General features: G+C 71.8%; 46 protein-coding genes and 1 pseudogene (1 of these 47 running past the window's edge). 16 read left to right on the top strand and 31 right to left on the bottom strand.

The annotated features are described in order from the left end of the window. Positions 1 to 127: 127 nt before the first annotated feature. A complete protein-coding gene (locus tag LP52_RS13620) occupies positions 128 to 1,105 on the top strand; it encodes an amidohydrolase family protein (protein WP_084723170.1) in 978 nt (325 codons plus the stop codon). A 305-nt stretch (positions 1,106 to 1,410) separates the two neighbouring features. Here the strand turns inward: LP52_RS13620 and nhaC are convergent, their stop codons facing one another. Beyond that, the gene (gene nhaC, locus LP52_RS13625) at positions 1,411 to 2,865 is read right to left on the bottom strand and encodes a Na+/H+ antiporter NhaC (protein WP_040273852.1); all 1,455 of its coding nucleotides are present in this window, start codon (positions 2,863 to 2,865) and stop codon (positions 1,411 to 1,413) included. Positions 2,866 to 2,899: 34 nt separating this feature from the next. Further along, the gene (locus LP52_RS13630; protein ID WP_238580915.1) at positions 2,900 to 4,066 is read right to left on the bottom strand and encodes a trans-sulfuration enzyme family protein; all 1,167 of its coding nucleotides are present in this window, start codon (positions 4,064 to 4,066) and stop codon (positions 2,900 to 2,902) included. A gap of 364 nt (positions 4,067 to 4,430) precedes the next feature. Here LP52_RS13630 and LP52_RS13635 point away from each other — a divergent pair, with 364 nt between their 5' ends. After that, entirely contained in the window at positions 4,431 to 5,225 is a 795-nt protein-coding gene (locus tag LP52_RS13635) for a FadR/GntR family transcriptional regulator (RefSeq protein ID WP_040273854.1), read from the top strand. A 130-nt stretch (positions 5,226 to 5,355) separates the two neighbouring features. Here the strand turns inward: LP52_RS13635 and LP52_RS13640 are convergent, their stop codons facing one another. From LP52_RS13640 to LP52_RS13675, 8 genes are all read right to left on the bottom strand, one after another. Further along, complete coding sequence (locus tag LP52_RS13640; protein WP_157036325.1) at positions 5,356 to 5,841, bottom strand: hypothetical protein; 486 nt, start codon at positions 5,839 to 5,841, stop codon at positions 5,356 to 5,358. Positions 5,842 to 6,105: 264 nt separating this feature from the next. After that, entirely contained in the window at positions 6,106 to 7,143 is a 1,038-nt protein-coding gene (locus tag LP52_RS13645; protein WP_052809812.1) for an ABC transporter substrate-binding protein, read from the bottom strand. Beyond that, positions 7,140 to 7,991 (bottom strand): ABC transporter permease, encoded by an 852-nt coding sequence (locus LP52_RS13650; protein WP_202966110.1) that lies wholly within the window; start codon positions 7,989 to 7,991, stop codon positions 7,140 to 7,142. Before LP52_RS13650 ends, LP52_RS13645 begins: the two co-directional genes overlap by 4 nt. After that, on the bottom strand, positions 7,988 to 8,752 hold the full coding sequence (locus LP52_RS13655) for an ABC transporter ATP-binding protein (protein ID WP_040273857.1): 765 nt from the start codon (positions 8,750 to 8,752) through the stop codon (positions 7,988 to 7,990). Before LP52_RS13655 ends, LP52_RS13650 begins: the two co-directional genes overlap by 4 nt. Continuing rightward, the gene (locus LP52_RS13660; protein ID WP_084723171.1) at positions 8,749 to 9,399 is read right to left on the bottom strand and encodes a 4-carboxy-4-hydroxy-2-oxoadipate aldolase/oxaloacetate decarboxylase; all 651 of its coding nucleotides are present in this window, start codon (positions 9,397 to 9,399) and stop codon (positions 8,749 to 8,751) included. Before LP52_RS13660 ends, LP52_RS13655 begins: the two co-directional genes overlap by 4 nt. Beyond that, on the bottom strand, positions 9,396 to 10,112 hold the full coding sequence (locus LP52_RS13665) for a PIG-L deacetylase family protein (RefSeq protein ID WP_040273860.1): 717 nt from the start codon (positions 10,110 to 10,112) through the stop codon (positions 9,396 to 9,398). The genes LP52_RS13660 and LP52_RS13665 overlap by 4 nt, the downstream gene beginning before the upstream one ends. After that, positions 10,109 to 11,080 (bottom strand): DUF6282 family protein, encoded by a 972-nt coding sequence (locus tag LP52_RS13670; protein WP_052809813.1) that lies wholly within the window; start codon positions 11,078 to 11,080, stop codon positions 10,109 to 10,111. The genes LP52_RS13665 and LP52_RS13670 overlap by 4 nt, the downstream gene beginning before the upstream one ends. A 193-nt stretch (positions 11,081 to 11,273) precedes the next feature. Further along, positions 11,274 to 11,972 carry a GntR family transcriptional regulator gene (locus tag LP52_RS13675; RefSeq protein WP_084723172.1) on the bottom strand — a complete coding sequence of 233 codons (699 nt, stop codon included), beginning with the start codon at positions 11,970 to 11,972 and terminating at the stop codon, positions 11,274 to 11,276. Between the two features lie 117 nt (positions 11,973 to 12,089). On the opposite strand from LP52_RS13675, the gene LP52_RS13680 reads away from it, so the two are divergent. Beyond that, positions 12,090 to 12,878, top strand: coding sequence for an NAD(P)-dependent oxidoreductase (locus LP52_RS13680; RefSeq protein ID WP_040273861.1), 789 nt, complete (start codon positions 12,090 to 12,092; stop codon positions 12,876 to 12,878). A 94-nt stretch (positions 12,879 to 12,972) separates the two neighbouring features. Here the strand turns inward: LP52_RS13680 and LP52_RS13685 are convergent, their stop codons facing one another. Continuing rightward, positions 12,973 to 13,896 (bottom strand): RNA polymerase sigma-70 factor, encoded by a 924-nt coding sequence (locus LP52_RS13685; RefSeq protein ID WP_040273863.1) that lies wholly within the window; start codon positions 13,894 to 13,896, stop codon positions 12,973 to 12,975. 101 nt (positions 13,897 to 13,997) lie between these two features. Then, entirely contained in the window at positions 13,998 to 14,471 is a 474-nt protein-coding gene (locus LP52_RS13690; protein ID WP_040273864.1) for a carboxymuconolactone decarboxylase family protein, read from the bottom strand. A 373-nt stretch (positions 14,472 to 14,844) separates the two neighbouring features. On the opposite strand from LP52_RS13690, the gene LP52_RS13695 reads away from it, so the two are divergent. Further along, positions 14,845 to 15,684: an SAM-dependent methyltransferase gene (locus tag LP52_RS13695; protein ID WP_040273866.1), complete on the top strand. Its 840-nt coding sequence runs from the start codon at positions 14,845 to 14,847 to the stop codon at positions 15,682 to 15,684. 21 nt (positions 15,685 to 15,705) lie between these two features. Here LP52_RS13695 and LP52_RS13700 read toward each other — a convergent pair whose 3' ends face one another. Then, positions 15,706 to 16,881, bottom strand: a complete 1,176-nt coding sequence (locus LP52_RS13700) for a cytochrome P450 (protein ID WP_052809814.1) — start codon at positions 16,879 to 16,881, stop codon at positions 15,706 to 15,708. A 90-nt stretch (positions 16,882 to 16,971) separates the two neighbouring features. On the opposite strand from LP52_RS13700, the gene LP52_RS13705 reads away from it, so the two are divergent. Beyond that, positions 16,972 to 17,595: a TetR/AcrR family transcriptional regulator gene (locus LP52_RS13705; RefSeq protein ID WP_052809815.1), complete on the top strand. Its 624-nt coding sequence runs from the start codon at positions 16,972 to 16,974 to the stop codon at positions 17,593 to 17,595. An 87-nt stretch (positions 17,596 to 17,682) separates the two neighbouring features. On the opposite strand, the gene gdhA is transcribed toward LP52_RS13705, so the two are convergent. Together gdhA and LP52_RS13715 are read right to left on the bottom strand one after the other, a co-directional pair. After that, entirely contained in the window at positions 17,683 to 19,047 is a 1,365-nt protein-coding gene (gdhA, locus tag LP52_RS13710; protein WP_052809816.1) for an NADP-specific glutamate dehydrogenase, read from the bottom strand. Positions 19,048 to 19,327: 280 nt separating this feature from the next. After that, a complete protein-coding gene (locus LP52_RS13715) occupies positions 19,328 to 20,287 on the bottom strand; it encodes a helix-turn-helix transcriptional regulator (RefSeq protein ID WP_040273868.1) in 960 nt (319 codons plus the stop codon). Between the two features lie 74 nt (positions 20,288 to 20,361). Here LP52_RS13715 and LP52_RS13720 point away from each other — a divergent pair, with 74 nt between their 5' ends. The 7 genes from LP52_RS13720 to fxsT all read left to right on the top strand — a co-directional run bounded on the left by LP52_RS13720 (position 20,362) and on the right by fxsT (position 32,066). After that, the gene (locus LP52_RS13720; RefSeq protein ID WP_040274026.1) at positions 20,362 to 21,369 is read left to right on the top strand and encodes an ABC transporter ATP-binding protein; all 1,008 of its coding nucleotides are present in this window, start codon (positions 20,362 to 20,364) and stop codon (positions 21,367 to 21,369) included. Beyond that, the gene (locus tag LP52_RS13725) at positions 21,366 to 22,145 is read left to right on the top strand and encodes an ABC transporter permease (RefSeq protein ID WP_052809817.1); all 780 of its coding nucleotides are present in this window, start codon (positions 21,366 to 21,368) and stop codon (positions 22,143 to 22,145) included. Before LP52_RS13720 ends, LP52_RS13725 begins: the two co-directional genes overlap by 4 nt. A gap of 372 nt (positions 22,146 to 22,517) precedes the next feature. Next, positions 22,518 to 23,843 (top strand): pectate lyase family protein, encoded by a 1,326-nt coding sequence (locus LP52_RS13730; RefSeq protein ID WP_040273869.1) that lies wholly within the window; start codon positions 22,518 to 22,520, stop codon positions 23,841 to 23,843. A 418-nt stretch (positions 23,844 to 24,261) separates the two neighbouring features. Beyond that, complete coding sequence (locus LP52_RS13735) at positions 24,262 to 24,588, top strand: CU044_2847 family protein (RefSeq protein ID WP_040273870.1); 327 nt, start codon at positions 24,262 to 24,264, stop codon at positions 24,586 to 24,588. A 39-nt stretch (positions 24,589 to 24,627) separates the two neighbouring features. Beyond that, positions 24,628 to 26,688, top strand: coding sequence for a VMAP-C domain-containing protein (locus LP52_RS27290; RefSeq protein ID WP_040273872.1), 2,061 nt, complete (start codon positions 24,628 to 24,630; stop codon positions 26,686 to 26,688). Positions 26,689 to 26,709: 21 nt separating this feature from the next. After that, on the top strand, positions 26,710 to 27,789 hold the full coding sequence (locus tag LP52_RS13745; RefSeq protein ID WP_052809818.1) for an AAA family ATPase: 1,080 nt from the start codon (positions 26,710 to 26,712) through the stop codon (positions 27,787 to 27,789). Continuing rightward, positions 27,786 to 32,066 (top strand): FxSxx-COOH system tetratricopeptide repeat protein, encoded by a 4,281-nt coding sequence (fxsT, locus tag LP52_RS13750; RefSeq protein WP_040273873.1) that lies wholly within the window; start codon positions 27,786 to 27,788, stop codon positions 32,064 to 32,066. The genes LP52_RS13745 and fxsT overlap by 4 nt, the downstream gene beginning before the upstream one ends. Here the strand turns inward: fxsT and LP52_RS25785 are convergent. The 7 genes from LP52_RS25785 to LP52_RS13785 form a co-directional block, all read right to left on the bottom strand. Beyond that, on the bottom strand, positions 32,059 to 33,978 hold the full coding sequence (locus tag LP52_RS25785; protein ID WP_052809819.1) for an HEXXH motif domain-containing protein: 1,920 nt from the start codon (positions 33,976 to 33,978) through the stop codon (positions 32,059 to 32,061). The genes fxsT and LP52_RS25785 overlap by 8 nt on opposite strands. Then, positions 33,975 to 35,192 carry an FxsB family cyclophane-forming radical SAM/SPASM peptide maturase gene (locus LP52_RS13760; protein ID WP_040273875.1) on the bottom strand — a complete coding sequence of 406 codons (1,218 nt, stop codon included), beginning with the start codon at positions 35,190 to 35,192 and terminating at the stop codon, positions 33,975 to 33,977. Before LP52_RS13760 ends, LP52_RS25785 begins: the two co-directional genes overlap by 4 nt. Positions 35,193 to 35,323: 131 nt before the next feature. Continuing rightward, the gene (fxsA, locus tag LP52_RS13765; protein WP_040273876.1) at positions 35,324 to 35,509 is read right to left on the bottom strand and encodes an FxSxx-COOH cyclophane-containing RiPP peptide; all 186 of its coding nucleotides are present in this window, start codon (positions 35,507 to 35,509) and stop codon (positions 35,324 to 35,326) included. 232 nt (positions 35,510 to 35,741) lie between these two features. Beyond that, positions 35,742 to 36,755, bottom strand: a complete 1,014-nt coding sequence (locus tag LP52_RS13770) for an ABC transporter permease (RefSeq protein ID WP_084723173.1) — start codon at positions 36,753 to 36,755, stop codon at positions 35,742 to 35,744. A gap of 102 nt (positions 36,756 to 36,857) precedes the next feature. Then, complete coding sequence (locus LP52_RS13775; protein ID WP_202966111.1) at positions 36,858 to 38,369, bottom strand: sugar ABC transporter ATP-binding protein; 1,512 nt, start codon at positions 38,367 to 38,369, stop codon at positions 36,858 to 36,860. Continuing rightward, positions 38,366 to 39,325, bottom strand: a complete 960-nt coding sequence (locus tag LP52_RS13780) for an ABC transporter substrate-binding protein (RefSeq protein WP_040273877.1) — start codon at positions 39,323 to 39,325, stop codon at positions 38,366 to 38,368. The genes LP52_RS13775 and LP52_RS13780 overlap by 4 nt, the downstream gene beginning before the upstream one ends. A 116-nt stretch (positions 39,326 to 39,441) precedes the next feature. Beyond that, the gene (locus LP52_RS13785) at positions 39,442 to 40,494 is read right to left on the bottom strand and encodes a class I mannose-6-phosphate isomerase (protein WP_052809821.1); all 1,053 of its coding nucleotides are present in this window, start codon (positions 40,492 to 40,494) and stop codon (positions 39,442 to 39,444) included. Positions 40,495 to 40,759: 265 nt separating this feature from the next. On the opposite strand from LP52_RS13785, the gene LP52_RS13790 reads away from it, so the two are divergent. Then, the gene (locus LP52_RS13790; RefSeq protein ID WP_040273879.1) at positions 40,760 to 41,788 is read left to right on the top strand and encodes a LacI family DNA-binding transcriptional regulator; all 1,029 of its coding nucleotides are present in this window, start codon (positions 40,760 to 40,762) and stop codon (positions 41,786 to 41,788) included. A gap of 236 nt (positions 41,789 to 42,024) precedes the next feature. Next, positions 42,025 to 42,720, top strand: a complete 696-nt coding sequence (locus LP52_RS13795; protein ID WP_394298203.1) for a formylglycine-generating enzyme family protein — start codon at positions 42,025 to 42,027, stop codon at positions 42,718 to 42,720. 28 nt (positions 42,721 to 42,748) lie between these two features. On the opposite strand, the gene LP52_RS27765 is transcribed toward LP52_RS13795, so the two are convergent. The 5 genes and pseudogenes from LP52_RS27765 to LP52_RS13820 all read right to left on the bottom strand — a co-directional run bounded on the left by LP52_RS27765 (position 42,749) and on the right by LP52_RS13820 (position 46,602). Next, entirely contained in the window at positions 42,749 to 42,973 is a 225-nt protein-coding gene (locus LP52_RS27765) for a hypothetical protein (RefSeq protein ID WP_040273881.1), read from the bottom strand. Between the two features lie 41 nt (positions 42,974 to 43,014). Continuing rightward, positions 43,015 to 43,308: pseudogene (locus tag LP52_RS28970) on the bottom strand (SAM-dependent methyltransferase); the annotation flags it as partial. 59 nt (positions 43,309 to 43,367) lie between these two features. Beyond that, positions 43,368 to 44,624, bottom strand: a complete 1,257-nt coding sequence (locus tag LP52_RS13810) for an Nramp family divalent metal transporter (protein ID WP_040273884.1) — start codon at positions 44,622 to 44,624, stop codon at positions 43,368 to 43,370. A gap of 176 nt (positions 44,625 to 44,800) precedes the next feature. Further along, positions 44,801 to 45,718, bottom strand: a complete 918-nt coding sequence (locus LP52_RS13815; protein ID WP_238580916.1) for a serine hydrolase — start codon at positions 45,716 to 45,718, stop codon at positions 44,801 to 44,803. Further along, complete coding sequence (locus tag LP52_RS13820; RefSeq protein WP_040274036.1) at positions 45,715 to 46,602, bottom strand: LysR family transcriptional regulator; 888 nt, start codon at positions 46,600 to 46,602, stop codon at positions 45,715 to 45,717. Before LP52_RS13820 ends, LP52_RS13815 begins: the two co-directional genes overlap by 4 nt. Positions 46,603 to 46,809: 207 nt before the next feature. On the opposite strand from LP52_RS13820, the gene bla reads away from it, so the two are divergent. Next, positions 46,810 to 47,751, top strand: a complete 942-nt coding sequence (bla, locus tag LP52_RS13825; protein WP_040273886.1) for a class A beta-lactamase — start codon at positions 46,810 to 46,812, stop codon at positions 47,749 to 47,751. A 168-nt stretch (positions 47,752 to 47,919) separates the two neighbouring features. After that, positions 47,920 to 50,106: an ATP-binding protein gene (locus tag LP52_RS13830; RefSeq protein WP_084723174.1), complete on the top strand. Its 2,187-nt coding sequence runs from the start codon at positions 47,920 to 47,922 to the stop codon at positions 50,104 to 50,106. Here the strand turns inward: LP52_RS13830 and LP52_RS27300 are convergent. The 4 genes from LP52_RS27300 to LP52_RS25790 form a co-directional block, all read right to left on the bottom strand. Further along, on the bottom strand, positions 50,009 to 50,527 hold the full coding sequence (locus LP52_RS27300; RefSeq protein WP_157036327.1) for a hypothetical protein: 519 nt from the start codon (positions 50,525 to 50,527) through the stop codon (positions 50,009 to 50,011). The two genes, LP52_RS13830 and LP52_RS27300, sit on opposite strands and share 98 nt — an antisense overlap. Beyond that, positions 50,524 to 51,747 carry a hypothetical protein gene (locus LP52_RS13840; RefSeq protein WP_157036328.1) on the bottom strand — a complete coding sequence of 408 codons (1,224 nt, stop codon included), beginning with the start codon at positions 51,745 to 51,747 and terminating at the stop codon, positions 50,524 to 50,526. The genes LP52_RS27300 and LP52_RS13840 overlap by 4 nt, the downstream gene beginning before the upstream one ends. Before the next feature lie 555 nt (positions 51,748 to 52,302). Beyond that, complete coding sequence (locus LP52_RS13845) at positions 52,303 to 55,521, bottom strand: AfsR/SARP family transcriptional regulator (protein WP_040273890.1); 3,219 nt, start codon at positions 55,519 to 55,521, stop codon at positions 52,303 to 52,305. Between the two features lie 454 nt (positions 55,522 to 55,975). After that, positions 55,976 to 57,671: the final stretch of an MMPL family transporter gene (locus LP52_RS25790; RefSeq protein WP_238580917.1), read on the bottom strand. It continues 2,345 nt past the right edge of the window; only the last 1,696 of its 4,041 coding nucleotides appear in the window; the start codon falls outside the window, past its right edge — the gene reads right to left on this strand; it ends in the stop codon at positions 55,976 to 55,978.

A 57,671-nucleotide genomic window follows, 5' to 3' on the forward strand; every position in this document is an offset into this window, starting at 1 on the left:
CCCTGCCCGAGGTCCGCGCGGTCGGCGAGACCGGCCTGGCCTAGGTGACGGCGCTTTCCCCCGTTGATCTTGTACCTACGGTCACATGTGATCGCTCACAATGACCGTAGGTACAAGATCAACGCTGATGCGTAGAGCCGGGACCGGACCGGCCGCATCCCCTGGCGCGACCTCACCCGTTCAAATAACAGGACCTAGAGTGGCCGCCGTGACAGCGGATGGAACCGTCCCCGGGCGGCACGACGCGGAGATCGCCGCAGCGCGCGAGGTGTGGCAAGGGCTCGGACTGCCGGGTCTCATCGACGTCCACACCCACTTCATGCCGCACAACGTGATGCGCAAGGTGTGGGCCTACTTCCACGCCCTCGGCGAGGGCGTTTGGCCGATCACCTACCAGCAGAGCGACGAGGAGCGCGCCGCTCTGCTGCGTGCGTTCGGAGTGCTGCGCTTCACCGCCCTGGCCTACCCCCACCGCCCCGGCATGGCCGAGTGGCTCAACGGCTGGGCCGCGGACTTCGCCGACCGCCACTCCGACTGCCTGCGCAGCGCGACCTTCTACCCGGAGGAGGGGGCCGCCGAGTACGTGGCCGAGGAGATCGCCGCAGGCGCGCGCATCTTCAAGGCCCACCTGCAGGTCGGAGCCTACGACCCGCGCGATCCCCTGCTCGCCGGCGTCTGGGGCGCGCTGGCCGACTCGGGGACGCCGGTGGTGGTCCACTGCGGCTCCGGCCCCCAGAGCGGCCCGTTCACCGGCCCCGGCCCGTTCGCCGAGGTCCTGGCGCAGCATCCCCGGCTGACAGCGGTGATCGCGCACTTCGGCATGCCGGAGTACACCGCGTTCATGGACCTCGCGCAAGGCTACGAGCGCGTGCACCTGGACACCACGATGGCGTTCACCCGCTTCGCCGAGCGCATGGCGCCGTTCCCCACCGCGGAACTGCCGCGCCTGAAGGGCCTCCAGGACAGCGTCCTGCTCGGCACCGACTTCCCCAACATCCCCTACACCTATCCCGTGCAGCTCCAGGCGCTGCACGCGCTCGGCCAGGACGACGACTGGCTCCGCGCGGTCCTGTACGGCAACGCGGCCCGCCTCTTCGGCGTCTGATCGCCGGAGTGCCACCGCCGGGCGCGGCGGCCCACGACCCGGCCCTTCGGCCGCGAAAACCCCCTCGCCCCGCCGACGCCCGTGTGGCCGCTGGCGCGGAAGAGCGCTCTGCCGGCTTTGGCCGATGCGGCCAACGTCGTGTCCGGGGGATGTGCGGTCGCGGTCCTTGCCGTCTCCTGAGCGTGCCAGGAAGGGGAACCCGACGGCGCGGAGCTGTGGCCGTTCGGCTCGCCCGAGCCCGCCGACGACCGCGCCGCCGCCCCCGTTCGGCATCGATGGCGGCGCGGCCGTAGGCGGGGCGGCTGTCAGTGCACCGCGGCCTCGGGTTCGGGCTCTCTGCGGCGGATTCCGAAACCGCCGGTCAGCGGCGCCAGGACGGCCAGAAGCATGGAGAACACGAACCCGCCCCAGTTGAAGACGGCCCACGGCAGGAATTCGAAGTTGCCCACCCCCAGCGTGGCCGCGAAGAACACGCCGGAGACCGTCCAGGGCATCAGCACCTCGGTGATGGTGACCGAGTCCTCCATGCTGCGAGAAAGGTTGACCGGGTGCAGGCCCCGCTTCTTGTAGGCGTCGCCGTAGAGGTCGTTGACCAGGAAGAACGTGACCAGTGCGTTGGAGGTGCCGTTGATGATGGCGAACCCGGAGAGCAGCGTGGCCGAGACCAGCCCGCCGGTGGAGCGCAGCTTCTCGATCATCCGGCTGAGCAGGACCCGCAGCACGTTGGAGTTCTCCAGGGCCGCGGCGAAGAAGAACGCGCAGAAGACGAAGAACGCCGAGTTGTACATCGAGTACAGTCCGCCCCGCTCCAGCAGCTCGCCGAGGGTGTCGGAGACGCCGCCGGCGGCGGGCAGCATGTCGACGGTGAAACCGGAGACGGCCGCGGCGAACAGGTCGGCGACGCTGAATCCCTGCACGAGCACCGCCAGCACCAGCGCCGACATCGACGACACGAACAGCACGACGAGCGGCGGCTTGCGCATGATCGAGCCGATCAGCACGACCGCGGGCGGCAGGAGCAGCAGCGGACTCAGATCGAACAGCCCGCCCAGCTCGGCGAGGGTGCTGTCGACCACGTCCAGGTCGACCGACGCGTCGCCGATGGAGGAACCGGCGAACAGGAAGACGACGATCGCCAGGAGCGACGAGGGCACGGCGGTGTAGAGCATGTGCCGGATGTGCTCGTAGAGGTCGGCGCCCGCGGCCAACGAACTCATGTTCGTGGTGTCGGACAGCGGCGAGAGCTTGTCTCCGAAGTAGGCGCCCGAGACCACGGCCCCCGCCGTGATCGCCAGGGAGACGTCCATCGTCGCGGCGACGCCGACGAGCGCGACGCCGATGGTGCCTCCCGCGCCCCAGGAGGTCCCGGTGAAGGTCGCCACGATCGCGGTGACGACGAACGCCAGCGCGTAGAGGTAGGAGGGGTCGATGAGCTCCAGGCCGTAGTAGACCATCAGGGGGATGGTCCCGGCGATCATCCACGTGCCGATGAGCATGCCGATGCTGAGCAGGATCAGGATCGCGGGCAGGGCCCGCTTGATCTTCTCCCCCATGTCCGTGAGGATCTGCGCCATGCTCCTGCCGTGCCAGACGGCGAAGACGGCGAGCACCACCCCCGCGAAGATCAGCATGAGCTCGGCCGGGTACTTCATGATCCCGATCCCCCCGACGAAGATCGCCACGGTGAGGGCCACGGGGACGAGGGCCAGGGCCACGCCCGGTTGGGGCAGGGGCCGGGTTTCCTCCTGGGGGGCGGTCATAGGCTTCCTCTCGGTACTGGTGATTCGGCGGCTGCTAGAGCTTGGTGAACGCCGTTTCCAAGTCCTCGATCTGGCGTTCGGCGCCTTCGAGCCCGACGGACAGGCGGACCGTCCCGGGCGCGAATCCCTTCGCACGGAGCTCGGCTTCGTTGCCCGGACGCAGAGGCGAGGTGACGAGGCTTTCGTAGCCGCCCCAGCTCACACCGATCCGGAACAGTGAAAGCCCGTCGACGAACCGGGCGACCCGCTCGAAGGACGCCTCCCGCAGTTCGAAGCTGAGCAGCCCGGAGAACCCGCTGAACTGCTCGGCGATGATCTCCTCGTACGGCCCGTGCTCGGCGTAGGGGTGGTGCACCGCCGCCACCTCGGGGCGCGCGGCGAGGTAGTCGATCACCCGCTCGGCGTTGCGCTGGTGCTCCTCCATGCGCACGGGCAGCGTCCGCAGGCCGCGCAGGACCATCGACGCCTCCATCGCGGACATGACCGAGCCGAAGAGCTGGTGGCCCTTGTAGAAGACCTCGCGGATCCGGGACTCGGGGCCGATCACGGCTCCCCCGACGACGTCGCTGTGTCCGCCGATGTACTTGGTCAGGGAATGGACGACGAGGTCGATTCCCAGGGCGAGCGGCTTCTGGAAGAGCGGGGTCGCCCAGGTGTTGTCCATGACCGTGCGGACGCCGCGGCGCCGGGCGACGGCGGTGATCGCGGGAAGATCGAGGACCTTCATCCGCATCGTCCCGGGACTCTCGACGTAGACGAGCGCGGTGTTGTGGCGGATGTGGGCCTCGACGGCGGCGGGGCCGGTGTCCTCGGTCAGGACCGTGTGCTCGATGCCGAATGCGCCCAGCCGCTCGGCGAGTTCGAGGGTGGGGCCGTAGACGTCGTTGACGAACAGCACGTGGTCGCCGCTGCTGAGCAGGCCTGCCAGGACGGCGCTGATCGCGCCCATCCCCGAGCCGAAGCACTTGGCCGCCTCGCCGCCTTCGAGCAGGGCCAGCCGCTCCTCCAGGAACGCCACGGTGGGGTTGGTGCCGCGGCTGTAGACGTAGTGGGTGTCCTCGGCGGCCTGCTGCTGAACGAACTCCCGGAAGGAGGGCTTGGTGAACAGGCTGGTTTGAAAGACCGGCGGAGCGACCGCGCCGGCCTCGTGCCCGGGCCCGTCCCACGGGCCCATGCAGATCTCCCTGTCGGTGCTGTTCAAACCCTGCTCCCCGTATCGGACCGGTCTGGCCGAGCATGTGCGGCGGCGGTTCCGCCGCTTGTGACGGCGCCGCCCCGGCCGCCGCACGTTCGCCCCGCGCTGCCTGCTGCCGACCTGTGCTGACCGTGAGCAGGCATGACGCGGAGCCGCCGATCATCCTGTAATACAAGCTGATAAGCAGTCAACGGGTTCGTGAAACCAATGCGCGGCGTCCCGGAGGCGTCGCGGACCGTGACGCGCGTCACCGGACCCAGGGGGCCGGCCGGCCGACGCGGAAGCGCGCCACTGCGCCGAAAGCGCACGGTGGGTCTCTGTAGGCTGAAGGCGTCGGCACATCCATGCAGCGAAGGACGAGGCGAACACGATGGGGGCAGCGCCTGTGGAGCCGTCCGGTCAGGAGCCCGCGGGACGGAGCGGACCACAGCGTGCACGACCGCACTCGCTGACGGCCCAGGTCGTCGACTTCATCGAGGAACTGTGCGTGGGCCCGGACGCCACGCCGGGAGGCAGCCTGCCCCCGGAGAAGGAGCTGGCCGAGCGCTTCGGCGTCAGCCGGGTCGTGCTCCGCGAGGCCATGAAGACCCTGGAGGCCAAGGGACTGGTCTACCGCCGCCAGGGCAAGCCGGCGGTCATCGCCTCACCCAACGCCCTGCCGGTGGAGGACTTCATCGCCCTTTCGGTGCTGCGCGACCGGCGCGCGCTGATGGAGTTCACCGAGATCCGCAAGGCCCTGGAGGTGCACGGCGCCCGGCTCGCCGCTCAACGCGTCGCCGGCCCGGAGGAGGAGCAGACGCGCGAGCACATCGCCCGCGCCCGCCAGGCCATCGCCGACATGCGCGCGGATCCGCTCGACGTACCCACACGGCTGCGCACCGACGTCGCCTTCCACCAGGCCCTCGCCGCCGCCTCCGGCAACCGCAGCCTCACCCAGATCCTGGACGCGCTGGAGCAGTCGCTGGCTGAGAGCCGTGAACAGAGCCACCGCCGGTTCCTGGCCACCGCCGAAGACCCCGCCTCCTCGGCCGACGAGCACGACGTGGTCCTGGAGGCCGTGCTGACCGGCGATCCCTCCCACGCCGTCGCGGCGATGGAGCACCACCTCGAAGTCACCCTGCACGAAATCCAGACCCGCCCCGACCCCGAAGCGGGACAGGGATAGCACCGGACCCCCGCACCCCTGGCGACTTTCGCCGACGGACGCCGCGTCCTCCTCCCCAGCTCTCCGCGCCGCCGGCCCGGCTCTCCGTTCCGGCGACGGGCTGATCGAACGCCCGCGTCCGGCTTCTCGGTCAGAAGTCGATGTGCGACATCGAATTCGCGACGGTCATGTCGTCGGTGCGACCGGCTCCGTGACTGTACTCCGCGCCGACACAGCCCACAGCGAGCAGGACCGGAATCAGGCAGAATCCTCCGACCAGCGCCGCTGCCTCGCCATGCCCGGCGAGTAGCAGGACCACGGGGGCCGTCAGTGCGACACCGGCGACGCCCCCGAAGGTCAGACCGGTCCAGCCGAGGAAGCTCAAGCTGTGGAGTCCGGTCCTGGCTCTCAGGCCGAAGAAGGTCGCCGCGAGCAGAAGCATCACCCCGGTGGCCGCGGCGGCCCAGGCGGCACCGTCCGCGAACCGCAGGAAGGCGAGGGCCGGCGTGGCCACGAGCCCGACGGCGGACGCGCTCGCAGCGATCAACGCCAGGATGCCGAGCCGAGCCGCCTTGCGCTCCCGCGCCCGGAGCCACTGCTTGCGTGCCCGCTTCCGGTCACTCTTGGCCTTCACCACCACCTCAAGGTACGCACCGACGACGGCCGGGGCCACCCCTCAGCCGTCCGCCGCCCACCTGAAGTCCCCCGGACTTCCTCGTTCCGGGTCCTGCCGCACCGTGGAAAGAGCCGCTTGGGCACGGCTCCCGCGGGGCGGACCTGGAAGGCTTCGTTCAGCACTGCGTTCGCCCGAACGGAAAGCGCCCGCCCGCGGTGAGGGATCATCGCGGGCGGGCGCGGCCGGGGCTGCGGGGCCGCCCCGGGGGAGCTCACCGCTGGATCGTCACTTCTGGGATCGCAGGTCCTCGGGGACGATTTCGCTGTAGCCGGGCGGGTCGTCGACGAGGCCGGTCTTGGAGTGGAACTCCAGGGCGGTCTCGACGGAATCCTTGGAGAATCCGATGTCGGCCGCCACCTCCTCCTGCATGATCGGCATCAGGTCCGCGCGGGCCTGTTCGTCGATGCCCTCCATGTAGTCGGCGAGCAGATCCTCGACCTCGGGGTCCTCGCGGATGTCGGTGTTGGCCCGCTCGATCGCCCTCTGGAAGGCGGCGACCTCCTCGGACTTCTGCTCCCGCACGTCGGAGGTGGTGAACACGACACCGTGGGAGGTGTTCTCGAAGCCGGGGATGTCCCCTCGCGAGGGCGAGATGTAGGTGGTGCCCACCCCGGTGGCCTCGGCCTGCTGAGGGACCGGCTGGAAGAACGACAGCGCGTCCACCTGGCCGGACTCCAGCGCGCCCAGGGCCGCCGGCGGGTCGGCGCCCAGGTTCACCAGCTTGGCGTCGGTTGCGGGGTCCATCCCGTTCCGCTGGAAGATGTAGGCCACCAGCGCCTCGGTCCCGCTGCCGGGACCGGTGATGCCGATCTTCTTGCCCTCCAGCGCGTCGATGCGCTCCTCCAGCGGAGCGTCCTCGCCCGGCCCGTCGAAGTCCTCGCTGACGATGATGTCCACGTAGTACTTCTCGATGAGGCTGGCGGTCAGCTCGGCGGAGTCGTCGTTGCCGTAGAGGTTCAGGGCGTCGGTCAGCACGCCGGCGCCCAGGTCGATGCTGCCGGACTGCAGCGCGGCGGCCAGCTTGGCCCCCGTTCCCATGCGCGGCCGTTCGCCGAGCTGCACGCCCTCGTCCTCGAAGTAGCCGCGCTCCTCGGCGACATACAGCGGGAAGAAGGCGACGGAGTCGCTGATCTGGCCGACGTTGAGCGTCCCCTCGGGGGTGTCGGAGGAGCTGCCGGCGCACGCGCTGGTGGCGAGCATCAGAGCCGCCACGGCTCCCGCCGCCGTCACGCGCACGCGGCGCGCAGTGGTCGTGGTTGTCATGCTTTGGCCTCCGCTGGTTTCCACCGGCTGACGCGGTGGTCGAGAAGTCCGACGAGGAAGTTGAGGATCGCGGCGATCACGCTGAGCACCACGAGCGTGGCGAACACCCCGGCGGTGTCGAACGTGGCCGCGGAGTTGCTGATCAGGTAGCCCAGGCCCCGGTTGGAGGCCACCAGCTCGCCGATCACGGCGCCGATCAGCGCGTAGGGAATGGCCACCTTGAGCCCGGTGAGCATCCCGGTCATCGATGCGGGCAGCATCACCTTGAGGGCGATGTCGCGCCGCCCGCCGCCCATCAGCCGCACCGCGTCGATCAGGCCGCGGTCGACCTCGCGTACACCGGCGGCGGTGTTCAAGAAGACGAGGAAGAACACGGTGACCGCGGCCAGCAGGATCTTCATGTCCATCTCGATGCCGAACCAGACGATGAACAGCGGGGCCAGCGCCACCTTCGGGATCGAGTACAGCGCCATGATGAAGGGGTCCATCACCCGGTAGACGGTCGGCAGGGTGGCCAGCACGAAGCCGAACAACGCGCCGCCGGCGGAACCGAGCGCATAGCCGTAGACGATCTCCTGCAGGGTGATCCAGGAGTGCAGCCACAGAGTGCCGTCGGCGTTCCAGTCGACGAGGCGGCCCCAGATGTCGCTGGGCCGGCTGGTGAAGCTGGGGTCGAAGACGGTGCCCGCGGCCAGCTGCCAGACCGCGACGACGCCGACGAGCAGCAGCACCCGCGCGCCCCAGACGGATGCTGTGCGGCCGTTGCGCTCCCACCAGGAGCGCTGCAGGGCCACGACGCCGGACTGGTCGTCGGAGTCGGTCTTCGGGGATTCGGTCATGGTGCTCATCTCGCCCCCTTGCGCAGCGCTTCGGTCATCTCCCGGTGCAGCGCGACGAAGCTCGGGTCCACCCGCAACTCGTCGGGGTCGCGCGGGCGGGCCAGGTCGAGTTCGCGGTCGAGGATGCAGCGCCCCCGCAGCCCCAGGACCACGATGCGGTCGCCGAGCAGCAGGGCCTCCTCGATGTCGTGGGTCACGAAGACCACGGTCTGGCCGCTGTCCTGCCACAACCGCAGCAGTTCGGCCTGCAGGTCCATGCGCAGCTGGGCGTCCAGGGCCCCGAACGGCTCGTCCATCAGGAGCGTCTCGGGGTTGCCGGCCAGCATCCGGGCCAGGCTGACCCGGCGCCGCATGCCGCCGGAGAGCTCGCGCGGGTAGTGCCGCTCGAAGCCGGTCAGCCCCACGCGCTCGACGAGCTCCAGGGCGCGCCCGCGCCGCTCCTCGGCACCGACGCCGCTGATCTCCATGGGCATCTCGATGTTGCGGCGCACGTCCCGCCAGGGCATCAGCGTGTCGCTCTGGGTGAGGTAGCTGATCTCGGTCCGGGGACCGGTCACGGTCTCGCCGCGGTAGGCCACGGTGCCCGACGTGGGCTGGATCAGCCCGGAGAGCAGGTTGAGGGCGGTGGACTTGCCGCAACCGCTGCGCCCCAGGACCGTGACGAAGCTGCCCTTCTCCACCTGCAGGTCGAAGTCGCGGAGGGCGACGACGCCGGTGTCGTCCTTGACGAACTGCTTCGTCAGTCCTCGTACGTCCAGTAGCGAGCTCATGTTCGCACTCTGCCTGCCGTCTCGTCCTCGGCCCGCAGGCCGTAGGCGTCGTAACTGAGTTCTCCCGAGCGCCAGCGCTCCCGCAGGCCGTCCTCCTTGGCGATCCGCTCGCGGACCGCCTCGACCGTGGCCTGGATGCGATCGGCCGGCACCGCTGCCGCGCCGTCGTCGTCGAGCAGCACGACGTCGCCCGGCGCCACGGTGGTGCCGCCGAGTTCCACCGGTGCGTCGACGGACCCGCGGACGTTCTTGGTCGCGCCGCGGACGCGCCGCCAGCGTGTCCACACCGGCAGCCCCATCTCCCGCAGGTCGGCCGCGTCGCGCACGGAGGCGTCGACCAGCACGCCGGCCGCGCCGCGCCGCTTGGCCTGGGTGGCCAGCAGGTCGCCGAACAGCGCCACCGGGCGGGGCTCGGGCATGGTCAGCACCAGGACCTCGCCGGGTCTCAGACGGGCCATGGCCTCGTGCACGGCGCGGTTGTCGTCCTGGCCGCACAGCGCGATGCGGGCCGGGCCGCCCACCCGTGTGCCGGGCAGCAGCGGTTCCAGGTCGAGGTCGATCAGGCCGCGGCGTCCGGCCGCTTCGTAGACGGTGGCCACACCCGCCTCGGCCAGCTCCTGCACAGCGGCCTCCTCCGGCCCGCTCACAGCGCGCCCACCACGTTGGGCAGCAGCCGGTGGAAGGCCTCGGCCTGGCGGATCCCGGAGTCGCCGGTGACCTTGCGCGCGTGGTTTCCGCGCTGGTCGGCGCGCTGGCGGTAGTAGTCCTGCAGGTACTGCTGGGCCTGCATGGCCGACATGGCTTCGACCTTCTGCTCGAAGACGGGGGTGATGTCGACGTAGACCGTGGGCACGAACGCGCACAGCTCGGGCTGGTGCGGCTCGAAGACGAGGAATTCGGAGGGCGGCGCGGTACGGAATCCGCTGGCCACACCGGCGCCCGAGGTCAGCAGCCGGGCCTTGGCGACGGCGGCGTGGGCGGCGGGGTGGTCGGGATTGAACGGGTCCTTCTCGGGGTGGGTGAGCACCACGTTCGGCGCGAAGTCGCGCATCATCTCGGCGAGGCGGTCGATGGCCTCCTTGCCGACCTCCAGGGGGTAGTCGCCCAGGTCGAGGGCCTCGAAGCGGGCGCCGACCGCTCCCGCGGCCTTCTCCGCCTCGGCGTGGCGGAGGCGCTTGACGTTCTCCTCGGTCTGCCCGGGCTCCTCCCACAGCTTCCCGGACTCGCCGCGCTCGCCGTAGGACAGCGCGACCACGACTGCCTCGCCGCCCGCAGCGGTGTGGCAGGCGACCGCTCCGGCGGCGCGCCAGACGAAGTCGGCGCTGTGCGCGCCCACGACCATCATGCGGCGGTTGCTCATCGGGTTCCCTCCTCGGCGGCGGCCGCGGTGGCGGCGCCGGCCCGCTCGCTGTCGGCACCGGCCAGCCAGCGGGAGTTGGCCACCGCCATGGTGCGGATCTCGGATTCGGTGAAGCCCTCGGCGAGGAGCCGGTCGGCCAGGAGCGCCAGGCCGTCCTCGACGGGGGGATTGAACGGCTGGCCGAGGTCGCTGGAGAGCACGGAGCTCTCCGGACCCGCGGCCCGGATGTTGTCCACCCAGGTGCGCCACTCGACCTTGCCCGTGTAGGGCGTGGTGAAGCAGCGCTCCAGCAGGACACCCTGCTCGGCCAGACGCCGCTGCCGCTCGGCGGCCACGCGCTGGGAGGTGAACTCCGGGTGGGTGACCACGACGCGGCGCACACCCTCGTCGAGGGCGGCGCGGGCGACGACCTCGATCTCGGCGGTGCTGAGGTGGCCGGTCGCCAGGGTCATGTCGTGCTTGGCGATGACCCGCAGCACCTGGCGGGTGATCTCGCGGACCTCGCCCTGCTCGTCGAGCGCCTCGACCGGGTCGGCCGCCATGCCCTCGGCGCGCAGTTCGTCCTGCAGCTGCGCCCACATCGGGGGCGTGGCGCCCTCGGGCATGTCGGCGGTGCACGCGCGCTGGTTGGAGCTGTCGACGGTGGGCAGCCACACCACCTGGGCGCCGCCGCGCCCGGCGATGTCGACGGCGATGGGGTTGAGCCCGCCGACCGAGCCGTTGAGCGTGATGGCTCCGACCGCGTGGCATTCGGGCACCGCCGCGTTGACCACCGCGGCGCGTTCGGCGGTGGGGACGTAGTGCGACTTCAGCACGAACCCGGCCAGGCCGACCGCTGCGAAGCGGGGAGCCAGGGCGAGGTCGTCGATCCGCCGCCGCATCACGTCGGGCGCGACGTGGATGTGGGTGTCGTAGGCCCCCTCGACCAGTTCCCGCGCCCGGGGCGAGGGCGTCGGATGCTCTGTCATACCGCCTCAAATCGTGTCGACATAATGCCTGAAGAAATTGTTAACAATTTTGATGACATGTGTCAAGGCTCACGAGGCGTGGATCTCCCCTGGTCGTGGCGCCACTGTACCCATCGCCGGATACACGAAGGCGCGGCCGCGCGTCCCCTACAGCGGGACGCGCCGACCGCGCCGGGCGTACGGAACGTCTGGCTTACACCCGCAGGTTGCTGACCGTGGTGGCCTCTTTGAGGGCGTCGATGACACTGCGCAGGTGCGCGCGCATGGCCCGTTCGGCCGCCTCGGGGTCGTGGTCGCCGATGGCCGCGATGATCGCGAGGTGCTCGGGCAGCGAGGTGTTGGGCCGGCCGGGCTGCAGGGACAGCCGGAACTGGTGGCGCACGTTCTGGGCGCGCAACCGCTCCAGTACAGCGCCCGCGGTCTGCTGCCCGCTGAGCTCGCGGATGCGTCGGTGCAGCTGCTGATTGGCCTCGGAATAGCCCAGGACGTTGCCCTCGCCGACCAGCCGCTCCATGCGCGTACCGATCTCGCGCAGCTCGGCGACCTGGTCCTCGTCGATCCGCTCGGCGGCCTTGGCGGCGCACAGCCCTTCCAGCATCATGCGCACCTCGCTGATCTCCACGGCCTCCTCCAGCGAGACCGCGCGAACCCGCGCTCCGCGGTTCTGCTCGCGCTCCACGAGGCCTTCCTCGGTGAGCTGCAGCAGCGCGGAGCGCACCGCGCTGCGGCTGGTGCCGAACCGGGCGGACAGGTCGGCCTCGACCAGTCGCTGCTCGGGCGCGAACTCGCCGTCGGTGATGGCTTCACGGATCGCCGCGGCGACGGAGCCCCCCGCACCTCTCTGACTTTTCGCCGTACTCCGCGAGCCCGACTCTCCGCGGTTGATAGCCACTTTCCCTCGCTTCCCCAGTGCTCCGCCGGCCCCCGCGAGCCCAACGGCAATATTGTCGCCAATTTCGTTGCCACATTAGTCTAGACCCGTCCGACCCACGACTATGAGGAGCCGAACGTGAGCGGTGAGGAAGCGCCGAGTGTCCGGATCGCCGTGCTGGGCCTGGGAGAGGCGGGCGGGCTGATCGCCGCCGACCTGCGGGACGCGGGGGCGCGCGTGCAGGGCTACGATCCGGCAGCGAGCGCTCCCGAGGGTGTCGCCGACCTGCCCGGCGAAGCCGCGGCTGCGGCCGGGTGCGATCTCGTCCTCAGCGTCAACAGCTCCAAGGCGGCCCCCGGCGCGCTTCAGGCGGGCCTTTCCGGCACCGGCCCCGGCACTGTGTGGGCCGACCTGAACACCGCAGCGCCCCAGCTCAAGCGCCGCCTGGGTGAGACCGCCGCCGAGGCCGGCGTCGCCTTCGCCGACGTCTCGCTGATGAGCCCCGTCCCCGGCCGCGGACTGCACACGCCGATGCTCGCCTCCGGGCCGGGCGCCGCCCGCTACGCCGAGCTGATGGGCCGGCTGGGCGCCGACGTCGAGGCGATGGATGGACCCGCGGGACTGGCCGCCGAGCGCAAGCTGCTGCGCAGCGTGTTCTTCAAGGGCCTGGCGGCGGCCGTCGTCGAGGCTCTGGAGGCCGGACGCGCCGCCGGCTGCGAGGACTGGCTGCGCGACAACATCGCCGACGAGCTGGCGCGCGCCGACGCCGGCACCGTGCAGCGCCTGGTCGAGGGCAGTCGCCTCCACGCCGTCCGCCGCACCGACGAGATGCAGGCGGCCTCGGACATGCTCACCGACCTGGGCGTGGCCCCGCTGATCAGCGCCGCCAGCCGCGACCTGCTGCAGAATCTGCAGAACCGCGCCTGACCGCCATCGGGCGCACGATGCGCTGCGCGCAGGACCGCGGGCGCTGAGGGCCCTGCGGGAAGCCGCGGCGTACGCTCGGCGGCATGTGCCGAGGTCAGTTCGACCGCCGGCGGGCCTGCTTCAGCTCGCGGTCGACGGCCCATGCGTCGGCGACCGGCCCGAGGTGACCGAGCTTGTCGGGGTTGGCCACCGTGCGGATGTTCTGAATCCGCCCGTCGAGCACATCGAGCACAAGGGTGTACAGGACCTTGCCCTCACGGTCGCGGAAGACCGCACCGGGCTGGGCGTTGACCTCGCGCTGCTCGAACGCCACGTCGACCAGGGCAAGCCGGGGGAAGACCGCGCCCAGCACCCGGGCCACGTTCTCCGCGCCCATGACGGCGTTGGCCAGCTGGGGGGTCTTGCCGCCGCCGTCCCCGGCCAGCTGCACGTCGGCGGCCAGCAGATGCCGCAGCCGGCCCACATCGCCGTCCTTCAGCGCGTCGAAGAACCGCGTCGCCAGTTCCCGCTGCTCCTGGCGGTCTGCTGCGAACCGCGGCCGCCCGGCCTCCATGTGCCTCCGCGCCCGTACCAGCAGCTGCCGGCACGCCGCTTCCGAGCGCCCCACAGCCGAGCCGATCTCGTCGAACCCGAAGCCGAACACCTCCCGAAGCAGAAAAACCGCGCGCTCCGCCGGGCTCAGCCGCTCCAGCAGCAGAAGCGCCGCCATCGACACCGAATCGGCCAGCTCCGCCGACCTCGCCGGGTCCTGGTACGGATCGCTCAGCAGCGGCTCGGGAAACCACGGCCCGACGTACCGCTCCCGCCGCACCCGCGCGGAACGCAGCACATCGATCGAGATCCGCGTCACCGCGGTGGAGAGGAAGGCCTTGGCCGAGGCGGGCCGGGTCGCCGAGGCGTCGTAGCGCAGCCACGTCTCCTGCACCGCGTCCTCGGCCTCGCCAACGCTGCCCAGGATCCGGTAGGCGATCGAAAACAGCAGCGGCCGCAGCTCCTCGAACTCCTCGATCTTGCTCACGCCCGATTCCCTTCCGTTGCAGCCTCCCGACCGGTCGTACCCTCCCGGCCGGGAGCCTTGGGACCCGGGGACGCGAAGCCCCGAGCCCGTTGCCGATGCGCTCAGTGGAACTGCCCGGGCCGGTAGTCGCCGGCCGGCTGACGGCTGATGATGTTCAGCCGGTTCACCGCGTTCATGAAGGAGACCATGATGACCAGGGCGGTGAGCTGCTCCTCGTCGTAGTGCTCGGCGGCGTGGTCCCACACCTCGTCGCCGACCCCGCCGGCCGCGTCCGCGACCCGGGTCCCCTCCTCCGCCAGCTCCAGCGCGGCGCGCTCGGCCTCGGTGAAGACCGCGGCCTCCCGCCACCCCGCGACCAGGTTCAGCCGCACGGAGGTCTCGCCGGCGGCGTCGGCTTCCTTGGTATGCATGTCGATGCAGACGGCGCAGCCGTTGATCTGGCTCACCCGCAGCGCCACCAGCTCCTGCGTCGCGGCCGGGAGCGAAGAGCCCTTGAGCGTCTTGCCCGCCGACATGAAGCTCGTGAGGATCTCGCCGGCGATCGGGTCGGCGAAGTAGTTCAGTCGCGCGTCCATGATGGGTGCTCCTCCGCGGTCGTCAGTGGCTACACCACCGAGACGAGGCGGCCCGACCTCCTGTGACACGGACGGATGTGAGGTGCATCTCCCCGATGCCGGCGCACGTCGGCCCACGGGGTTCCGGCCGCCGGCGGCCGATGCGGCGTCCGCGCGCGAACGGCGCCGCGGCACGAGCGCCGGTTTCCCACAGGGAGCGATCAGCGGCCCCGAGCCGTCCCCGACCTCGACACTCCCCGATCCGGGCCCGCCGGCGCCGACACGATCGGCCGTGCCGAGGGCGTGGGCGATACTCGTGTACATAGGGCCACGAGGGCCACGGTGTGCACGCACAATGACCGCACGCACACGACCACCGTCGAGGGAGGCACGCATGAGTGACCACGACCCCGTCCCCGAGGAGCCCGGCGGCCCCGGCCGTCCCCCGCCCGCCTCCATCGATCTGTCGGTACCGCACTCCGCGCGGGTGTGGAACTACTGGCTGGGCGGCGACGACAACTACGCCGCGGACCGTGTCGCCGGAGACGAGGTGCTGGCGCGCCTTCCCGACATCGCCGACGGCGCACGCGCCGAACGGGCGTTTCTGGCCCGCGTGCTGCGCCACCTCGTCGGCGAGGCGGGGATCCGCCAGTTCCTGGACGTGGGCACCGGCCTGCCCACCGCCGACAACACCCACGAGGTCGCCCAGCGGCTCGCGCCCGAGAGCCGGGTCGTCTACGTCGACAACGACCCGCTGGTGACGGTGCACGCCCGAACACTGCTGACCAGCACTCCCGAGGGCGCGACCGACTACCTCCAGGCCGACCTGCGCGACACCCGCACCATCCTGGACAGGAGCGCCGAGACGCTGGACTTCGCCGCGCCCATCGGGCTGATGCTGCTGGGCGTGGTCAACCACATCGTGAACGACGCGGAGGCCTACGCGGCCGTCGCCCGGCTTGTGCGCGCCCTGCCGGCGGGCAGCTACCTCGCCCTGACCCACTCCACGGCCGAGATCCACGGCGAGCCGATGCTGGAGGTCATGCGGGAGATGAACGAACGCGGCGGCACGCCGATCACCGCCCGCAGCCGAGAGCAGATCGAGCGGTTCTTCGACGGCACCGAACTACTGGAGCCGGGTGTGGTCTCGTGCTCCCTTTGGCGGCCCGAGCCGTCCGAGGAGGGCGCCCCGAACGAGGTCTACCTGTTCGGGGGTGTCGGCCGGCTCTCCTGACCGCCGCGCCGCGAACGGCCGCTACCAGGTCACGGGAAGCGCGGTCAGGCCGCCGGCCAGGGTCCGATCGTCGACTTCCAACTCGTCGGCGCCCACGGCCAGGCGCATGTCCGCAAAGCGCGCGACGAGCATGCCGAGCACGGCGTCGAGTTCGATCCGGGCCAGCGGCGCCCCGATGCAGTACCGGGCACCGTGGCCGAACGCGAGGTGGGCTCCCGGGCGCCGCGTGACGTCGAAGCGCTCGGCGTCGCCGAAGACGGCGGGGTCGTGGTTGGCGGCGCCGATGTCGAGCAGCACGAGGTCGCCGGCGCGCACCCGTACGCCGGCGACCTCGAGGTCGGTGCGGGCGTAGCGGGGAATGCCGCCGGTGGTCTTGGCCGGTGCGCGCAGGATCTCCTCGACAGCGCCGCCCACCAGCTCGGGGTCCTCGTGTAGGCGCCGCCACTGGTCGGGAGCGGCCAGCAGGTGCAGCGCGCCCCAGCCGATGGCCGTGACCGTGGTCTCGTGCCCCGCGAAGAGCAGGGACATGGCCAGCACGGCGGCTTCCTCGTCGCCGACACCCTCGGTGGAGCACAGCCCGGAGATCACGTCGTCGCCGGGGTCGCGGCGTTTGCGGGCCACGAGGTCCAGGCCGTAGCCGAACAGGTCGGCCATCCCCTGCTCGGAGCGGGCGCGGTCGGTGACATCGGCGGCGGCCCGGCTCCAGGCGCGGAAGCGGTCGCGGTCGGCGTAGGGGACGCCGAGCAGCTCGCAGATGACCTCGATGGGCAGCGGCAGGGCGAGAGCCGGGTGCAGGTCGGCGGGCGGGCCCTGCCGGGCGAGGTCGTCGAGCAGCTCGGCGGTGAGCTCCTTCACCCGAGGCCGCAGGGCGCGCATGCGCTTGGGCGTGAAGTGCGGCTGCAGCAGTGCGCGCATGCGCGCGTGGTCGGTGTGTTCGGTGTCGAAATCGCCGTGCGGGCCGCCGAAGAGCGCCGATTCGCCGGTGCGGGCGGCCAGTTCGGGGGCGCGGTGGGCGCGGCCGAGCCGGTCGTCGTCCAGCAGGCTGCGCACCAGCGCGTGGTCGGTGACCAGCCATGCGTCGTCCCCGACGGCTGTGCGCACCGGGTGGACCGGGCCGCTTTCCTGAAGCTCGCGCCGGACGGGCGGAGCGCTCAGCGGGTGGGGTCTGCCGAACGGCAGTCGTGCGATCGGGGGCATGGCGCCCTCCTTGGTGTTAACAGCGATTTGTATACTCTGAATTAAACAAGAGCACATGTATACTTGTAAGTCAACAAAGAGGAGGGGATCGTGGCGGCACTCCGCAGCGATGACGACTCCGCATCCGCGGACCCCGCGCCTGAGCGGCCGGTGCGCCGACTGGGCCGTGCCCAGCGGCGCGCGCAGATACTGGACGCGGCGACCCGGGCCTTCGCCCGCAGCGGGTTCGCCGCCACCGGCCTGGACGACATCGCCGCCGAAGCGGGCGTCACCCGCGTGCTGCTCTACCGCCACTTCGACTCCAAAGCGGCTCTGTACCGGGCGGTGCTGGACCGCGCCTGCGAGCGGCTGGCCGAGCGGGTGGGCGTGGACGACTTCGGCGACGAGGCGATCCCGGCCCTGCTGCGCGCGGCCGCCGCCGACCCCGACGGCTTCCGGCTGCTGTTCCACCACGCGGCACGCGAGCCGGAGTTCCGCGACCTCACCGACGCCATCGCCGCCGCCTCCGTCGACACCACGCGCAGGAACCTGGCCGCGCAGCTGCCCGAAGGCCCGTGGACCGAATGGGCGGCACGGTTGATCCCGACCCTGGCGATCGAGGCGGTCATCGCGTGGCTGGACACGGGCGGTCCCGACCCCGACACGGCCGCCGACCGCATCCGGGCGTCGATCCACGGCGTCATCGCCGCGGCGGGCAGCCGGCCCTTGGAATAGCCGCGGCACACACCTCGGCCCGGGCCGCTTCGGAGGCGGACCCGGGCCGAAAGGGCGTCGGCGCCTGCGGCGCCGGAGCGCGAGGCGTCAGATGACGCCGAGGTCGCGCATGGAGTCGGCGACCTTGATGAATCCCGCGATGTTGGCACCCAGCACGTAGTTGCCGGGCGCGCCGTAGCTCTCGGCGGTCTCGCGGCACATGGTGTGGATGTCGGCCATGATCTCCGCCAGCCGCCGGTCGGTGTAGTCGAAGTGCCAGGAGTCGCGCGAGGCGTTCTGCTGCATCTCCAGGCCCGAGGTCGCCACACCGCCCGCGTTGGCCGCCTTGCCCGGGCCGAACGCGACGCCGGCGTCGCTGAACACCTTGAGGGCCGCCGGCGTGGTCGGCATGTTCGCGCCCTCGCCCACCGCGACCACGCCGTTGCCGACCAGCGTCTCGGCCGAGCGGCGGTCCAGTTCGTTCTGCGTGGCGCACGGGAGCGCGATGTCGCAGGGCACGTCCCAGATCGAGCCGCCGTCCACGTGCTTGGCGCGCCCGACGCGGTCGGCGTACTCCTTTATGCGACCCGAGCGCGCCTCCTTGATCTCGCGGATGACGTCGACGTCGATGCCGGCTTCGTCGACGATGTAGCCGCCGGAGTCGGACATCGAGACGACGGTTCCGCCCAGCTCGGCGGCCTTCTGCGCGGCGTAGATGGCCACGTTGCCGGATCCGGAGACCACCACGCGCCGACCGTCGAACCCGTTGCCGCCCTCGTTGAGCATCTCGTTGACGAAGTAGACGGTGCCGTATCCGGTGGCCTCGGTGCGCACCTGCGAGCCGCCCCAGTTCAGGCCCTTGCCGGTGAGCACGCCGGACTCGTAGCGGTTGGTGATCCGCTTGTACTGGCCGAACAGGTAGCCGATCTCGCGGCGACCGACCCCGATGTCACCCGCGGGCACGTCGGTGTACTCGCCGATGTGGCGGTGCAGCTCGGTCATGAACGACTGGCAGAAGCGCATCACTTCGGCGTCGGACCGGCCCTTGGGGTCGAAGTCGGACCCGCCCTTGCCGCCGCCGATGGGCAGGCCCGTCAGCGCGTTCTTCAGCGTCTGCTCGAAACCGAGGAACTTGATGATGCCCAGGTCCACCGAGGGGTGGAACCGCAGGCCGCCCTTGTAGGGGCCCAGGGCGGAGTTGAACTCCACCCGGAAACCGCGGTTGACCTGGATGTCGCCGCTGTCGTCGGTCCAGGGCACGCGGAAGATGATCTGCCGCTCGGGCTCGCACAGCCGCTCCAGGACCCGGCTGTCCAGGTACTCGCTATGCCGCTCCAGCGCCGGTTCGAGCGACTCCAGCACTTCGTGCACGGCCTGGCGGAACTCCGCCTGGTCGTAGTCACGGCGTTCGATGTCGGAGAACACCTTCGCGGTCAACCGCAGGCTGTCGCCGTCCGACGCTCCCGTCGTCATATCCGTCTCCCTGCCTCCTTGTACGGCACACGCCTATGGACGGCGTGAACGCCGCCCCCTGCGACCCTAGTGCCCCGAGGAATCACCGATACTCGCCGGGCACCCGCCGAGCGTGCACCGCCTCCGGCACGCGGCCGCGCGCACGCCCGTCGGCGGCGCCACTCCGCACCCGCTGTCCCGATTCCGGAGGTTGGCGAACACGGACCGCCCCCGCAACCGCCAACCCGCCCGCCCCCTGCCGCTACGTCTTCGATTCCCGCGGCCGCCGTTCCCCGGCGCCTCAGCCGCCGTCGTCGGCGGCGCGCAGGAACCTCCCGGCCACCGTGCGCAGGCGGTCGCGGAACTCCTGCGGTTCGACGGCCTCGAACTCGGCGCCGGTCCCCAGCAGCACCAGAGCCGGCCAGTCCAAGTCGTCGGCGTGGACGACGACACGGCACCAGCCGCCTCCGGCGTCTTCGACGGCCCCCCAGCGATCCACCACCGGCTCCACCTCGCCGACCGGTGCGTGCACGCGGGCCACGATCCGGTACCGCGTGGGGACCACGGCCAAGCGGGCGCGGACGAAGGCCTCCGCGTCACCGCCCGGCAGCGCGCGCGGGCCGAACCGGGTCCCCGTCGGCTCGGGGCCGCTCATCCGGTCGACGCGGAAGGTCCGCCAGTCGCGGCGCTCGGTGTCCCAGGCCGGCAGATACCAGCGCTGGTGGAGCTGCACCAGGCGGTGCGGTTCGACGAGCCGCTCCGTGCACCGGCCGTCCGAGGCCGTGTAGCCGAACCGCAGCCGCTCGGTGTCGCGGCAGGCCCGCGCGACCGCCAGCAGGGCCATGGGGTCGGTGCGCGGGCCGCCCGGTGCGGGCGTGACCGCGGAGACCCGCAGCGCGTCGATGCGCCGCCGCACCCCCGCGGGCATCATGTCGACCACCTTGGCCAGCGCCTGCACCGCCGCCTCGGCGAAGCCCGCCGCGCTGCCTGCCGCGGCGGTGCGCAGCCCCACGGCGATGGCGACCGCCTCTTCGTCGGTGAGCAGCAACGGCGGCATGGCGCGGCCGGCACGCAGCTGGTAACCGCCGCCCACGCCCGGCACCGCGTCCACCCGGTAGCCCAGCTCGCGCAGGCGGTCCACGTCGCGCCGCAGCGTCCGCTCGCTCACCCCCAGTCGCTCCGCCAGCTCGGTGCCCGGCCAGAACCGGCTCGTCTGCAGCAGCGACAGCAGGCGCAGCGTCCGCTCACTGGTGTTTGCCATGAATCGAGGTTCTCGCACATCGCGGACGGAAACCGACCTGAATCGCTTCTAGGTTCGGCGCCATGGAGACGAAGATGATCGAAGCACGCGGCTTGGCCAAGCGATTCACCGCTGCGAAGCAGACGGTCGAGGCCGTGCATCCGCTGAACCTGGACGTGGCGACCGGCGAACTCGTCGCCCTGCTGGGCCCCAACGGGGCGGGCAAGAGCACCACGATCCGGATGCTGACGACACTGCTGGCGCCCACCTCCGGGACAGCGTACGTGGCGGGCCACGACGTGCTGCGCCGACCGCGCGACGTGCGCCTGCGCATCGGCTGCGTCGGCCAGGGCAACGGGGCCGGGTTGGGCCACCGCGGCCGCGACGAGCTGATCAGTCAGGGCCGCGCCTACGGGCTGACGACCGCCGCGGCACGGGCGCGTGCCGCCGAGCTGATCGCCTCGCTGGAGCTGCAGGGCGTGGCCGACCGGGTCGTGTCGTCGCTGTCGGGCGGCCAGCGCCGCAGACTCGACGTCGCCCTGGGCCTGGTGCACGCCCCGCAACTGCTGTTCCTCGACGAGCCCTCCACCGGATTGGACCCGCAGAACCGGGCGCGCCTGGTGGAGCACGTACGTCGGCTGCGCGCCGACCACGGCACCACCGTCGTGTTCACCACGCACTACCTCGACGAAGCCGACCGGTTGGCCGAGCGGGTCGTGATCGTCGACCACGGCCGAGTCATCGCCGACGACACCCCGGCCAGGCTCAAGGCCGCACACGCCGGCGACCGCATCGCGCTGGCCTTCGACGACGAGCGCGCGGCCCGGACCGCTGCCGCCCGAGCGGGCGGAGTCGAAGGCGCGGCGGTCGAGCGGTCCGCGAACCGGGTCGACGTGCGGGTCGCCGGCGGCGCCCGCATCGCGCCGCGCCTGCTCGGCGAGTTTGCAGCGCACGGGGCCGCGGCGGCGGAGGTGGAGGTGAGCCGTCCGACGCTGGACGACGTGTTTTTGAACCTGACCGGACGGAGCCTGCGCGAGGAGTCCGGCGACCGCGCGGCCGCCGACGACGGCGCCGAGGACGAGGAGAAGGAGTCGGCCGCATGACGACGACGCACACCCCCGCGAACGCAGCGGTCCCCAACGCGCTGACCGACACCGTCACCGTGTTCGTCCGGGAGTTGCGCCCGGTGCTGCGCGATCCGGTCTCGATCGTGTTCAGCATGGTCCAGCCGCTGTTCTTCCTCGCGCTGTTCGCCCCACTGCTCCCCGGCACCCTGGGCGACGCCGCCGCGCTGCAGTGGTTCGTCCCCGGCGTCATCGTGATGTCCTGCCTGTTCGCGACCGGGATGACAGGGTCGAACCTGCTGTTCGAGATGCAGACGGGCGCTCACGAACGCCTGATGGTCACACCCTTGCGGCGGTCGTCGCTGCTGGCGGGGCGCGCGTTGAAGGAGATCGTTCCCGCTGTCGCGCAGGCACTGATCATCACCGCGGCGACGATCCCGTTCGGGTTCCGTGCCTCGGTGCTCGGCGCGACCGCGGGGCTTCTCCTGCTGGCCGTGCTGGCGGTGGGCCTGGGATCGCTCTCCTACGCGCTCGCGCTCGCCTCCAAGGACCGCGACTGGCTGTTCTGGACCGTCCAGCAGACGCTGCTCTTCCCGCTGCTGCTGCTCGGCGGGGCGCTGTTGCCGGTCAGCGAGGGCCCGCAGTGGCTGCGCGTGCTGTCGCAGATCAACCCGTTGACGCACGTCGTCGACGCCGAGCGCGCCCTTTTCGCCGGCGACCTCGCCTCGGGGGCGGCGGCCAGAGGCGCCCTCGCCGCGGTCGCGGTGGCGGCCGTGGGCCTGTACGTCGGCATCCGCGCGATGCGCAAGGAGTGAGGAGCACGGCGATCGCGGGACGGGCCCGCCCGGCGCCGGAAGCGCGCCCGAGCGGACCCGTCCCAGCGACGGGCGGCAGGGGTGGGCGCCCGCCGGTCCTGTCGGCGCGAGACCGGACGCCCGCCGCGGCCGGCGAAAACGCCGAGCGGCCGGGGCCGGCGTCGGTCGGTGCGGTAGCAGCGAACGTGGGAGCGCGGGGTCGAGGTCCCCTTGACGACGCTGGGGTGACGGTTCAAGGTAGCTCGGTAAGCGATTTCCCATTGTCATCCCCCAATCGACTCCGTAAATACGTACAAACTTCTCTAATCACTTGGAAATCGCTTACCGGACTTGGGGGAGCTGACCGTCCACCCGTCGCCGGAGGGAACCCGAGTGAACAGAGCAGCCGGTCTCATCGCCACCGCCGCAGGTGCGGCTCTGGTGGCCACCGCACTACCCGCCGCCGCCCACCCCTCGGACGGGCCCGGCCCCGACCGCGGCCATTCCGGCCACGGGAACCACGGCCGCGACCTCGGACGCGAGGTGCTGGGACCCCATGACGGCTGGGGCGCCGCCGAGGGCGGGACCACCGGCGGGGCCGACGCCGAGGCCGAGAACGTCTTCAGAGTCGACACCTGGGCCGGGCTGCAGCAGGCCGTCCAGGGCGACCAGCCCAAGATCGTCTACGTCGAGGGCGACATCAGCGCCATGACCGGCGCCGACGGCGCCGCACTCTCGTGCGAGGACTTCAACGACCCCGCCTACACCTGGCAGGACTACGTCGATACCTACGATCCCGACACCGGCTGGGAGGGCGAGGCTTCGGGCCCCCTGGAGGAGGCTCGCGAGCGCTCCTACGACGCCCACCGCTCCCACGTGATGCTGCGGCCGGGCTCCGACACCACCATCGTCGGCGTGGGCGACGCCTCGATCAGCGACGGCTTCGTGCTGCTGGAGAGCGTCGAGAACGTCATCATGCGCAATCTGGGCGTCCACGACGCCTTCGACTGCTTTCCCAGCTGGGACGGCGAGGCCTGGGACGCCCAGTACGACAACATCGAGGTCTCCCGCACCGAGCACGTGTGGCTCGACCACCTCACGCTCTCCGACGGCGGCACCTACGACCGGGACTTCCCCGTCGTCCACGGCGCGCGCGTAGAGCACCACGACGGCCTGCTCGACGTGGTGCGCGCCAGCGACATGGTGACCATCTCCTGGAACAGCATCGACGCCCACGACAAGACCATGCTGTTCGGCAACACCGACAGCGAGCGCTACGACGAGTGGGACAAGCTGCGCGTCACCGTCCACCACAACCGGTTCAACAACATCACCCAGCGCGCCCCGCGCGTGCGCTACGGCGACGTGCACGTCTACAACAACCTCTACACCCACTCCGCCGACTCGCCCTACGACTACGACTACTCGCTGGGCGCGGGCGTGGAGTCCCACATCTACGCCCAGAACAACAACTTCCGACTGGAGGGCGTCGAGGCCGGCGAGGTGATCCAGAACTGGCGCGGCTCGGTCATCCACGAGGAGGGCAGCGTGTTCAACGGTGAGCGCGTCGATCTCCTGGACGCCTACAACACCGCCAACCCCGACAACACGCTGGAGCCGGACACCAGCTGGACGCCGCCCCTGCACGGCGTCGTCCATCCCGCCAAGGCGGTTCCAGGCCTGGTGAAGGCCAAGGCCGGCGCCGGCAACGCACGGTAAACCCGCACCCGGGACCCGCCCCGGGCGCCGCTCCACACGCCCCCCCTGCCGCCCCGCTCCCTTCACCGGCGAGCGGGGCGGCGGCGCGCGCATCCCGGTCGAGGGCGCGGGAATGAGCGCGGACGGACGGTTCCGCATCCGGTGACCGGGGGAACCAAGACCGTTTCGCGGAATTGCGCAGTCCCCCCGACCGAATGGGCCGGGCATTGCCTGTTCCCGTTCTCCGCCACCTATCACCGACGGGGAATGGCCGACCCCGGCCAACCGCGGAAAAAATCGCTTCCGCTGGCCGGGGAACACTTAACGTAAATAGAATACGTCCGCGGTCGCCGCCTCCCAGCGGCCGCACACCGCCCGAGCCCGCCGCCGCGCAGGGGCGGTGCCCGCCGTGCCGCCCCATCCCCCAGGAGTCGCCGACGTGTCCGCTCTCACCGAGTTCACCCTGGCCAGCGGGAAAACGATTCTCGTCGAGGCGCACGACGACACGCCATTCCAGGGCGACACGGCACCGATCGCCCGCGGCACCGGCGGTGCACTGCACGCCGAAAAAGGGCTGAGCGACGCCCTTTCCCAGGTCCGCGAGGTCGTCGACGAAACGCTGAAGCAGCTCGACGGACTCAGCTCCGCCGACGAGATGGAGATCAGCTTCGGCGTCCGCCTTTCGGGACAGGTGGGTGCGGTGATGACGAAGGTCGGGGCGGAGTCCAACCTCACCGTCCGGATGCTGTGGAAGAAACCCGCATAACACGGCGAGGACGGACCGGTTGACCGGAGGGGAACAGCGGTGCAGGGCGACACGCACATCCTGAGTTCCTGGCACGTGTGCGTCCGCGGCACATCGACCGGCATCTGCGGCGGCGGTGTCCTCATCACTCCCGAACATGTACTGACCTGCGCCCACGTCGTCCAGAACGCGCTGGGCCACCCGCACGGAGCCCACCAACCGCCCGACGGCAGCCTCATGGTGGAGTTCCCCCTGCTGGCGCCGAACCGGCCAGTCGAATGCCGAGTGGAGCACAACGGCTGGTTCCCGCTCGACGGGCAGCGGGGCGACCTGGCCGTGCTGAGAGTCGCGGGCCCGCTGCCGCACGGCACCCGGCCCGCGCCCCTGCGACCGCGGCCGCGCCTGCCCGGGCCGGTGCAGGTCTACGGACATCCGGCCGACGGCGAGAGCGGCCGGTGGGCCACCGCCACCGCTGTCGGCCCCTCCGGACGCGGCGGCGAGTGGGTACAGCTGGACGTCAGCGGCTCGCTGGCCGTCGTCAAGGGATACAGCGGATGCGGAGTCATAGACCCCAACAGCGGCGAGGTGATCGGCATCGCCGTCAGCCGCGACCACGTGTCCGACACCGTCGCCTTCATGGTCCCCGTCGACACGGTCTCCGGCTACTGGCGGCTTCCCCGGACCGCCCCCGTCGAGGACCGCGACGACTGGGCGCTGGACGACATCCGGCTGACGACCGAGGTCCTGCTCGATCTGCGCGGCATCCGCAACGACGCTGAACGCCGCATGTACATCACCCTGTTCGAACGCGACTTCGCCATCCGGGTACCGCGCTACGACGGCGACCGCGAGGGCGCCCGCTCACTCGCTCACGCCTGCCTGAAGCAGCCCGGCGGCATGCACGTCCTGCTGGAGCACCTCAACCGGGGACACGACTCCGACGAACTGCTCCCGCTCAAACGGATCGTGGAGGTCTCGCCGCCTCCCATCCTCGATCGGGAGGATCGCAGAGAGCTTTTCGCCATGCTGGCCGCCGTCGATCCGCGGAACATTCCCTTCGAGCGCTTGGAGGCGTCGATGGGGCCGGCCGGAGCCGAGCTGGACGGCGAGGACGACCTGCTGGAGATCGCCCGCCACCTGGAAGCCCGGGCCGTCGGGCCGGACCGGGTGCCACCGCTGTTCGTCTACCTCCAGCAGATCGCCAACCTGCTCCAGCACCTCAACCTGCAGCAGTGGGTACGCAAAGTCGCCGCGCGGCAGCCGTTCGACCCCGCCGCCCTGGCTTCGGCGGTGGCCCAGGCCGAGACGCTGCGCCTCGACCCGCGCCGGCCTTTCTGCACCGTCGAACTGACCGAGCACGGGCTGGACGAGGACCGCTATCTGGTGCAGGTGAGCGCCGAGGACGGCGCCTCCTCCGAGTGGCGGCACCTGCTCCTGGCCGACGACCGGGCCTGTGCCTTGTCCGAGGTTCCCGCACGGCTCGAAGGCGCGCTGTCGCGGGGGCCGCTCCGGCGCGGCCACGCGCTGCCGCGCGCGGTGGAGTTCGTGCTGCCGCGCCGCCTGCTCAGCTCCCCCGTGGACACCTGGCCCATCGGCAGCGCGAACGTCAGCTATCCCGTCGGCATCCGCTTCGAGGTGGTCGTCCGCAGCAAGGAACGCGTGACCTACGGATCCCTGCATCCGCAGTGGTGGGACAAGTGGATGCAGGTCGACGACAGGCTCGGCGACGCGCAGGTCGAGTGGGGCACGCAGGCCGAGGCCTCCAGCGGGGCCCTGCTCGCCCGGATGATGGCCGAGTCCAGCGGCACCTGCCTGGTCGTGGGCCATGACCCGGTCGAACACACCGATCCGAACCAGGACATCGTGCGCATCGCCTGGGAGAGCGGCGTACCGATCATGTTGTGGTGCCGCGACGAGCGCGATCCCGAGGAGTTCAGGCGGGCCGTCGACGGGCTGCTCGACACCGGCGGCGTCCTGGGGTTGCGCAAGCACGTCAAGGATCTGCGCTCCGAGGCCATGGCAACCGGCGACCCGGCACACCTCGGGCGCCACCTGACCCTGCTGTGGGACGACCCCGAGCGCGCCCTGCCCCCGGACCCGGCATTCGACCCGCCCCGCTGACCCCCATCCCGAGGAGCTCCTGTGCCCGAGAACGAAGCAGACGCCACCGCGACCGCGGCGCCCGACTCCTGGTTCGTCTACCGCGGCACCGGCGTGCCGCACTCGGACATCGACGAGCTGCTGCCCCCGCCGCCACCCTGGCGGGTCTTCTCCGAAGCACCCGGCGGCGGAGCCGACGACGACCTGCCCGCTACACCCGAGGATCACCGTGCGCGCACCTACCGCCCGGACCGCAACGTCGTGGAACTCGTCAACGCGGCCCTTTACCTGCGCCGCCCCATCCTGGTGACCGGCAAGCCCGGCGTAGGCAAGTCGACGCTGGCACGCAGCATCGCCTACGAGCTGGATCTCGGCCCGCTGCTGCATTGGCCCGTCAACAGCAGGAGCACGCTCGCGGAAGGGCTCTACCGCTACGACGCCATCGGGCGGCTGCAGGAGGCGAACCTCCGCGATGCGCCCGGCACCGCCGAGGACGACAGGACCGCCGACATCGGCCGCTACGTCCGCCTCGGCCCGCTGGGCACCGCTCTGCTGCCGCGTTCCAAACCGCGGGTCCTGCTCATCGACGAACTGGACAAGGGCGACCTCGATCTGCCCAACGACCTGCTGGACGTCTTCGAGGAGGGCAGCTACACCGTCCCCGAGCTGGCACGGCTACCCGACGAGCAGCACGAGGTCGAGGTGTTCACCGACGACCACGGCCCGCGCACCACGATCCGCCGGGGCCGTGTGTCCTGCGACGCGTTCCCCATCGTCGTGATCACCAACAACGGCGAGCGCCGGTTCCCTCCGGCGTTCCTGCGCCGGTGCGTCCGCGTGGACATCCAGCCCCACGACAACCGGGCGCTGGCCCAGATCGTGCGGACGCAACTCGGCGATGAGGCCGCGGCTGCCGCCGAGCCCGTCATCGAGCGGTTCATGGCCAAGCGCTCCCGCGACGACATCGCCACCGACCAACTGCTCAACGCCGTCTATTTCGCGATGTCGGGCGCTCTGGGCGAGGCGGGCGGGCAGGCGGCGGCCGAAGGGGCGGACGCGCACACGCGCGAGCGCCTTCTGGACGCGCTGCTGCGCGGCATCAACTCGATGGACCCGGCGTGATCGAGCACCTGGCCGCGCTGCTGGAGCGGGTCGACCCGCCCGCTACCGCCGAGGAGATCGCCGAGGCGGCTTGGCTGGCGCGCCACCTGCCCCCGGGCGCTCCGCTGGGACAGTCGGCGCCGGAGCGGCGGGCGAGCCCGCCCCCGGCCGGTGGCCCTGCGGCGCCCGCGGCCCCCCGGAGGACGGAGCGCCTGCCGCCCCCTCCGCCGCAGGTAGCGGACAAGGCCCAGGCCCACCTGCTCCCGGAGGAGGGCAAGGAGCGCTTCGGCGGCGGCGCCGTGCCCACCCGCCTGCCCTCGCCCTCGGCTCTGCCTCGGCAGTTGGAGCTGGCGCGGGCGCTGCGACCGCTGCGCCAGTACGCGCCGTCACCTGTGCGGCTGGCCGTCGACGAGGACGCCACAGCCGCGGCAAGCGCCGAACAAGGCTTCTGGTCGCCCCGGCTGGTGCCGGTTCCCGAGCGGATGCTGGACGTCGCGGTGGTCGTCGATACCGGCGGTTCCATGCCCGTCTGGCGCCGCACCGTCGCCGAGTTCGTTGCGCTGTTGAAGCGCCAAGGAGCGTTCCGCGACGTACGGGTGTGGCGGGTCGACACCTCGCCCCCCGCCGACCGCGCTCTGACGCTGACCGCGGAGGGCGACGACTCGCGCCGCTCGCCCGAGGAGCTGACCAGCGCCACCGGGCGGCGCCTGGTCGTGGTGCTCAGCGACTGCGTCGACCGCGCGTGGTCGGACGGGCGTATGGCCCGACTACTGGAGCTGTGGGGCCGGCACTGCCCGGTGGCGGTGGCCCACCTGCTGCCGCAGCGGCTCTGGTCCCGCTGCGCTCCGCGGATCGTGCCGGTGCGGCTGGAGGCACCCCGTGTCAACGCGCCCAACGCGCTGCTGCGGGTCGTACCCCGTGATGTGTCGGCCCAGCCGGCGCTCGCCGGCGTGGCGGTCCCCGTGGTGGAGATCGAAGAACGGTGGCTCTCGGTGTGGGCGCGGCTGATCGGCGATCCGGCACTACCGCCGCTGCCGGGCGCGGCCCTGTTCACCGGCGCCCCCGCCGCAAAGCGCCGACCGAAGCCGGAGCGCTTGTCGCCTCGGGAACGCGTGGGGGCGTTTCGTTCCGCCGCCTCCCCCACGGCCTTCAAGCTGGCCTGCTACCTGGCGGCTGCGCCGCTGAGCCTGCCGGTCATGCGCCTGGTGCAAGAGGCGATGCTGCCCGGGTCCACCGGCGCCCACCTGGCCGAGGTCATGCTCAGCGGCCTGGTGCGCGCCACCGCGGCGGGTGCGGCCGAGGCCGCGGCCGCGGCCTCGGGCGATCCGGCAGCGGTGTCCTACTCCTACGATCCGGAGGTCGCCGACACGCTCATCTCCTATCTACGGCGCGACGAGGCCTACCGGGTCTACCAACGGGCCTCGGACGCACTCGGCCGCCACGTCGGCAGCCCCGACGACTTCGCGGGCATGCTCGCGGTTCCGCCGGGGAATGCTGAAGCCAGGGCCGGCGAGGCTTTCGCAGCGGTGACGCTGCGCGTGCTGCGAGCGTTGGGCGGAGAATACGCGGCGATCGCCGAGCACCTCAGTGCCGACTTCTCCGCAGAAGCGTCCTTCCCCGTTCCGCCGACATCCGATCCGCACCGCGGGCCGACCGGCCCCGTCCCCGCAGAGCCGCCGAGGGCGGCGGCCGGTGGCCGGGCCGCGCACGATCCGCTCGACGACACGGCCCCTTCCCCCCATGAACATTCGGGAGCCCAGGTGGAGACCCCTACGGACCCCCGGCAATCCCCGCAGCCCGACGCCGCCGAGCGTGTGGGCCGCAGGCCGGTGATCATGAATCACGTCCCCAAGCCCAATCCGAACTTCACAGGACGCGAGGACCTGCTGCTGGACCTGCGCGGTCGCATCAGGAAGACCACTACGACCCTGGTCCCCTTCGCCCTGCACGGTATGGGCGGCGTCGGCAAGTCCCAGGCGGCCGTGGAGTTCGTCCACCGCTTCCGCGGGGACTACGACCTGATCTGGTGGATCGACGCCGAGCAGCCCGAGCAGGTGCGCGCGTCACTCGTCGAGTTGGCCGAGCGGCTGGGATTGAGCACCGTGGGCGGCACCGGCGAGACCGTGACGCGCGTGCTCGACACCCTGCGGCGCGGCGTCCCCTACACGGACTGGTTGCTGGTCTTCGACAACGCGGTCTACTCCCCCGACACGATGCAGTGCGTCCCCCATCCCACGGGGGACGTGCTGATCACCTCACGCGACCACGGCTGGAGCGGCATCTCCGACATCGTCGAGGTCGACGTGCTCAAGCGCGATGAGAGCAAGGAGTTGCTCACGCTCCATGCCGGACACGTCTCCGGCGCCGACGCCGACAAGATCGCCGAGCATCTGGGCGACCTGCCGCTGGCGCTGGAGCAGGCGGCCGCGTGGCTCGCCCAGACGGGGATGAGCGCCGCCGAGTACCTCGAACTGCTCAACGAGCGGCAGAGCGAGCTGCTGGCGACCGAGACGACCTCCGGGTACCAGGGGACGGTGCTCACCTCGCTTTCGGTCTCGATCGAGGAGGTTCGCCGCGTCGACCCCGGCGCCGCCGAACTGCTGATGCTGTGCGCCTACTTCAGCTCCGAACCCATCGCCCGCGGCATGCTGCTGCGCGGCGGGCGCGACCTGGACGACCCGGTGCTTTCGGAGATCCTCAGCGACCGGCTGCGCTTCAGCCGCACCGTTCGTACCTTGAACAGGTTCGCGCTGGCGACGATCCACCCGGACGAGGAGGCCCTGTCCATCCACCGCCTGGCCCGCACGCTCATGCGGGAGATGGGCACGCCCGAGGAGCGCAGCGCGCGCCGCCGCCACGCTCAGACCGTGCTGACCCGAGCCAACCCCGGAGATCCCGACGACCGCGACAACTGGTCGGCCATCGCGGAGATCGCCCGGCACGTGCGCGGCAGCGAACTGGTGGACAACCCGGCGCTGCCCGCACGCAAGACGGTGCTCGACGTCATCCGGTTGCGCTACGTGCGCGGCGACGCCGAGGCCAGCAAGCGGCTGGCGGAGTTCGTCGTCGACACCTGGCGCGACCAGCACGGCCCCGACGACCGCCATACCCTGATCGCCTGCTTCGGGCTGGCCAACGCGCTGCGCCAGCTCAACGACTACACCTGTATCGATCTCAACACCGACACCTTGGAGCGGATGCGGCGGGTACTGGGCGAGGACGACGAGCAGACACTGCTGGCCACCAACAGCCACGGCGCCGACCTGCGCCGGCAGAGCAAGCTCGACGAGGCTCTGGAGCTCGACGAGCGCAACCACCAGCGCCATGTGCGGGTCTTCGGCCGCGACCACCGGGCCACGCAGCGCGTCGCCAACAACCTGGCGCTGGACCTGCGCCTGCACGGGCGCTTCGAGGAGGCACGCGACCTCGACCGCGAAAGCCGCCGGATTCGCGCCGAGGTCTACGGGCCCACCCACGACCGGACCCTGTACTCCGCGAACCAGCTCTCCCGCGACCTGCGCGCCACCGGCGAGTACAGCGAGGCGCTGCGGGAGATCGAGGGCGTGATACCGACCTACGAGGCCACACTCGGCCCCGACCACCCTGACGTCGTCGATGCGCGCCTGGGACTCGCGTATTCGCTGCGGCGGATGGGCCGGATCGACGAGGCGCTGGCGCAAGCGGAGCGCTGCATCGCCGACTCCGCCGCAGAACCGCGGCTGCATTACGAGAGCGTTCTGGCCGGGCACTGGGTGATCGCCGACGCGCTGCGGATGCGCGGCGATCTCGCCCGGGCGTTCGAGCACAGTACGCAGGCGGTCCGCGCGGCCGAGGACCACTTCGGCCCCGACCACATCCTCACCACGATCTACCGCAACAACCACTCGATCCTGCTCACCCTCCGCGGTGAGCACGAGGAGTCGCTGCGCGTCAACACCAATGTCGCCGAACGCATCGAGGGGTGGCGCGGGCGCCGCCACACCTATTTCCTGGCGATCGAAGCGAATCTGGCCAGCGACCGCTACCACCTCGGCGACGTGCACGAGGCGCTGCGGATCTCCGACGAGAACGTGCGGGTGTCGGTCGACGTCCGCGGCGAAACGCATCCGCGCACCCAGTACTGCCGGTTCAACCACGCTCTGGACCTGCGTGCCGCCGGGTACGAGGAGCGGGCCGAGGCCGAGTACGACCACGCCTACCGCGAGCTGGTGCGCATGTTCGGTCCCGACCATCCCGAGGTCGCCGGCGTCGCGGCGGGCGAACGCCAGCAGTTCGACATCGAGCCGCCGATCATGTGAGGCCCGCTGCGGCCCGGTGCACGCCCGTCGGCGCGGGGTCGGGGCCGAGGTCGGGCAGCCACGTCAGGAGTTCGGCCGGGGCGGGGTCGGCACCGCCGCGGCGCAGCGCCGCGTACAGGGCCATGGCGACCTCGGGCCGTGCATGCGGAGCGGACCCGCACCCGGAAGGTGTCGAGGCGGCAGCGGCGAGGGCGAGTCCGGCCCAGGCCGAGTGGGGCTCGCAGTCGAGGGAGGCGCCGGCGATAACCGAGCTGTAGGCGCTCCGGGCCTCGTCGGCGCGTCCGGAGATCAGCGCGAGGTCGGCCGCGGTCGCCTCCGGCGCAGCCTCGGCGAGCGGAGTCCGTCCGGCGGCGGCCTCGGCGAAACGCGGGGGGTCGCGCAGCAGCAGAGCGCGCAGCTCCATGCGGGCGTCGATGCCCGGTGGCGCCTCGGCCGGACGGATCACGCAGCCTGCCGAGCGGGGCCCGGCGCGCTCGCCTCGGCGCCATGCGGCGGCGAGCTCCTCGACCGCCGTCGGGTCGGGCCGCAGATTGCGCAGCCGCCACAGCAGCGCGTGGTCGCACGCTGCGGCGCGGGCGGTGTGTGCGACCGGCTCGGGCACCCCGCCCTCCAGCTCCTCCAGGCGGGTGCGGATTCCGCCGACCAGGTCTTCGCCCACCGCGGTGAGCAGGCCGCTGTCAGCGGCGGTGGCGGCGGCGTTGACCGTTTGAGCTCGCCAGCGCGCGAACTCGAAGTGGGCGAAGTCGGCCGCCGGGCGGCCGGTGCTGCGGCTGCGGCGGACCTGCCAGAACTCGGCCACCGCCGCGTGGGCGTAGATGCCGTGCAGCAGGGCCGGCAGCGGCCGGGGGTCGGCCCGCCAGGGCGCGTAGTGGCGGGGCTGACCGGGGTCGGTGTAGAGCGCGGTGAGGTCCAGCAGCGCGTTGAGTTTGGCGTGCTGGAACTCGTGCAGCAGGCCGAGGGCCAACGCCGTGGTGTCGGAGGGCGGCGCCATCATCGTCGCGCCGAAGGAGTCGGCGGAGGTGGCGTTGCGTCCGCGGCCTGAGGAGGATGCGTCCAGGGGTACGAGCGCGCGCAGCCCGGCGGCGATGCCTTCGGCGTGGCGGGGATGGTCGCGCACGAGCAGTCGCCAGGCGCCGTCCAGCCCTTCCTGCCAGGTGCGGCGCCCCTGCTCGGCAAGACGGGAGGCGGCGCCGAGGCCGTGCGGGTCGCGGTAGGGGTCGAGGTCGTCGAGGAGGACGGACAAGCGCAGCTCGTCGGCGGTGCACTCCAGGCGCCTCACGGGCTCCCAGCCGGGCGCGGGCGCCCGGAGGTCGACCGGCAGTTCGACGGTCTCTCCCGAAGGGGACTCGACGGCGACGCACCCGTCCTCGCCCCGCAGCAGCGCGGTTTCACGCGCCTCTTGCCCTGCTTCCGGCTCGCCGACGCCCTGCACGCCGGTGACACGCGCTCGTCCCAGCCCGGGCAGTGCCGCAAAGCCGTGGCGTAGGGGCACCTCGACGGCGAAGTCGGCGCCTGCCGTGATCGCGGCCGCGGCCGCCACCGCCCCGATGTGGGCCACGTCCGCGTCGATCCCCGGCTCGGCCCCGGCCCCGCGCAGGCGGCGCAGCGTGTGCGCAGCCCACTCCCCCACCTGGGGCGACAGCAGGATCGCGGCCACAGTGTCGGGGGCCTCGCGCTGGACTCGGGCCAGCAGGTCGTAGCCGCGCTGCCAGTGCCCGGCCCGCCCGGTGTCGCGGGCCGCCTCCCCCACGGCGCGCAGGAGCACCAGGCGCTTGCTCAACTGACCGGCGCGCAGGCCGGCCACGGCTTCGGCACCGCCGTGGCCCCGAGCAAGCGCGGCGATCTGCTCGGCGGGCAGGGTGTGCCGGCGCAGCGGCCCGCTCGGGGCGCTCGGGGCGGCGGTGCCGCTCACCGCGTGCCCGCGCGCAACGCGTGCAGATCCGCGGAGAGGCGGGTGCGGATGCGGCGGATCAGCGCGGCGAGGTCGGGGCAGTAGACCGAGGGATTGGCGAAGCCGCTGCCCTCGCTATAGCGGTGCGGGTAGTAGCCGCCGCCGCACACTCGGTGCAGCGGGCACTCGCGGCACGTGTCCGACAGCGACTCCACGCCCAACTGGCGCGCCGCCACGTCCGGATGGCGCAACGCGGCGTCCAGGGCGGTGTCGCGGATGCTCAACCCGGTCTCGGTAGCGCCGGCGTATGCGGACTTGAGGGTATCCACCTGCTCCAGCGACCCGTCGGTGGTGATGACGACGAGCCGCACGGGGCTGAGCCCGAGCGTCTCGCTGCGCCCGGCTCCGCCCAGCAGCAGATGGCTGATCTCCTGGAACGTCCGGACGTTCGTGGGCGGCGGTGCGGCGGCGTACCAGCGGTCGAAGATCGCACCGAGCCAGTCGGCGTAGGGGGTACCCGGATCGCCGGGCGCGCGGCCGGGCGGCGGACTCGTCCAGTTCCCGTGGGGCAGGAGGAAGTCGATCGCCGGCGGGGCGAACTCCAGCAGCGCCTCGTAGACGCGCAGCGGATCGGAGTCCAGGTCGATCGTGCACAGCAGACCGCTGAACAGGTCCCGGGTGTCGGGTGCCGCCAGGCGGCGCAGTGCGCGGGCGACGTCGTCGTAGCTGCCGCGGCCTCCGGCGAAGCGGCGGTGCCGATCGTGGTCCTCGCGCCCGCCGTCGATGCTGACCCCGATGGAGATGCCGTGCGTTCGGGCGAGCCGCAGCATGCTGTCGTCGAGCAGCACGCCGTTGGTCTGCATCCGCAGGTTCAGGCGGGTCTCACCCAGTTCGGTACGCAGTCGCCGGGCGATGTGGTCGAGGGTGCCGGATCCGGCCAGCAGCGGCTCTCCGCCGTGCAGGACGACCGTGACCTCGTCGAGGCCGTGGCTCCGGGCGTGCTCGCCGATCCGGCGCGCGGCGAGGTCGGCGGTCCGGCGGGAGATGACGCGGGGTGCGCTGCGCCAACTCTGGTCGGCCATCTCGTACATGTAGCAGTAGGAGCAGGCCAGGTTGCACCGGCTGTGCACCTTGAGTACGAATTCCACGAACGGGGCGGGCTCCCAGCCCGCTGAGGCGCGCGCCCCGGCGTCCGGAGACTCGGGCGGTTCCTTCGCGACTGCGGGTAGAGCCATGGGGAAGAGGCATTCACAGGGTCGGACCGTCGGCGGCGGGCCGACCGGTCGTCAGCGGCGCGGGGTGCGAGGACGGGCCGACCGGCGCCCATGCAGGCGCAGCACGGCTGGGTCGCGGACGCGGACGCCCGCTAGATGACGGCTTCGAACCGGGCCACGGAGAGCGAAGGTGCGTCGGCCTCGGCGCATATGCGCTGCAGCGCCCGCGTCAGGGCACTGTCTTCAAGGCTGTCCAGCTCCGCGAGATCGACTCCACGCAGATCCAATAGCGCATGGCCGCATGAGTCGTCACCGGGCTCCGCTATGCTCGGCTCCACGCGTGCATCCTAGCGCTTCGAAAGCAGAGCACGCAGCATTTCCGGCACTGTGGTGCAGTGCCGGTCCGTGCCGATTTTCGGAAGCGGAAGCCGATGAATGACCGGCGTCCGCCGCAGGGCCACGATATCGCAGCTCGCCGCCGCGGAACGGTCCTGCTCGCAACTCCGCCGGCCGCGGTCGCTGCGCCCCTCCTCGCGCTCCGGCGCGAGGAGGGGCGCAGCGACCGTTCCTTCACGCCCGCTTCCAGTTCTTCAGGCTGTCGATGGCGACGGCGAGGACGATGACCGCGCCCTTGATGATCAGTTGGTAGAAGTAGGGCACGTTCATCAGCAACAGGCCATTGCTCAGCACGCCCATGATCATGGCGCCGATCAGCGTGCGCTGGACGCTGCCGATGCCGCCCATGAGGCTGGTGCCGCCGAGGACGACCGCGGCGATCGCGTCGAGTTCGTAGGTCTCGCCCGCCGTGGGCTGGCCCGACATCACGCGCGCGGAGAAGATGACGCCGGCCAGACCGGCGCAGGCGCCCGCGATGACGTAGACCCGCACCAGCGTCCACTTGACCTTGATGCCCGCGAGTCGGGCAGCTTCGGGGTTGCCGCCGATCGCATAGACCTGGGTGCCGAAGCGCGTGTGGCGCAGGACGAACCACAGCAGCGCGAACACCGCGAGCATCAGGACCACAGGCACGGGGACGCCCGCGAAGAACCCGCTGCCCATGAGGCGAAAGCCGAGGTCGTCGGCGATGAGCGGCTGGCCGTCGGTGAGCAGGTAGGCCGTGCCGCGCAGGTAGGTCAGCCCGCCGAGGGTGACGATGAACGCCGGCAGCGCCAGGTAGGCGATGAGGGCTCCGCTGAGCAGACCGAACGCGGCGCCGACCGCGATGCCGCCGAGCACGCACACGACTGAGGGCATACCCGAGGTCCACAGCAGCACCGACACGATGCCGCACACCGCAAGGTTGGAGCCCACGGACAGGTCGATGCCGCGGGTGAGGATGACCAGCGTCATCCCCGCGGCCAGGATCGCGTTGATCGAGGCCGCCCGCGCGACGTTGAAGACGTTGTCGAACGAGAGGAAGTTGGGCGCGAGTACCGCCATCAGCACGATCATCAGCACCAGCACGCCGAGGATGCCGTAGCGGTCCCACATCCTCGCGAACCGCGGCCGCCCCGCCCGCGGCGGGGCTATGGCGCCCGCATCGGCGGCTGATGCCGACTCGTCGGCACGACTCGTCTCGGTCATAGTGATCCTTGGTCCTTGGGAGGGTCGGTGGGGAACAGGGGGCGTGAGCGGACCCGCTGCTGCCGCCGGCTCGCGTCCCGGGGCCGGCGGGCAGCAGCTGGTCTACCGGCTCCCGGCGGCGACACCGGTGGCGTGCAGCATGACGGTCTCCTCGGTCGCCTCCTCGCGGGAGAGCTCGGCGGCGATCGACCCGTTGCGCATGACCAGTACCCGGTCGCTGACGCCCAGCAGCTCCGGCAGGTCGGAGGAGATGAGCAGGACGGCGACGCCGTCGCGGGCCAGCCGGTCGATGATCCGGTAGATCTCCTGCTTGGCGCCGATGTCGACGCCGCGGGTGGGCTCGTCCAGCAGCAGCACGCGCGGTGCGATGGCCAGCCACCGCCCCAGCACGACCTTCTGCTGGTTGCCTCCCGACAACTCCGCCACCCGCTGCAGCGCCGACGAGCAGCGCACCCGCAGCGCGTCGACCTGCGCGGCCACCCGCTGGGAGATGCGGCCGCTTCGCAGCACGCCGAAGTCGCTGACCTGGTCCAGTCCCAGGCCCGTCGTGACGACGTTGTCGCGGATGGACATCTCCAGGAACAGCGCCTGCTCCTTACGGCTCTCGGGCACGTAGCCGACGCCGTTCCTGATCGCGTCGATCGGGCTGCGGTGATCGACGGCCTGCCCGCCGATGCGCAGCCGCCCGGTCCTGATGCGCTCGGCACCGAAGATCAGCTGGGCCGCCTCCGTGCGCCCCGCACCGATGAGACCGCCCAGCCCGACGATCTCGCCGGCGCGCAGCGTCAGGTCGAGCGGTCCGATACCGGCGCCGTCACCGATCCCCTCGGCCTCCAGCATCGCCTCGCCCGGGGTGTGCGGCTCGTGGGCGTACAGGTCGGAGAGGTCGCGCCCGACCATACGGGTGACGATGTCCTGGGGCTCCAGCTCCGCACGCGGGGAGGTGCCCACCCAGTGGCCGTCGCGGAAGACGGTGATCCGGTCGGCGAGGCGGTACACCTCCTCCATGCGGTGGCTGATGTAGAGCAGGCCCATGCCCTGGTCGCGCATCTCCTCCACGAGCGAGAACAGGCGCTGGGCCTCGGTCTCCGACAGCGCCGCGGTGGGCTCGTCGAGGACCAGCACGCGGGCGTTCTGGGCCACGGCCCGCGCGATCTCGACGACCTGCTGCATGCCCACGCTGAGGGTGCCCAGGACCGCGTCGGGGTCGATACCGCCCCCGACGCGGTCCAGCTTGGCGACCGCATCGCGCTGGATCCGCTTGCGGTCCAGCGTCCCCACCCGCGTGCGGGGCTCGCGGCCCAGCGCGAGGTTCTGCGCCACGGTGAGGTTGGGCGCGAGGTTGAGCTCCTGGTGGATGACGGCGATACCCAGGTCGACCGCGTGCTGCGGCGTGGTGATGGACACCGGCCGCCCGTCGAGTTCCACGGTGCCCACATCGGGCGTGTGCACCCCGGCCAGCATTTTGATCAGGGTGGACTTGCCGGCGCCGTTCTCGCCCATCAGCGCGTGGATCTCGCCCGCGTGCAGCTCGAATTCGACGTCGGTGAGCGCCTGAACGCCGGGGAACGCCTTGCTGACCCCGCTCATGCGCAGCAGTGGCGGCGTGCTCACTCCCAGCCCTCGTATTCGTCGAGGTTGTCAGCGGTGATCAGCTCGGTGTCGACGAGCTGCTCGGTGTTCTCGACCTCCTCGCCCTTGTACAGCTTGGTGGCCATGTTCAGGCCCTCGACGCCGAGCTGCTTGGGGTCCTGCGCCGCGGTGGCCTCGAACATCGACCCGGAGTCGGCCAGTTCCTCCTCGGCGGCGGGCGAGCCGTCGACCCCCACGATCGCCAGGTCCTCGACACCGGTCTGCTCGGCGGCGAGTCCGGCGCCCAGCGCGGTGGGGTCGTTGACGGCGAAGATCCCGTCCACGTCGGAGTTGGCGGTGAGCATGTCGGTGGCGACGGTCAGGGCCTCCTCGCGGTTGTTGTCACCGTGCTGGTGGCCGGCCACCGTGATGTCGGGGTAGTCCTCCATGACCTTCTCGCAGCCCGTGACGCGGTCCTGGATGGAGGAGATGGGGGTGCCGTCGATGATGAGGATGCTGCCCTCGCCGCCGATGGACTCGAACAGGTGCTCGCAGGCGAGTCGGCCGGCCTGGACGTTGTCGGAGGTGATGAAGGCTTCGGCGTTCTTGGCGGTGACGTCGACGGCGACGACGGTGATCCCGGCGTCGACCGCGCGCTGCACGGCGGGGCCGATCCCTTCGGAGTCGACGGGGTTGATCAGCAGCACGTCGATCTGCTGCTGGATGAAGGCGTCGATCTGCTCGTTCTGCGCGCCGAGGTCCTGGCGGCCGTCCTCGGTGACGACCTCGGCGCCCATGTCCTCGGCGGCGTTCTCGACGCCGGCCTGCATGGCGGTGAAGAACGGGTTGCTCAGATCCTGGACCATAAGGCCGATCGTCTCGACCTCACCGCCGTTCTCGGCGCTTTCCACAGGGCTCTCCGAGCTGCAGCCGGACATCAGGAGCGTTCCGGCGGCCAACGCGGCGAGGACGGTCGTGGGCTTGGGGAGGCGGTACATCGGGCTCCTTCGCGGGTCGGGTGCACCGGAGTCGGGGTTCCGGCGCGGGGAGGGTCTCCCGGGTGCAGGGGATGAGGGGACGGATGCCGGCGACACGGCCGGGTCGGGGTCAGGGGTCAAGACGGGCCCTCGGGGGCCGGGGCGGGGTGTTCGGGAGGGCGGCAGAGCACGGCGGTGGCCGTGCCGCTCAGTCGCAGGGGGCCGGCGGAGTGCGGCAGGGCGAGCACGTCGCCGCGGGCGAGTTCGTGGGCCCCGCCGTCGGCGGCGGCGAGGTGCCCGATGCCGTCGAGCACGACGAGCACGCCGAACCCGCCGGGGACGTCCACTGCCTGCTCCTCCGGCGCCCGCAGGAGGTCGGCGCGGAAGAAGGGCGCGGCCTCGGGCACGAGCAGCGGCCGGGGGCTGCGGGCCGGCTCGGCGGACAGCGCGGCGGGCATGCGCAGAGCCCCGACCTCGGCGGCGCTCAGCGGGGTGCGGCGCACGGCCTCCAGAGCGACGTCGAAGCCCAGCCCCAGGTGGCCTTCGCGCGGGCCGTCGAGGGCGTAGTCCCGCCAGTCGAGCAGGATGGAGAAGTCGGTGGGCTCCTGGACCTCCAGCACGAACGCGCCGGCTCCCAGGGCATGCGGCACGCCCGCGGGCACCAGGACGGTGTCGCCGCGCCGCAGCGGGACCTCGTGCATCCGCGACAGCAGGCCCTCGGTGTCTTGGCGCTCGACCAGCTCGGCGAGTTCCTCTCGGTCCACGGGCACGGAGAATCCGAGGTGGACGGTGGTGTCGTCGTGCGCGTCGAGCACGACCCAGGCCTCGGTCTTGCCGTGGCCGCAGGAGAGGTGGCGCCCGGCGAAGGAGCGGTCGGGGTGCAGGTGGACGGGCAGGCGCTCGCCGGCGTGCAGCAGCTTGGCCAGCAGCTCCGGCTGCGGCCCGTAGCGCTCCAGGTGCGTGTGCCCCAGCCAGCCGCGGGGATCGGCGGCGATGGCGTCGCGCAGCAGCGTGCCGTCGGCCATGCGGCTGAGCCCCTCCGGTGCGGCGCCGAAGCGCGGCGTCGCGGACGCGAGCCACTCCTCGGGTGAGCGCTCACTTCGGGCGGGGCCGCCACGCAGAGCGGCGATGGCCGCGCCGCCGCGGTAGAAGTGGTCCATCACCGCGACGGGCATCCGCTGTGGCCCCATGCGCTCCTCCCCCAGGTAAGACAACGTTGTCCCCAGTACAGTGATCCGGGCCACGTGGATATGTCAAGATGTGTTCTGACATTCGTGCTGGTTGCAGTGGGTTCACAACGCTTCGTGCCCCCGGATCGCGGGGGATCGGACGGCGGCAAAAGACAACGTTGCCTCGCCGCTGGGGATGGAGTAGCTTGACGGCACCGATGACGCCGCAGCGGGCGATGCAGCGGCGCGTACCGGGGCCGCGCCGCCGACCCGACCGAGGGAGCCCATGACCGACCAGGCCGACGGGCAGGCCCCCGGGCGCCGACCCACCATGGTCGACGTCGCGCGAGCCGCCGGGGTGAGCCTCAAAACCGTCTCGCGGGTGGCCAACGAGGTGCCCACCGTGCGCACCGACCTGGCCGAGCGTGTGCGCGCGGCAATGTCCGAACTGGGCTTCCAGCGCAACAACGTCGCCGCGAACCTGCGCAGCGGCCGCACGACCGCCACCATCGGGCTGATAATCCGCGACCTGGCCAACCCGTTCTACTCCACGATCGCCGCCGCGGCCGCGACCGTGGCCGAGCGCTTCGACACCCAGCTCATCACGGCCAGCTCCGGCTGGGACCCCGCACGCGAGCGGGAGCTGGTCCTGGACCTGTTCGAGCGCCGCGTCGACGGGCTGATCGTGGTGCCCACCGGGGGCGACCAGTCCTACCTCCGCACCGAACTCGACCGCGGCACGCCCGCGGTGTTCATCGACAGCCCGCCCAGCGGATGCCGGGCCGACACGGCCCTGCTCGACAACCGCACCGGCACCCGCGACCTCCTCCGCCGGCTGCTCGCCGAGGGCCACCGCGACATCGGGATGATCACCGACACGCTCAACGACTACACGATGAGCGAACGCCTGGCCGGGGCGCGCGAGGCGCTCGTGGAGGCGGGGATCGACGGGGGCCGGCACGCCGCCCGGCTCTACTCCGACAATCCGCGCAGCGCCGGCGACGCAGTAGCCGCGATGCTCGACGCCCCCGATCCGCCCTCCGCGCTGTTCTGCGGCAACAACCGCATCCTGCTCGGCGCGGTCGAGGAACTGGCGCGGCGCCGCGCCCGGCTGCGGCTGGCGGCCTTCGACGACTTCGAGTTCGCGCCGCTGCTGCCCCACCCGGTGACCGTGGTCGGCTACGACACCCGCGCGCTGGGCCGGCTTGCGGCCGAGATGCTCTTCCAGCGGCTGAACTCACCCGGCGCCGAGCCGTCGAACTACGTCATCCCGACGTACCTGGTGGATCGGGGCATGGAGCTCACCGGGGATTGACTTCCTCCCCCTCCTGAAGGACATGGAGCGAAGATGACACGAGGCAGAGACATTCCTGCGTCGAACCGGGAGAAGTGCCGGTTGCCTGCCGGATTCCTCCCCGGCCACAAGGCCGGGGCATCCTCCGGGAAGTCAGGTGACGGCGGCCGAGCGGCGGGCCGGATGCGGCCGCGCGGGCATCTGCCTGCGGGGCGCGGGACTACCGGGCGGATGCGGCGGGCCCTACTGTGGCATGCGTGACGAACCACGGAACGGCTGGGCACCGCGCGTCCGAGGAAACGCTGATCCCGGTGCCCGCCGGGGAGTTCGTGTTGCGTGACGAGGCCGCCAAGCGGGACCGGCCGGTGTCCCTGGAGGCCTTCGCCATCGCGGCGCACCCGGTCACGCGGGAGCTGTACGCCGCCGTGGCGGGCGAGGCCCCCGCGGACGGCGGGGCGCCGCGCGCGCCGGTGTCCGATGTGTCCTGGATCGACGCGGTGCGGTTCTGCAACCTGCTCTCCCGGGCCGAGGGATCGACGCCCTGCTATTCGGGCGAACCGGGGCCGGACGGCCTGGGGATCGCCTGCGACTGGACGGCGTCGGGCTACCGGCTGCCCACGGAAGCGGAGTGGGAGTACGCGTGCCGGGCGGGCGACCCCGGTGTCCGCTACGGAGAGTTGGACGATATCGCCTGGCACCGGGGCAACTCCGGCGGCGGAGCGCGCGAGGTGGCCACTCGGGCGCCGAACGCCTGGGGCCTGCACGACACGATCGGCAACGTGTGGGAGTGGTGCTGGGATCTCTACGACCCGCGTGTCTACGGTCCCTACCGCGTCTTCCGCGGCGGCGGCTGGAACGATCTTCCCCGCGGCTGCCGCGCCTCGTGCCGCCGCAAGAGCCATCCCGCATTGCGCACCGACGACCTGGGCTTTCGCGTCGCCCGGACGGGATAGGCGTCCCGAAGGCCCGGGGGAACCGCCGTCACCGCAGCAGACTGCGGCAACGGGGTGACCGGCGCCCGACGGTCCCGAGAGGTTCCCCGCGGCCGTCCCAGCGGGCGACGCCGACCAGGCCCGAGACCTGCTGCGAGGTGTAATAGGGCTGGTCGTCGCGGGGGAGCCGGTCGGACACGGACACGTGCACGATGCCGGGCGGCACCGGTGACACGTCGTCGAAGAATCGCCTGATCTCCTCCTGATTGCGCACCCGCAGATCGGCGCTGGAGGCGCGGTACTCGTCGGGTCGGGGCTGGTGTCGGACTCGGCGTGGCTGATGACCAGGTAGGAGCCGGGGGCCGGGTGCTCCAGGTGGCGGCGCACCAGCTCGTAGGGCCGCTGGTCGTCGGTGACGGAATGCAGCAGGGCCGGCATCAGCAGCCCGACCGGGCGGTCGGGGTCGATGCGCGAGGTGAACTCGGGGTGGCCGTAGATCGCTTCGGGCTCGCGCATGTCGGCCTGGACGACGCCGGTCAGCTCCGGGAGTTCGGCCGGCAGCGCCTCGGCGTGCACCCGAACGGCGGGGTCGTAGTCGACGTAGACCACGCGCGGCGGCCGGGTGAGGGGAGCCCCGGCTCACGGGCACCCGGCCGCCGCGCCCGCGGTCACACCCCTGTCAGTTGGCTGTAGATCTCGTTGGCGCACAGCACCAGGAACAGCCCGCCCGCGATCGCCAGTCCGATGTTGCTGACGATGCCGCTGCGCCAGGGAGCCGGCGTCCGGCGCGTGTTCAGCAGCCACATCAGGGTGAAGGCGAGGAAGGGCATGAACGCCGCACCGAGCACGCCGTAGACGATCACCAGGGTGATCGGCCGGTCGAACAACAGCAGCAGCATCGAGGGGAACGTCAGCCACAGCAGGAAGGCGCGGAACGCCCAGCTGGACTCCCGCTCCTCCACAGGCCGCTCGGTGTGCCCGCGGATCTTGCCCACGAAGTCGGCGAACATCAGGCTGACGCCGTGCCAGACCCCCAGGAGCGAGGAGTAGGCCGCGGCGAAGAAGCCGATGAGGAACACCACCGAGATGAAGGTGCCGAAGCGCTCCTGGAGCACGTCGGCGAGCTGGACCAGGCCCTCGTCGCCTTCGGTGAGCGCGATCTGGGCGCTGTTCAGCAGTTCTGCGCCGACGATCAGCATCGCGACGACGAACACGCCGGTGGTGATGTAGGCGACGCGGTTGTCCAGGCGCATCATCCGGATCCACCCGGCGTCGTGCCAGCCCTTGGCGTTGACCCAGAAGCCGTAGGCCGCCATGGTGATCGTGCCGCCGACGCCGCCGATCAGCCCGAGGGTGTAGAACAGCGAGTCCGGCGGGGTGGTCGGCACCAGTCCCGCGGCCAGGGATCCCAGGTCGGGCAGCAGGAAGATCGCCAGCCCGACGACGGTGACGAACAGGATGCCGATCAGCACGGTCATCACCCGCTCCAAGGCGGGATACCGGTTGAACCAGACGAAGGCCAGGCCCGAGAGCCCCGCCAGGATCGCGAACACCCACAGCGGGACGGCGGGGAACAGCGCCTGCAGCGGTAGCGCCGACGCCGACATGGCGGTGGCCCCGTAGACGAATCCCCACAGCAGGATGTAGGGGCCGAAGAAGACGAACGTCCACACGCCCATGCCGCGCCAGCCGTCGAAGATGCTCTGGCCCGAGGCCAGATGCCAGCGGCCGACCGCCTCGGCCAGCGCGATCTTCACGATGCAGCCGACCACGACCGCCCACAGGAGCGTATAGCCGAACCGCTCCCCCGCCACGAGGCTGGCGACCAGGTCGCCCGAGCCCACGCCCGTGGCCGCGACGACGATTCCCGGGCCGATGAGCCTCCACCGGGCTTTGTACTGCTCCTGCTGCTCCTGTTGCGCCACAAGTGCCCCTTTCCGGGTGATCGCTCCGGGTGATCATGCCGCGGCATAGTGAGATTCCACGACATTCGCCCCAACCGGGGCAACCCGTGCAGGGCTCCTGTATTCGGTGAATCGGAAGGAATCGGGGGGCGCCCGCTCCGCATCGACGCGGATGCGGATACGGACGTCGAACCGCTCTATCCCCCGCGCAGATGATCGCGCAGGCGGCGGGCCGCGCGGCCCATCAGGGCCTCGGCTGCGGGCTGGGCGGCGGCGGGCACGCGGGAGGCGGTCAGGGCGGCGACGGCGAACGCCTGGCCGTCGTCGTGCTCGACGACGCCGAACTCGTGGCGCAGGTTGAGCAGGGTGCCGGTCTTGGACGACCACCGGGCGGCGTCGGAGGCGAAGTCGGGAGCCAGCCGCTGGCGCAGCACATTGGCGCCCATCAGCTCCCGCACCCGCCCTGCCACCTCGGCGTGGACTGCCGAGGGACGCCACAGCGCCTGCAGCAACTCCACGAGCGAGCGCGCCGAACCGGAGTTGGCGCGGGTCGTGTCGAGCAGGGCCAGGTCGTGACCGCGCCCGGGGGTGCCCGCCTCGATGGCCAGCGTGTGGGCCAGGTGGGCTTCGTCGGAGTCGAGGCGCTCGGCCGGGGTCGCGTGGAGACCGCTCAGGGGGTGGCGGACGGCCAGGCCGCGCAGTCCCGCCGACTCCAGCCAGCGGGCGACGCCGGCCGGGGGAGTCAGCCCGAAGAGCGCGTCGGCGGCGGAGCTGTCACTGAGACAGGTGCTCAGGTAGACGAGGTCCTCCAACGCCACCCACGCGGGGTGGCGGAACCTGGTCAGCCCCAGGGGGCCGGGAGTGGTGATCCGTCCGGGCTCCACCCGCAGGGTCCGGCCCGGGTCGAGTTCACCCCGGCGCACCCGCTCCAGCGTGGCCGCCGCCAGCGGCACCTTCACCAGCGACGCGACAGGGAAGACGAGGTCGGGTTCGATGCCGATCTCCTCCCCGGTGTCCAGGTCGCGCACCAGGAAGCAGCCGTGCAGGCCGCCCTCGTCGAGTTCGCGGCCGATCTCGCGGATCAGGGCGGCCTCGCCTCCTGCGAACAGGCTCACCGCGCCTCCTCGGGATCGGCGGCGCCGAGGCAGCGGGCCAGCCCCTCGGCCAGGTCGCGCTCGATGCGCTCGGCGTCCTCGCCGTCCGCGGCCGCGACGGCGTAACCGCGCACCGGGTCGACTCCGCCCGCCGGTCGCCAGTGCAGCCCCAGCTCACGCGCCTGGGCGGCCGAGCAGAGCAGCAGGTCGGCCGAGTCCAGCACCTGCGCGGCGGCCGCGGTGAAGGCGGATGCCACCGCGACCTGGGCGGGCTGAAGGCCGACCGACTCTCCGAGCCGGCGGATGCGGTCGCGGACGTGGGGCACGTCGTCCTCGGGTTGGATCCACACACGGCGCCGCTCCTCGACGTCGCCCCGGCCCACTCGCAGCGTCTCCAGATGGATGGCAGCGGAGCGCGGCTCGGCCCTGGTGGCCAGTCCCAGCGGGACCGTCCAGGCGGCCTCGTCAGCGGGTACGGCGGCGACACAGGCGCGCACCTGCCGAGCATGCAGCAGGTCGTCGCGCGCCGGCGGCGGCGCGGGGTGCAGGTCCAGGTGGATTCCCCGCCGCAGCGCGGCGGCGCCGAGCAGCGCCAGCTCACGTGTGCCGCAGACCTCCGGCACGGCCAGTCGCAGCGGCGCGAGCCTGGCCCGTTCGGCGTCGTGCTCCATCGCCTCGGCCAGGGCGACCAGCCGCCGGGCCGAGGGCAGCATGTCGCGGCCGAACGGCGTGAGGACGGCTCGGCGGGCCGAGCGGTCGAACAACCGCCCGCCAAGATGCCGCTCCAGCGCAGCGATGCGGCGACTGGCGACCGGCTGGGGTATGCGGGCGGCCGCCGCGCCGAGGGTGAAGCTGCCGCGCTCGCTCACGTGCACGAAGGCGACGCAGGATCCCACGAGGTCCATGAGCACAGCCTATGCCGGAATCGCATGGGAGTAGCCGTTTCCGTCTTCGACAGCATCGGGCGGTGCGGCCAGACTCTGGCTCGTGGCCGCCGTGCGGCGGCCTCCCGCTCGCGTGCCGGGCGGTGCCGAGGCCGCCCGTCTCCTGGCGGTCCGCCCGGTACCGGACACGGACGCGGCGGCGGCTCCCATGACAGGAAGGCTTCGTCCATGACCATCCGATTCCGCAGGGGCGCAGGGCTGACCGCGGCCGCCGTGCTCGCACTGATCCCGCTCTCCGGCTGCGCGGGCGACTCGGCCGCGGCCCCCACCGCGACGCCCGCCGCCGCGTCCGGCACGGCGCCCGCCGCCGCGTCCGGTCCTGCGCGGGGCGAGTACGTGCCCGACTTCAAGCACCTGGAGAAGGAGTACGACGCCACGCTGGGGGTCTACGCGCTGGACACCGGTTCCGGCGAGGCCGTCGCCTACAACGCCGACGAGCGCTTCGCCTACGCCTCCACGCACAAGGCGTTCTCCGCGGGCGCGGTGCTCGAGCAGACCCCGATGGACGAACTCGACAAGCACATCACCTACACCGAGGACGACCTGCTCGACTACGCCCCGATCACCGAGAAGCACGTCGAGGAGGGAATGGAGCTGCGCGAGGTGATCGACGCCGCGGTGCGCTACAGCGACAACACGGCGGCCAACCTGCTCTTCGAGGAGCTGGGCGGGCCCGCCGGCCTGCAGGAGGCGCTGCGGGAGATCGGTGACGAGACCACCAGCGTCGACCGGATCGAGCCGGGCCTCAACGACTGGGAGCCCGGAGACCTGCGCGACACCAGCACGCCGCAGGCACTGGCCACGAGCCTGCGCGCCTACACCCTGGGCGACGTCCTGCCCGAGGAGAAGCGCGAGATCCTCGTGGACATGATGCGCCGCAACACCACCGGGGACGACGTGATCCGCGCGGGTGTCCCCGGCGACTGGACGGTCGGCGACAAGACCGGGAGCGGCGCCTACGGCACCCGCAACGACATCGCCGTCCTGTGGCCCCCGCAGGACGACCCGATCGTCGTAGCCGTGCTGACCAAGCGCGACACCTCCGACGCCGAACGCGAAGACGCCCTCCTGGCCGAGTCGGCCGAGGTCGTGGCGGACGTCCTGGGCTGACGGCCGCGATCGCCCGGGCGGCGGACGACCGCCCCGCCCGCCCGGGCGATCGCGTACCGGCGGCCGTGCGATTCCTCGGAGCGCGAACGACGCGGGAAACCCCGGCTGTGATCATTCGAAAACCGGGTGTTATGCTCGATCCTCCGCCGGATCGAGGAAAGAACGCCGATGCGCGCATCCCCCCACGGATCCGAGGGCCGCGGCGCGGCGGGCCGAAACGTGCCCGGCCGATCGCGCACACCGTCCGACCAGAGCAACGACACCGTCGTTTCCGGCGGGTACGTGGGCGCCGTCGTGCAGGCGGGCACCGTCCACGGCGACCTCCACGTGCATTCCCCGTTCGCACCGGGAATCCCGCGCCAGATTCCGCTGCGGCCCCGGAATTTCACCGATCGGGAAACCGAATTCGACCGGCTCGACGCGGCCGCCAGCGCCGCGCGCGAGGACGGGTCGCCGCGCGTGGTCGTGTTGAGCGGTCCGGGCGGGGTGGGGAAAACAGCGCTGGCGACGGGTTTCCTGCACGCCGCCGCCGATTCCTTCCCCGACGGTGCGCTCTACACCGACCTGCGCGGGTTCGCCGGGGGCGGCCCGGTCGATCCGGCCGGTGTTCTGGACGGCTTCCTGCGCACTCTGCACACCGACCCCGCCCGGATCGCGCTGGACCCCATGGGGCGCGCCGCCCAGTTCCGCTCCTTGACGGCGGGGCGCCGTATGGCGTTCCTCCTGGACAACGCCGCATCGGCCGCGCAGGTGCGCATGCTCCTGCCGGGTGCGGGCGCCCACATCGTCCTGGTCACCACGCGTCTGCGACTGGCAGGGCTGGCCGCCGACGGCGCCGTGTCCGTGGCGGTGGAGCCGCTGGGCGAGACCGCCGCCGCGCGCTTGGTGGAACGGATACTGGGCGCCGAGCGCGCCCGCGGCGAGGCCGATGCGGTGCGGCGGCTCGTCGGGTTGTGCGGGCGGCTCCCTCTCGCGCTGTGCGCGGCCGCGAGCCCCCTATCGTTGCGCCCCCGGCAGAGCGTCGGCCACCTCGCCGACCGGCTTGCCGACGAGCGTGACCGCCTGGCGCGGCTCAGCCGAGAGGAGGAGTTGTCGGTGCGCACCGCATTGGACGCCTCCTACGCCGCACTGAGCGATCCGGCGCGGCGGCTGTACCGCGGTCTCGGTCATGCGGCGGGGCCCGACGCCTCGCTCCCCGCGATGTCCGCGCTGCTGGACGCCGAGCCCGCGGACGCCGAAGAGGCGGCGGACGAACTGGTTTCGGTCCACCTGCTGGAGGAGCACACCGCCGGCCGTTATCGGCAGCACGACCTGAACCGCCTGCACGCGCGACGATTGCTCGAGGATGAGGAGTCCACCGCCGAGCGCGGACAGGCCCGGCGGCGACTGATCGACCACTACCTGGACTCTGCCGTCGACGCCGACGCCGTGCTCAATCCGGGGCGCTGGCACCTGGGATCCCGCTACTCGGACCGGCGCGGCGGCGAGCGCTTCGCCGACCGGGGTTCGGCTCTGGTCTGGCTGGAGAGCGAACTGGCGAACCTGAGCGCCTGGGTCGCGGCCTGCCGCGCCGATGGCCCGAGCGAGGTGAGCTGGCAGTTGTGCGAGGCGCTGCGCACCCTGTTCGTGCAGCGCAAGCACTTCGACACCTGGGCGACGACCTATACGGCCGGGCTGGCCGCGGCGCGCGACCTGGACGACCCGGCGGCTCAGGCGTTCATGCTCGACGGCCTGGGTGTGCTGCGGCTGCACCGGGGCGAGGCGGCGGCCGCGCGCCAGCCCCTGAACGCCGCCCTGGAGATGTGGACGCGCGCCGGCCACGACCTCGGTCGGGCCTCGGCGCTGGAGGACGTCGGGGTCGCCGAACTGGCCATGGGCGCACCGGCGGCGGCCGCGGAACGCTTCGCATGGGCGATGCGGATCCACGAGCGGCTGGGGCGCCGCCGCGGCATCGCGCTGATGCGGCGCCGCATGGGCGAAGCGGCCCGCGACCGCGGCGACGGCGTGGCGGCGGAGGGGCACTTCCAGGCCGCGCTGGAGTACTTCACCGAGGACGACGAGCCCTACATGCGACTGCGGACCCTGGTCGGGCTCGCGGCCTGCCGCCGGTCCTTCGACGCGGACGCCGGCGGGGCGGCGGCCGAGGCGCTGCGCATCGCGACCGCCCTGGGCGCCGATGCCGAGATCGCCGGCATCAACGTGCTGATGGCCGACGCGGCCGCCGCCGAGGGGCGCACCGCCGACGAGCGCGAGCACCTCAGCACCGCATCGACCATCTACAGCAGGCTCGGGTCTCCCCGAGCCGAAGAGATACGGCGACGGATCGCCGCCCCGCCGCCGCCCGGAACCCGGTAAGCACCCGCCCCGGCCACGCGCGACCCAGCTCGGCGGTGTCCAGCCCCGCCGCCAGCCAGGTGTGGACGAAGGCGCCGAGCACGCGGGCGTCCCAGGCCGACCGCGCGGGCAGCGCGGCGGTGCATCCGTCGGCGAGGACGGCGGGATCGGACCCGCCTACGACGAGGACCCGGCGGGCGGGGCCACGGCAGGCGGCCCCGCCGGCGCTCCCGTGCGGCGGTGCCGCCCCCCGTTCCGCCGCGCCGGGCGGAGGGAGCGAGTCGGGGCGCCGGACCGAGACGACGTCGGCGGCCAGCAGCCACGGCTGCTCGGCGTCCTCGGCCGCCCACACCTGGTCGTCCGCGAACAAGTGCGGCGGGGAGCCGGTGGCCGGGTGCAGCGCCACATCGGTGTGCACGCGGGCGCGGACCGGCGCGCTCATGCGGCCCGCCTCTCCGCCTCGGCTCCGCCGGGCCCGTGGGCCGCCGCGGGACCGTAGTCGAGCACGTCCGGGACGGGCAGGTGGTGCACAGCGGGCGGGTGAGACGGCTCCGTGCGGTCCATCAGCTCGTAGACGCACACGCGCAGCAGCTCCGCCGAGCGGCCCGGCGCGGAGGTGAGGAGCCCGGCGATCGCCGAGCCGTGGGCGGGGTCGTGGCGATCGACGGCCCGCTCGATCTGCCCGCGCACCCCGCCTCGGGGATCGAGGGGGCGGGCGCGCCGGTAGAGCTCGGCGACCTGCGAGCCGGGGACGACGTCGGTGAGGTCTCCGGCCGCCAGCAGCGTCGGGCGGTTCAGGGCGGCGCCGTAGCAGGTCACGGCACCGTTGTCGCCGATGACGGCGTCGGCGGCGACCAACGCGGCCTGCCAGGAGGCGTCGGGCGCGAGCAACCGGAGCCCGGCGCGTCGCGCCTCGGCCAGCCAGGCGGCGACTTGGCGCCTGCCGTGCGCCGACCAGACGGCGGGGTGCAGCACCGCGGCGATGACGTGGTCGCCGCTCAGTTCGGCGGGCAGGCGGGTGAGGAGTTCCGGACAGCGGCCCGCGAGGCCGGTGCGCCCCCAGGTACTGGACAGCACGAGCAGGCGCTGGTGCTCACCGACTCCGAGGGCGCGACGGTAGGCGCTACGCAACGGCGCGCTCGCGAGCATGCGGTCGTAGCAGGGGTCGCCCACGACGCGGCAGACGCCCGCGGCTTCGGGTACCTCGCGGGCGACGATCGCACGCTGGCGCTCGTGGGCGAGGCCCATGACCGCGGGCGCCACCCGGCCGTAGCGCACAAGCGCGCCGGCCACCGCCCCGCCCACGGGTCGGCGCGCGGGCGGGCCGTACCCGGGGCGGCGCGGGACCAGCTTGGACATGCCGACGCCGTGCGGCACGACCAGGACGGGAGCCCTGACCTGCTCAAGTTCGCCCGTGTGGGCCGCGATCGCCAGGTCGTACCGGTAAGCCCGCGCCCGTTCCCACGGCAGCACCAACCCGTCCAGCCGGCGGAGGTAGTCCGCGCCGGATGCGGAGAACTGCGAATCGTTCTCCACGGCCGTGTACATCAGCTGCACCGCCGGGTCGGCCTCGATCACCGGCGGGACGATGTCGGCCAGGCGGTCGCCGCCTTGCCAGGACTGCACCATCGCCAGCACTCGGTGCTCGACCGGCCAGGTCAAGGGGGCGAGCGGTCCGGTGTCCCCCCATCTGCCCGAGGCGTCGCCGCATGCGCTGCATTCGTCGCCGACCACAGTCTCCTCCCATCGCCGTAATCGATCTGCTGAATCGATAGTGGACGGGGGAGTTTGCGTGCGGCCTTGCGGATACCTGCGGAACCTTGCAAGCGACTGCAGGAATTCCTTGCACTGCAGGCCGGCCGCAGTCTTGAGAGGCGCACGGGCACGGGAGACCTGCGAGCGCATCCCGCCACCGGTTCAGTTCATGAAGATCCACCCGAATACGAAAACAGAGAATGAGCATACATACAGCAGGAACACGAGTCCACCCATATCTGGCATGGCGGAGGCTTACAAAGGCCCCCGGAACACGGAAGGAAATTCACCGTCACAGACCAGACCGGCCCGGACTCCGGACCGCGCCAACAGCTCGCACTCCCATGCGAATGATCTTGACTTGCGGAGATGGTAGCAGGTCGGGGCGATGGCCGCAGAACCCGACAAGACAGCGCGAAGCCCCCGACACCGCCGACACCTTGGTTTTCTCCGACTTCCGAATTAAAGGGCGATAGATTCGGAGTGTCCGAGCAAGTCGATCTTCAGACGGATTGACCGCTCTTGAGGCGATTTCAGCGCCCGCGCAATCGTCAGCGCCCGCCCCCAGTGGGTGCGAGCCTCGGCACCGCGCCCCTCTCGGATGCTCAAATCGCCGAGTCGGTCGTGCGCCCCTTGCTCCCAGGATGCCGATACTCCGCGTCCTGCCAGCTCACGCGCGTTCTGGTAGTGGAGTCGCCCGTCACTGTCCCGCTTCAGCGCGACCGAGGCGTCCCCCAGAGCGAGCATGAGTTCGGCTTCAAGAGCACGATCCCGAAGCCGCCCCGCGGCACTGGACGCCTGCCGCAGCGTCTCCTGCGCCTCCACGGCCCGTCCGCAGGCGACCAGTGTCCGGCCGAGCCCGACTTCGGCCTGGATCGCGTTGTGATCGTCGCCCAACTCTCGGAACAGGTCCCTCGCGGCCGAGAAGTGGTCGACAGCATCGCCGTACTCCTGCCGGTACAGCGCGACCTCGCCGATGTTGTTCGACGCCTGCGCGGCCGCCCTCCTGTCACCGACATCCAGGAAGAGGGCGCGGCTCTGCTCGCACATACGTTGAGCATCGCGGTGGTAACCGCGCTCCAACAGGAGCAAGGCGGAGTTCACCATGGTCCGCGCCTCCATAGGGCGTTCCGCGGCGGCTCGCCAGATGCCCAGCGCCTCCTCGAAGGCGGCCTCGGCCGCGTCGTAGTCCCCGGTCCTCGTGCGGCAGATACCCAGGTGGTCCAGCGCCAAGGCGCAACCGCGCAGATCGCCGGCGGTCCGGTACAGCCGCAGCGCCTCCTCATGCTCGGCGACGGCGTCGAGGTTCCGAGCCGCGTCGCAATGGACCAGCCCGAGCTGGTCCCGCGCCCACGCCTCCCCCGTCACGTCGCCCTGGCTCCACCACTGCGCCAGCGCCGCCTCGGCGTTCTCCTCGGCGTCGTCCAGGCGGCGCAGCCGCCGTTGCAAGCAGCTGAGCTCGAAGGCCGCCAATGCCGTCGTGCCCTCGTCCTCCTGCTCGCGGCACAGCTCCAGGCAGGCGGCGAGGTCGTGTTCAGCGTGCTCCCACGCGCCGTCGGAGTCGTTCAGGCCGGCTATCGCCAAGGGCAGGCGCACGGCGTAGCGGCGCACGTCGGAGGAGTCGGCGAACTCGCCGTCGCGGGCGGCGGCGATCGCGGCGGTGATCGCCTGGTACTCCTCCTCGAACCAGCGACGGGCCTCGGCGGCGCCGGAGAACGGAGGCGGCGGTGTCGAGGCGCTCGGCCGCTCCCGCGCGCGGCGGCGCTCGGGGTGCACGGTCCGGTCGGCGGTGTCGCCCGCCGACCAGTAGTGATCCAGGAGCCGCAGCAGCGCGGCGCGCCGCTCCTCGACGGGCAGCAGCTCCGCGGCACGCAGCCGGGCGAACTCGTGGAGCAGTCCGTGCACGCGGTATCGGCCGGGGGCGGTCTCCTCGATCAGGTTGGTCTCCAGCAGTTCCTCCGCCGCCGACTCCGCCACGGCGGCATGCGGCGTCCTGTCGTCGAGCGCGGCCGCGAGCGCCGACAGCGACAGCTCCGCGGCCGGGTGCGAGCCGACCCGCAGGAAGGCGGCACGGGCGGCGTCCCCGAGCGCTTGCATCGACATCTCGAAGACGCTTGCCACGTCGTGGCTGAAGGACCGCATCTCCGCCAGCCCGTTGCGGGCGATGCGGTCGGCGACGTGGCCGGGCGTCCACGCGGGGTGGCGGCGCAGTCGGGCGCCCGCCACCCGCAGCGCGATCGGCAGGCGTCCGCACACGGCCGCAACCCGCCGCACGTCGGGGTCGCCTTCGCCGTCCGGCCCGAGGCCCGCGAACGCGGCGAGCATCCCGGCCGCCTCGGACTCGGTCGGCTCGAAGAGACGGAGGTGATGCACACCGTCGAGTTCCGTCAGCTGCCACCGGCTCGTCACGAGTACGACGCAGCCGGGCGTGCCCGGTATGAGCGGGGCGACCCGCCCGGGTGCCGCGTCGTCGAGCACGAGCAGGACCCGTCTCCCGGCCAGGCGGCTCGACCACAGGGCCGCGCGCGCCTGGGTTTCCGGAGGGATTCGCTCGGGATCGACCTCCAACTCGCGCAGCAGCGTGTGCAGCGCCTCGCCCGGCTCGGTCGGAGCCTGCCCGGGGCTGTGGCCGTGCAGGTCCAATCGGAGGCGGACGTCGAAATCGTCGCGCAGGAGGTGGGCGGCGCGGACCGCGAGCGCCGTCTTACCGACACCGGCCATCCCGCTGACGACCGCCACCGTCGTCCCGCCCGGCCTTTCCGAGGCGCGTGAGAGGATCTCGGCGAGTTCAGGCCCGCGCGCGGTGAAGTCGCCGATGTCGCGGGGGAGGCTGTCGTGAACGCGGGGCGCCGCTGGAGCGGCGGGGGCCGGCGACGCCGCTGCGGCCGGTTCGGCGTTCGCTCGGGGCGCGCCAGACGACTCGGCGGAGCCCTCCGCGTCCCGGGATTGGTCTGCCAGCACTTGTTGGAAGGCCGCCTGAGCGGGGCCGCCGGGGTTGTTGCCCTCCTCTGCGAGCACACTGCGCAGCCGGTGGTACACATCCGCGGCCTCGGCATGGCGGCCGCTGCCCGCCAGTGCCTCCATCAGCAGCGTGGCGAGCCGCTCGTTGTTGGGGTGCCGCGCGGCCGTCTCGGACACGGAGGCGATGACGTCGTCGTAGTGTCCGATCCGCAGGCACGACCGCGCCCAGCTGTCCACCAGGAGGAGCCGGGTCTGGTTCATCGACGCGCGGTGTCCGTGGATCCAGTCGCCCGGGATCTCCGCAAGCGGCTCCCCCTCCCACAGGCTCAGGGCTGTGGAAAGCAGCACGACGGCGGTGCGGTGGTCGCCCGACTCGGCCAGGTCGCGGGCCTGGCGGCGGAGGTTCCGTACACGGTGCCAGTCGACGGCGTCGGGGGCGATCTCCAGGGCATAGCCGTGGGGCAGCTTGCGGAGCCCGACTTCCGAACCCGCCGACTCCAGTCGCGAGCGGATACGGGCGATGCAGGAATACAGGCTGGAGCGCACCGAGGCCGAAGGCGAAGGGCCCCAGATGCGCTCGACCAGCGTGGCGGTCGGCACCGCTTTTCCGGCGGACAAGGCGAGTACGGCGAGTATCGAACGCTCTTTCAGAGTTCCGGCGTCGGCGACCCGACCGTCGACCAGGACGCGCACCGCCGGCCCGAGCAGTCGGATCTCCACGGGCCACCACTCCTCCCGCCGACTATGGTCACACCTGAATTCGAGTCAAGCCATACATAAACCATTGATCCTTTTCGGAGACACGAGACAATCCTTTCGGGCTGCCCTTGCGGCGATACCATGAGCCAGTCTGCGCGCACCTGCGGACAGTCGGCGACTGCCTCAACACAGCACCCGGAATTATCGGCCTCCGGCGATAAAATGCATAGTCGAATTCATGTTCCGATGCACGTGAATCGCTCACGCAGCCACCGTGTTGCCGCAGCTGCGGCATGCCGGGACGGTGCCATGCGCCTTCCGGACGCATGCGCAGAGCCCTCGGATCGCTCCGAGGGCTCTCGCGTACTCCGGGGGCTACAGTTCGGTGCGGCCGACGCCGCCGAGAGGCGCCCGCCACTCGTCAGTGGGGAGCAGCAGGCGGCCGCCGTCGCCGCGGCGCTGGACCCACCGGGCCCTACCGGCGGGCGGAACCGCCGGTAGGGGCGTCCTCGGCCGCGGAGGACTCGGCGTCCGCCTGCTCGGCGGCGTCCTTCTCCGTCGACGACGCCGGGTGGATCGCGGCGAGGCGTTCACCCTCGATGTCCACGTCGGGCAGCAGGGCGTCCAGCCACCTGGGCAGCCACCAGGCCGCGCGGCCGAACAGGGCCATCACCGCCGGCACCAGGGTCATCCGGACCAGGAACGCGTCGAACAGCACGCCGACCGCCAGGACGAAGGCGATGGGCTTGACCATCTCGTTGTCGCTGAACACGAACGACGCGAACACGGTGACCATGATCGCCGCCGCCGCGGTGACGACCCGGGCGCCCTGGCGGAACCCGGTGGCCACGGCCTCCTGCGCGTCCCCGTTGTGCACGTAGTCCTCGCGCATCCGCGAGACCAGGAACACCTCGTAGTCCATCGCCAGCCCGAACAGGATGCCGATGAGCAGTGTGGGCATGAACGCCAGCAGCGTCGACGAGGACTCCACCCCCAGCAGTTCGGCGCCGTGGCCCCACTGGAACACCGCCACCGTCACTCCCAGCGCACCGCCCGCGCTGAGCACGAAGCCCAGGGCCGCCTTGACCGGCACGACGATCGAGCGGAACACCACCGCCATCAGGACCAGGGCGAGACCGATGACGACCGTGAGGAAGACCGGCAGCGACTCGGCGAGCCTCTCGGACGTGTCGATGGCCGTGGCGGTGGCTCCGGCGACCGTGATCCGTGCCCCGATCTCCTCGTCGATCTCGTCGGAGAGCCCGCGCACGTCGTGCAGCAGATCCTCGGTCGCGTAGTCCGAGGGCCCCGACTCGGGCACCACGGAGATGATCGCGGTGTCCTCGACGTCGTTGAGGTGGGGCGGCATGACCTCTTCGACGCCCTCGACCTCCTCCAGGCGCTCGGCGACGTCGTCGGCGGCGCCCGGGGTGTCGGACAGGCCGGTGAGGTCGGCGACCACCGCCAACTGGGCGGAGTAGCCGGGGCCGAACTCCTCGCTGATGATCTCGTAGGCCTGGCGCTGGGTGGAGTCCTTCGGGCTGGTGGCGTCCGTCGGCAGCCCCAGGTGCAGGTCGCGCACCGGCACCAGCGCGACCACCAGCACCGCCAGCACGGCCAGAACCGTCGCGAGCGGGTGACGCGTGACTGAGCGCACCCACCGCGTGCTCATCGGGCGCTCGGTGCGCATCGCCGCGTCGGCACGGCGGCCCAGGAACGGCAGGCGGCCGGCGGCCACGCGGCGGCCGAGGAAGCCCAGAAGGGCAGGCAGCAGGGTGATCGACAGCAGCACGGCGATCACGACGGTCACCATCGCGGCGATGCCCATCATCGTCAGGAACGGGATCCCCACGACGGACAGCCCGGCCAGCGCGATGGCCACGGTGGCGCCGGCGAAGACGACGGCGCTGCCCGCGGTCCCGATGGAGCGCGCCGTCGACTCGGCCGGGTCCATGCCCTCGGCCACCTGCTTGCGGTGGCGCGAAAGCACGAACAGCACGTAGTCGATGCCCACGGCGATGCCGAGCATCAACGCCAGGATCGGCGCCGTGTTGTTGAGTTCCACCAGCCCCGTCGCCGCATACAGCAGCGCCATGCCCAGGCCCACGCCCAGCAGCGCCACCATGATCGGCAGCCCGGCGGCGACCACCGCGCCGAAGTTGATCACCAGG

This window comes from Streptomonospora alba (assembly GCF_000826685.1).
In the GTDB taxonomy this organism is placed as follows: Bacteria; Actinomycetota; Actinomycetes; order Streptosporangiales; family Streptosporangiaceae; genus Streptomonospora; species Streptomonospora alba.

Coding starts and splice junctions, on each gene's coding strand:
- LP52_RS13620 (WP_084723170.1), top strand. CDS start 128: ATGCGTAGAGCCGGGACCGGACCGGCCGCATCCCCTGGCGCGACCTCA.
- nhaC (WP_040273852.1), bottom strand. CDS start 2,865: ATGACCGCCCCCCAGGAGGAAACCCGGCCCCTGCCCCAACCGGGCGTG.
- LP52_RS13635 (WP_040273854.1), top strand. CDS start 4,431: ATGGGGGCAGCGCCTGTGGAGCCGTCCGGTCAGGAGCCCGCGGGACGG.
- LP52_RS13645 (WP_052809812.1), bottom strand. CDS start 7,143: ATGACAACCACGACCACTGCGCGCCGCGTGCGCGTGACGGCGGCGGGA.
- LP52_RS13650 (WP_202966110.1), bottom strand. CDS start 7,991: ATGAGCACCATGACCGAATCCCCGAAGACCGACTCCGACGACCAGTCC.
- LP52_RS13655 (WP_040273857.1), bottom strand. CDS start 8,752: ATGAGCTCGCTACTGGACGTACGAGGACTGACGAAGCAGTTCGTCAAG.
- LP52_RS13665 (WP_040273860.1), bottom strand. CDS start 10,112: ATGAGCAACCGCCGCATGATGGTCGTGGGCGCGCACAGCGCCGACTTC.
- LP52_RS13670 (WP_052809813.1), bottom strand. CDS start 11,080: ATGACAGAGCATCCGACGCCCTCGCCCCGGGCGCGGGAACTGGTCGAG.
- LP52_RS13690 (WP_040273864.1), bottom strand. CDS start 14,471: ATGGACGCGCGACTGAACTACTTCGCCGACCCGATCGCCGGCGAGATC.
- LP52_RS13695 (WP_040273866.1), top strand. CDS start 14,845: ATGAGTGACCACGACCCCGTCCCCGAGGAGCCCGGCGGCCCCGGCCGT.
- LP52_RS13700 (WP_052809814.1), bottom strand. CDS start 16,881: ATGCCCCCGATCGCACGACTGCCGTTCGGCAGACCCCACCCGCTGAGC.
- gdhA (WP_052809816.1), bottom strand. CDS start 19,047: ATGACGACGGGAGCGTCGGACGGCGACAGCCTGCGGTTGACCGCGAAG.
- LP52_RS13715 (WP_040273868.1), bottom strand. CDS start 20,287: ATGGCAAACACCAGTGAGCGGACGCTGCGCCTGCTGTCGCTGCTGCAG.
- LP52_RS13720 (WP_040274026.1), top strand. CDS start 20,362: ATGATCGAAGCACGCGGCTTGGCCAAGCGATTCACCGCTGCGAAGCAG.
- LP52_RS13725 (WP_052809817.1), top strand. CDS start 21,366: ATGACGACGACGCACACCCCCGCGAACGCAGCGGTCCCCAACGCGCTG.
- LP52_RS13760 (WP_040273875.1), bottom strand. CDS start 35,192: ATGGCTCTACCCGCAGTCGCGAAGGAACCGCCCGAGTCTCCGGACGCC.
- LP52_RS13770 (WP_084723173.1), bottom strand. CDS start 36,755: ATGACCGAGACGAGTCGTGCCGACGAGTCGGCATCAGCCGCCGATGCG.
- LP52_RS13780 (WP_040273877.1), bottom strand. CDS start 39,325: ATGTACCGCCTCCCCAAGCCCACGACCGTCCTCGCCGCGTTGGCCGCC.
- LP52_RS13785 (WP_052809821.1), bottom strand. CDS start 40,494: ATGGGGCCACAGCGGATGCCCGTCGCGGTGATGGACCACTTCTACCGC.
- LP52_RS13790 (WP_040273879.1), top strand. CDS start 40,760: ATGACCGACCAGGCCGACGGGCAGGCCCCCGGGCGCCGACCCACCATG.
- LP52_RS13820 (WP_040274036.1), bottom strand. CDS start 46,602: ATGGACCTCGTGGGATCCTGCGTCGCCTTCGTGCACGTGAGCGAGCGC.
- bla (WP_040273886.1), top strand. CDS start 46,810: ATGACCATCCGATTCCGCAGGGGCGCAGGGCTGACCGCGGCCGCCGTG.
- LP52_RS13830 (WP_084723174.1), top strand. CDS start 47,920: ATGCGCGCATCCCCCCACGGATCCGAGGGCCGCGGCGCGGCGGGCCGA.
- LP52_RS27300 (WP_157036327.1), bottom strand. CDS start 50,527: ATGAGCGCGCCGGTCCGCGCCCGCGTGCACACCGATGTGGCGCTGCAC.